This is a genomic window from Flavicella sediminum, assembly GCF_006381105.1.
In the GTDB taxonomy this organism is placed as follows: Bacteria; Bacteroidota; Bacteroidia; order Flavobacteriales; family Flavobacteriaceae; genus Flavicella; species Flavicella sediminum.
Window position 1 is genome coordinate 1 of the sequence record NZ_VDET01000036.1, and the last position, 57,671, is coordinate 57,671.

At 33.4% G+C, this 57,671-nt stretch carries 44 protein-coding genes and 1 other RNA gene (1 of these 45 running past the window's edge); 21 read left to right on the forward strand and 24 right to left on the reverse strand.

All coding sequences use genetic code 11. The features are described 5' to 3' along the window. Positions 1-173 precede the first annotated feature (173 nt). Positions 174-1,970 carry a 30S ribosomal protein S1 gene (gene rpsA / locus FGM02_RS16560; RefSeq protein ID WP_139959615.1) on the reverse strand — a complete coding sequence of 599 codons (1,797 nt, stop codon included), beginning with the start codon at positions 1,968-1,970 and terminating at the stop codon, positions 174-176. A gap of 370 nt (positions 1,971-2,340) precedes the next feature. Here rpsA and FGM02_RS16565 point away from each other — a divergent pair, with 370 nt between their 5' ends. From FGM02_RS16565 to FGM02_RS16595, 8 genes are all read left to right on the forward strand, one after another. Continuing rightward, complete coding sequence (locus FGM02_RS16565) at positions 2,341-3,708, forward strand: TlpA family protein disulfide reductase (RefSeq protein WP_139959616.1); 1,368 nt, start codon at positions 2,341-2,343, stop codon at positions 3,706-3,708. A gap of 102 nt (positions 3,709-3,810) precedes the next feature. After that, complete coding sequence (locus tag FGM02_RS16570; protein WP_139959617.1) at positions 3,811-5,721, forward strand: DEAD/DEAH box helicase; 1,911 nt, start codon at positions 3,811-3,813, stop codon at positions 5,719-5,721. A 122-nt stretch (positions 5,722-5,843) separates the two neighbouring features. Continuing rightward, positions 5,844-7,253 (forward strand): 23S rRNA (uracil(1939)-C(5))-methyltransferase RlmD, encoded by a 1,410-nt coding sequence (gene rlmD / locus FGM02_RS16575; protein WP_139959618.1) that lies wholly within the window; start codon positions 5,844-5,846, stop codon positions 7,251-7,253. A gap of 17 nt (positions 7,254-7,270) precedes the next feature. Then, on the forward strand, positions 7,271-7,720 hold the full coding sequence (locus FGM02_RS16580) for a DUF6452 family protein (RefSeq protein ID WP_139959619.1): 450 nt from the start codon (positions 7,271-7,273) through the stop codon (positions 7,718-7,720). Beyond that, positions 7,701-8,420, forward strand: coding sequence for a DUF6048 family protein (locus FGM02_RS16585; RefSeq protein WP_139959620.1), 720 nt, complete (start codon positions 7,701-7,703; stop codon positions 8,418-8,420). Before FGM02_RS16580 ends, FGM02_RS16585 begins: the two co-directional genes overlap by 20 nt. Positions 8,421-8,478: 58 nt before the next feature. Continuing rightward, positions 8,479-9,432 carry an isopenicillin N synthase family dioxygenase gene (locus tag FGM02_RS16590; RefSeq protein WP_139959621.1) on the forward strand — a complete coding sequence of 318 codons (954 nt, stop codon included), beginning with the start codon at positions 8,479-8,481 and terminating at the stop codon, positions 9,430-9,432. Further along, positions 9,425-9,601 (forward strand): hypothetical protein, encoded by a 177-nt coding sequence (locus tag FGM02_RS18130; RefSeq protein WP_166461212.1) that lies wholly within the window; start codon positions 9,425-9,427, stop codon positions 9,599-9,601. The genes FGM02_RS16590 and FGM02_RS18130 overlap by 8 nt, the downstream gene beginning before the upstream one ends. A 38-nt stretch (positions 9,602-9,639) precedes the next feature. Beyond that, the gene (locus tag FGM02_RS16595; RefSeq protein ID WP_139959622.1) at positions 9,640-9,990 is read left to right on the forward strand and encodes a translation initiation factor; all 351 of its coding nucleotides are present in this window, start codon (positions 9,640-9,642) and stop codon (positions 9,988-9,990) included. Between the two features lie 32 nt (positions 9,991-10,022). Here FGM02_RS16595 and FGM02_RS16600 read toward each other — a convergent pair whose 3' ends face one another. Continuing rightward, positions 10,023-10,688 carry a uracil-DNA glycosylase gene (locus tag FGM02_RS16600; RefSeq protein WP_139959623.1) on the reverse strand — a complete coding sequence of 222 codons (666 nt, stop codon included), beginning with the start codon at positions 10,686-10,688 and terminating at the stop codon, positions 10,023-10,025. Positions 10,689-10,911: 223 nt separating this feature from the next. Here FGM02_RS16600 and FGM02_RS16605 point away from each other — a divergent pair, with 223 nt between their 5' ends. Further along, on the forward strand, positions 10,912-13,122 hold the full coding sequence (locus tag FGM02_RS16605) for an endonuclease MutS2 (RefSeq protein ID WP_139959624.1): 2,211 nt from the start codon (positions 10,912-10,914) through the stop codon (positions 13,120-13,122). Positions 13,123-13,132: 10 nt separating this feature from the next. Here FGM02_RS16605 and FGM02_RS16610 read toward each other — a convergent pair whose 3' ends face one another. The 4 genes from FGM02_RS16610 to FGM02_RS16625 all read right to left on the reverse strand — a co-directional run bounded on the left by FGM02_RS16610 (position 13,133) and on the right by FGM02_RS16625 (position 17,376). Then, entirely contained in the window at positions 13,133-13,921 is a 789-nt protein-coding gene (locus FGM02_RS16610) for a helix-turn-helix domain-containing protein (protein WP_139959625.1), read from the reverse strand. A 543-nt stretch (positions 13,922-14,464) separates the two neighbouring features. Further along, positions 14,465-15,700, reverse strand: coding sequence for a DEAD/DEAH box helicase (locus FGM02_RS16615; RefSeq protein ID WP_139959626.1), 1,236 nt, complete (start codon positions 15,698-15,700; stop codon positions 14,465-14,467). A 44-nt stretch (positions 15,701-15,744) separates the two neighbouring features. Further along, positions 15,745-15,978: a hypothetical protein gene (locus FGM02_RS16620; RefSeq protein WP_139959627.1), complete on the reverse strand. Its 234-nt coding sequence runs from the start codon at positions 15,976-15,978 to the stop codon at positions 15,745-15,747. Between the two features lie 18 nt (positions 15,979-15,996). After that, positions 15,997-17,376: an MATE family efflux transporter gene (locus FGM02_RS16625; RefSeq protein WP_139959628.1), complete on the reverse strand. Its 1,380-nt coding sequence runs from the start codon at positions 17,374-17,376 to the stop codon at positions 15,997-15,999. 323 nt (positions 17,377-17,699) lie between these two features. Here FGM02_RS16625 and FGM02_RS16630 point away from each other — a divergent pair, with 323 nt between their 5' ends. The 3 genes from FGM02_RS16630 to FGM02_RS16640 all read left to right on the forward strand — a co-directional run bounded on the left by FGM02_RS16630 (position 17,700) and on the right by FGM02_RS16640 (position 22,237). After that, positions 17,700-19,220 (forward strand): PhoX family protein, encoded by a 1,521-nt coding sequence (locus FGM02_RS16630; RefSeq protein WP_139959629.1) that lies wholly within the window; start codon positions 17,700-17,702, stop codon positions 19,218-19,220. A gap of 70 nt (positions 19,221-19,290) precedes the next feature. Next, positions 19,291-21,090, forward strand: coding sequence for a cytochrome-c peroxidase (locus tag FGM02_RS16635; RefSeq protein ID WP_139959630.1), 1,800 nt, complete (start codon positions 19,291-19,293; stop codon positions 21,088-21,090). Between the two features lie 286 nt (positions 21,091-21,376). Next, complete coding sequence (locus tag FGM02_RS16640; protein ID WP_139959631.1) at positions 21,377-22,237, forward strand: carbohydrate-binding protein; 861 nt, start codon at positions 21,377-21,379, stop codon at positions 22,235-22,237. A 68-nt stretch (positions 22,238-22,305) separates the two neighbouring features. Here FGM02_RS16640 and ribB read toward each other — a convergent pair whose 3' ends face one another. The 12 genes from ribB to FGM02_RS16700 form a co-directional block, all read right to left on the reverse strand. Then, complete coding sequence (gene ribB, locus FGM02_RS16645; protein WP_139959702.1) at positions 22,306-23,451, reverse strand: 3,4-dihydroxy-2-butanone-4-phosphate synthase; 1,146 nt, start codon at positions 23,449-23,451, stop codon at positions 22,306-22,308. 3 nt (positions 23,452-23,454) lie between these two features. Beyond that, on the reverse strand, positions 23,455-24,900 hold the full coding sequence (locus tag FGM02_RS16650; protein ID WP_139959632.1) for an LptF/LptG family permease: 1,446 nt from the start codon (positions 24,898-24,900) through the stop codon (positions 23,455-23,457). Positions 24,901-24,911: 11 nt separating this feature from the next. After that, positions 24,912-25,547, reverse strand: a complete 636-nt coding sequence (locus FGM02_RS16655; RefSeq protein ID WP_139959633.1) for a LolA family protein — start codon at positions 25,545-25,547, stop codon at positions 24,912-24,914. A gap of 8 nt (positions 25,548-25,555) precedes the next feature. Continuing rightward, a complete protein-coding gene (locus FGM02_RS16660; RefSeq protein ID WP_139959634.1) occupies positions 25,556-28,012 on the reverse strand; it encodes an FtsK/SpoIIIE family DNA translocase in 2,457 nt (818 codons plus the stop codon). Positions 28,013-28,048: 36 nt separating this feature from the next. Next, positions 28,049-28,420: a diacylglycerol kinase family protein gene (locus tag FGM02_RS16665; protein WP_139959635.1), complete on the reverse strand. Its 372-nt coding sequence runs from the start codon at positions 28,418-28,420 to the stop codon at positions 28,049-28,051. After that, on the reverse strand, positions 28,420-28,917 hold the full coding sequence (tpx, locus tag FGM02_RS16670; protein WP_139959636.1) for a thiol peroxidase: 498 nt from the start codon (positions 28,915-28,917) through the stop codon (positions 28,420-28,422). Before tpx ends, FGM02_RS16665 begins: the two co-directional genes overlap by 1 nt. A 101-nt stretch (positions 28,918-29,018) precedes the next feature. Further along, entirely contained in the window at positions 29,019-29,651 is a 633-nt protein-coding gene (locus tag FGM02_RS16675) for a peroxiredoxin (protein ID WP_139959637.1), read from the reverse strand. Between the two features lie 184 nt (positions 29,652-29,835). Next, positions 29,836-30,132 carry an isoamylase early set domain-containing protein gene (locus FGM02_RS16680; protein ID WP_139959638.1) on the reverse strand — a complete coding sequence of 99 codons (297 nt, stop codon included), beginning with the start codon at positions 30,130-30,132 and terminating at the stop codon, positions 29,836-29,838. Between the two features lie 252 nt (positions 30,133-30,384). Next, a complete protein-coding gene (locus FGM02_RS16685) occupies positions 30,385-31,971 on the reverse strand; it encodes a peptide chain release factor 3 (protein WP_139959639.1) in 1,587 nt (528 codons plus the stop codon). A 142-nt stretch (positions 31,972-32,113) separates the two neighbouring features. Continuing rightward, positions 32,114-32,533, reverse strand: a complete 420-nt coding sequence (locus tag FGM02_RS16690; protein ID WP_139959640.1) for a hypothetical protein — start codon at positions 32,531-32,533, stop codon at positions 32,114-32,116. A 103-nt stretch (positions 32,534-32,636) separates the two neighbouring features. Beyond that, positions 32,637-33,332, reverse strand: coding sequence for a ZIP family metal transporter (locus tag FGM02_RS16695; protein WP_139959641.1), 696 nt, complete (start codon positions 33,330-33,332; stop codon positions 32,637-32,639). Continuing rightward, a complete protein-coding gene (locus FGM02_RS16700; RefSeq protein ID WP_139959642.1) occupies positions 33,332-34,060 on the reverse strand; it encodes a class I SAM-dependent methyltransferase in 729 nt (242 codons plus the stop codon). Before FGM02_RS16700 ends, FGM02_RS16695 begins: the two co-directional genes overlap by 1 nt. Before the next feature lie 146 nt (positions 34,061-34,206). Between FGM02_RS16700 and FGM02_RS16705 the strand changes: the two genes are divergently transcribed. The 3 genes from FGM02_RS16705 to bshC all read left to right on the forward strand — a co-directional run bounded on the left by FGM02_RS16705 (position 34,207) and on the right by bshC (position 42,121). Next, a complete protein-coding gene (locus FGM02_RS16705) occupies positions 34,207-39,048 on the forward strand; it encodes a choice-of-anchor L domain-containing protein (RefSeq protein ID WP_139959643.1) in 4,842 nt (1,613 codons plus the stop codon). Positions 39,049-39,141: 93 nt separating this feature from the next. After that, complete coding sequence (locus FGM02_RS16710) at positions 39,142-40,323, forward strand: THUMP domain-containing class I SAM-dependent RNA methyltransferase (protein WP_139959644.1); 1,182 nt, start codon at positions 39,142-39,144, stop codon at positions 40,321-40,323. A gap of 205 nt (positions 40,324-40,528) precedes the next feature. Next, on the forward strand, positions 40,529-42,121 hold the full coding sequence (bshC, locus tag FGM02_RS16715) for a bacillithiol biosynthesis cysteine-adding enzyme BshC (RefSeq protein ID WP_139959645.1): 1,593 nt from the start codon (positions 40,529-40,531) through the stop codon (positions 42,119-42,121). Positions 42,122-42,181: 60 nt separating this feature from the next. Here the strand turns inward: bshC and FGM02_RS16720 are convergent, their stop codons facing one another. Beyond that, entirely contained in the window at positions 42,182-44,749 is a 2,568-nt protein-coding gene (locus FGM02_RS16720; RefSeq protein ID WP_166461213.1) for a VPS10 domain-containing protein, read from the reverse strand. A gap of 113 nt (positions 44,750-44,862) precedes the next feature. Then, on the reverse strand, positions 44,863-45,573 hold the full coding sequence (gene pepE / locus FGM02_RS16725) for a dipeptidase PepE (RefSeq protein WP_139959647.1): 711 nt from the start codon (positions 45,571-45,573) through the stop codon (positions 44,863-44,865). Between the two features lie 122 nt (positions 45,574-45,695). On the opposite strand from pepE, the gene FGM02_RS16730 reads away from it, so the two are divergent. Together FGM02_RS16730 and FGM02_RS16735 are read left to right on the forward strand one after the other, a co-directional pair. Next, positions 45,696-46,193, forward strand: coding sequence for a DUF6702 family protein (locus FGM02_RS16730; protein ID WP_139959648.1), 498 nt, complete (start codon positions 45,696-45,698; stop codon positions 46,191-46,193). 51 nt (positions 46,194-46,244) lie between these two features. Continuing rightward, positions 46,245-48,494, forward strand: coding sequence for a M1 family metallopeptidase (locus FGM02_RS16735; RefSeq protein ID WP_139959649.1), 2,250 nt, complete (start codon positions 46,245-46,247; stop codon positions 48,492-48,494). 73 nt (positions 48,495-48,567) lie between these two features. Here FGM02_RS16735 and gldB read toward each other — a convergent pair whose 3' ends face one another. Beyond that, complete coding sequence (gene gldB / locus FGM02_RS16740) at positions 48,568-49,527, reverse strand: gliding motility lipoprotein GldB (protein WP_139959650.1); 960 nt, start codon at positions 49,525-49,527, stop codon at positions 48,568-48,570. 131 nt (positions 49,528-49,658) lie between these two features. Here gldB and nadE point away from each other — a divergent pair, with 131 nt between their 5' ends. Together nadE and cdaA are read left to right on the forward strand one after the other, a co-directional pair. Then, the gene (gene nadE / locus FGM02_RS16745; RefSeq protein ID WP_139959651.1) at positions 49,659-50,450 is read left to right on the forward strand and encodes an NAD(+) synthase; all 792 of its coding nucleotides are present in this window, start codon (positions 49,659-49,661) and stop codon (positions 50,448-50,450) included. 57 nt (positions 50,451-50,507) lie between these two features. Next, the gene (cdaA, locus tag FGM02_RS16750) at positions 50,508-51,281 is read left to right on the forward strand and encodes a diadenylate cyclase CdaA (protein WP_243739436.1); all 774 of its coding nucleotides are present in this window, start codon (positions 50,508-50,510) and stop codon (positions 51,279-51,281) included. Here the strand turns inward: cdaA and FGM02_RS16755 are convergent. Continuing rightward, positions 51,273-53,048, reverse strand: coding sequence for an ABC transporter ATP-binding protein (locus FGM02_RS16755; protein ID WP_139959653.1), 1,776 nt, complete (start codon positions 53,046-53,048; stop codon positions 51,273-51,275). The genes cdaA and FGM02_RS16755 overlap by 9 nt on opposite strands. Continuing rightward, positions 53,041-53,793, reverse strand: a complete 753-nt coding sequence (gene truA / locus FGM02_RS16760) for a tRNA pseudouridine(38-40) synthase TruA (RefSeq protein WP_139959654.1) — start codon at positions 53,791-53,793, stop codon at positions 53,041-53,043. Before truA ends, FGM02_RS16755 begins: the two co-directional genes overlap by 8 nt. Before the next feature lie 192 nt (positions 53,794-53,985). On the opposite strand from truA, the gene ffs reads away from it, so the two are divergent. Both ffs and fsa read left to right on the forward strand, forming a co-directional pair. Then, an RNA gene (gene ffs, locus FGM02_RS16765) (signal recognition particle sRNA small type) lies at positions 53,986-54,084 on the forward strand. Positions 54,085-54,160: 76 nt separating this feature from the next. Further along, positions 54,161-54,814, forward strand: coding sequence for a fructose-6-phosphate aldolase (fsa, locus tag FGM02_RS16770; protein WP_139959655.1), 654 nt, complete (start codon positions 54,161-54,163; stop codon positions 54,812-54,814). 109 nt (positions 54,815-54,923) lie between these two features. Here fsa and FGM02_RS16775 read toward each other — a convergent pair whose 3' ends face one another. Further along, positions 54,924-57,671, reverse strand: partial view of a hybrid sensor histidine kinase/response regulator transcription factor gene (locus FGM02_RS16775; protein WP_139959656.1) — the 3' portion only. It continues 1,503 nt past the right edge of the window; 2,748 of the gene's 4,251 nt are visible here — the last part of the coding sequence; the start codon falls outside the window, past its right edge; it ends in the stop codon at positions 54,924-54,926.

The window sequence follows — 57,671 nt, forward strand, 5'->3', positions numbered from 1 at the left end:
ACTTTTGCACCTGATCCATAACTTTCTAGCTTTTACAAACACATTCCTCTTATAAAAATACAGTTCAACCGAACGAGCAAAACCACAACTATTAAAAGAGACAAAAAAATAGAGCACAAAAAAAATCCCCATCTAAATTAGATGGGGATTTTATATGTGTAAAAAAGTAGAAACTACTCTTTTCCTTCCATTTTTTTCTTCAAGTCAGCAAGACCAGAGATATCTCCAAATGTAGCTTTGTCAGCAGATTCTGCTTTCTTAGCCGCAGCTTTGATATTCTTAACCTCTTCTTCTCTAAAGATAGCCGTATGAGAAGCAACAATTCTTCTGTATTCTTTGTTGAATTCTAATACTTTAAAGTCAGCAGCATCCCCTTTTCCAAGTTTGCTTCCATCTTCTTTCTCTAAATGACGACCTGGTACGAAAGCCTCAACTCCATCAGCAAAAGTTACAATTGCTCCTTTGTCAGTTTTTTCTTTGATACTACCTGCATGTACTGAATCGATGCTATAAGTAGCTTCGTGTCCATCCCATGGGTTGTCTTGAGTTTGTTTATGACCTAAGTTTAACTTACGGTTTTCAACATCTAATTCTAAAACTTGAACGTCTAACACATCTCCAACATTTACAAAGTCAGATGGGTGCTTGATTTTCTTAGTCCATGATAAATCAGAAATATAAACCAATCCGTCAATTCCTTCTTCTAGCTCAACGAAAACACCAAAGTTTGTGTAATTTCTTACAGTTCCTTTATGCGCAGAACCTACAGGATATTTCTTTGTAATATCTGTCCATGGATCTGGATGTAATTGTTTGATACCTAAAGACATTTTTCTGTCTTCTCTATCTAAAGTCAATACAACTGCCTCTACTTCATCTCCAACTTTCACAAAGTCTTGAGCTGAACGTAAATGAGTTGACCAAGACATTTCAGAAACGTGGATCAATCCTTCTACTCCTTGGTTTACTTCAATAAACGCACCGTAATCAGCAAGTACTACTACTTTACCTTTTACTTTATCACCAACTTTCAATTCAGCATCTAAAGCTTCCCATGGGTGAGCGTTTAATTGTTTCAATCCTAATTGAATTCTTGTTTTTTGATCATCAAAATCCAAGATTACAACATTTAATTTTTGATCTAATTCAACTACCTCAGATGGGTGATTGATTCTTGACCAAGATAAATCAGTAATATGTACCAAACCATCTACTCCTCCTAAATCGATAAATACACCGTAAGAAGTAATGTTTTTAACAATACCTTCAAGAACTTGTCCTTTTTCTAACTTACCAATAATCTCTCTTTTTTGGATTTCGATATCCGCCTCAATAAGAGCTTTATGAGAAACTACAACGTTTTTAAATTCGTGGTTGATTTTCACAACTTTGAATTCCATTGTTTTATCTACATACTGATCGTAATCTCTAATTGGCTTTACGTCAATTTGAGAACCTGGTAAGAATGCTTCGATTCCGAAAACATCAACAATCATACCTCCTCTAGTTCTACACTTAACGAAACCGTTAACTACTTCACCAGTTTCCTGAGCGTTGATTACTCTATCCCAAGCTTTGATTACTCTCGCTTTTTTGTGAGACAATACTAATTGACCAGAAACGTCTTCTCTTTTATCAACCAATACTTCAACAACATCACCAACAGCTAAGTTAGGGTTGTAACGGAATTCGTTTAAAGAGATTACACCTTCAGATTTTGAATTGATATCGATGATAGCATCACGCTCAGTAATTCTAGTTACTGTTCCTTCGATAACATCCAACTCATTTACGAAACCTACAGTTCCTTCTAAAGCTGAATCAAATTCTTTCAATTTAGCTTCATCTACTGCTTCAATACCTTCTTCGTATTTATGCCAATCGAAATCTGCTAAAAATTGTTCTGGATTTACAGTTTCAACTGCAGGTACTTCCTGAGCTTCCACTTCGTTTTTTAATTCTTCAGACATGTTGTCTTTACTATTTGTATCTTATTGTTAACCAGATTATTTAAACGAAATCAACCCTAAGAGATTGTTAGTTATAAAATATATATTTCCTTTTCTTAAATCTGTACTCGTAAAAAGGAGTGCAAATTTACATCTAATTATCTAATTTACCAACAATTAAAACCGAGAATATATTTATTTCTAAAATTTTCTTTTATCTCAAAACGGACAAGTTCTATATTTTCTTAAATTTTTAAGTACCAACAGATTAGCTCATCAAACCAAACAACCACAAATATTCTTCAATTTTTAGCCAATCCTTTTAACAGGATGTTAACAGCGCTACCATAATGGTATCCTTATTTTTGTTCTGTGTCTAAACCTAATTAGTATGACTAAATATTTACTTTATACGTTTCTTGTTGTTTTAGGGATGAGCTGTAAAAACCAGTCTCACTCTGAAAAAGACGCTATTTATTTCGGTGGTCAGGTCATCAATCCAAACAGCAACTTTATAACCTTAAAAAAAGGTGAATCAGTTATAGACACACTCTTCTTAAACGAAGAAAATCACTTTCTAAAAAAATACAACCATCTAGAAGAAGGCTTGTATACGTTTTATCATGGTAGTGAATTGCAGTATGTTTTTTTAGAAAAATCTGACAGTATCATGATTAATTTAAATACTTTAGACTTTGATCAATCTTTAGTTTTTTCAGGTCATGGTTCTGATAAAAACGAATACTTGGTCAATCTTTTTTTAGAAAACGAAAAAGATGATTATTCATTTAGAACACATTACAATCTTTCTCCTATTGAATTTAAAGACAAGGTTACCTTATTAAAAGAATTGCGCGATGTACAACTAGAAGAATTCTTAATCGAGCATCCTGAAATTTCTGATGACTTTATCAACCTAGCTAGAGCAACCATAAAATATCCACTATTTAAAAAGATGGAATACTATCCTTTGGCTCACAAAAAAATAACACATGCCGATTCATTTCCAAAACTGAGTGAACAGTTCTATGACTATCGCGAGCACACAAATATTAACGACAGTACCTTAATTGGCTATTATGCTTATACAGGTTATATTATCAATTATTTATACAATCAGTCGTTTTGTAATTTAAAAGCAAAAAAAGATTCTAGCTGTTCCGTTCGAATTTGCTTTTTTAAATCAGTGGACAAAAATATTCATCTTAAAAACTTTAAAAACCAATTGTTGATGGGGAACATTTTGCACAATCTTATTCAAGACAACAACGATGATCTAGAAGTTTTAAATCTATTCTTAAAAATTTCTACAGATAAAAAAGACATTAAAAATATTGAGAAATTAATTTCAGATAAAGAAACTCTCAAAAAAGATCAAATTTTAGAAGATTTTGAAATCATTACAAAGGAAGGCGTAAAAACCAGTATTTACAAAGTTTCAAACAAAAAGAAAACCATACTTTATTATTGGTCTGATCATTTTGTAAAGCCTGAATATTTAACCAACAGAATTCAATACTTATCAAAAAAGCATCCGAACATTGCTTTTATTGGAATCAACACAGATTTACAAAACAAGAATTCTGCACAAGGATTAGAACCTTATTATTTAACCCAAACTAGTGAGGGTCACAAATACAATACCAGTGGTTTTCCAAGAACCATACTTTTATCTGAAAATGGAATTGTTGCAAATAGTTATACAAATATTACAGACAACAAGTTCTCGAAACATCTAGAGGCTTTTCAAAATAACTAGGTCTTTATTAGATTAATGCAACTATTAGGCGTACCTTTGCCAACTTTTAACACTGACTGGCAAGATAGCGATATTATTTTGTAAGTCAATAACTTATATATAATGTCGACATTCAAAGAACTAGGATTAAATGATGAAATCCTAAAAGCACTAACCGATTTAGGATATGAAACTCCTTCGGAAATTCAAGAAAAAGCAGTTCCTCAAGTAATTGCATCTACACAAGATTTAAAAGCCTTTGCACAAACAGGAACAGGAAAAACGGCTGCATTTAGTTTGCCAATTTTACAAAATCTTGACGCCAGCAGTAAAGCAACACAAGCAATCATACTTTCTCCTACAAGAGAATTAGCGGTTCAAATTGGAAAAAACATCCAAGATTTCTCTAAATACATGAAAGGAGTAAATGTACTTACCGTTTATGGTGGTGCAAATATCCAAGACCAAATTAGAGGATTAAACAAAGGTGTACAAATTGTTGTTGGTACTCCTGGACGTACTGTTGATTTAATTAAAAGAAGAGCACTTAAACTTGACAACGTAAAATGGTTGATCTTAGATGAAGCAGATGAAATGCTGAACATGGGATTTAAAGATGAACTGGATCAAGTATTAGAAGTAACTCCGGATAGCAAACAAACATTATTGTTCTCGGCAACATTCCCAAGAGAAGTGGAATCAATTGCTAAGAACTACATGAATAATCCGGTAGAAATTACTGCTGGAACTAAAAACACAGGTTCTGATAATGTTGAAAACCAATACTATTTAGTTACCGAAAGAAACAGATATCCTGCATTAAGAAGAGTTTGTGATTCAAATCCTGATGTATACGGAATTGTATTCTGTAGAACCAAAAGAGAAACAGCTCAAGTAGCTGAAAACTTAATTGAAGACGGTTACAATGCCGATGCTTTGCACGGAGATTTATCTCAAGCACAACGTGATGGTGTTATGCAAAAGTTTAGAAATAAAAGTTTACAGATATTAGTAGCAACAGATGTTGCCGCTCGTGGGTTAGATGTAAACAACCTAACACATGTAATCAACTATAAATTACCAGATCAAACAGAAGCATACACACATAGAAGTGGTAGAACTGGTAGAGCTGGAAACAAAGGTATTTCTATTGCTTTAGTTACCAACAAAGAAATGGGTAAATTAAGACCTATTGAAAGAAAGCTAAAAAAGAAATTTGAAAAAATGATGGTACCTACAGGTGAAGAAATCTGTAAAAGCCAATTGTTTAGCTTAATAAATAACGTAAAAGAAACGGAAGTAAACGAAGAGCAAATCGGAACTTACTTAGTAGATATTTACGCTAGTTTAGAAGGACTTAATCGTGAAGAATTAGTTCAAAAATTTGTCTCTGTTGAATTCAATAAATTCTTAAAGCATTACGCAAATTCAAGAGATTTGAATGATTCTGAAAGAGAAACTAGAAGCGACGATAGAGGAAGATCTAGAGATGATGAAAACATGACGCGTTTCTTTATCAACTTAGGTAGAAAAGACGAATTGAATCCAGGGAAATTAATTGGATTGATCAACGAGCAAAAAATAACTGACAATGTAGAAATAGGTCAAATAGAAATATTAGATACTTTTTCTTTCTTTGAATTGGATAAAAACTTTACAGAAGAAACTATTGGTGCCTTTGTAGACACTACTTTTAATGGTAGAAATGTAAATGTTGAAATTACAGAAAAGAAAAAACGTTCTGGTTCAGGTGGCGGCGGAAGAAGACGTGGCGGTGAAGAACGCAACAGAGGAAGAGGAAGACGTTTTGAAGCAAAAGGTGGAAGATCTGATAGACCAGAAAGAAGCAGAAGAGAAGGTGGTAGCGATAGACCTGAGAGAAGAAGCGGAGACCGTCCCGAAAGAAGAAGTTCTGACAGACCGGAAAGAAGAAGCAGCGATCGTCCTGACAGAAGTGACCGCAGTAGTTCTAGCGAAAGAAGAAGTTCTGACAGACCTGATAGAAGTGCAGGATTTGGAAGACGCAGAAGCTAAACACAATACATAGTATATTAAGAAAGCAGGAAATTTATTTTTCCTGCTTTTTTTATGTTCAGACCAAACAACAAGCTTACTTTTTAACATGATTTTTTGGTTTAAAAAAGTATCTTTGCAGCATGAGTAGAAAAAAGAAAAATTACACCTTTGAAAATATAGAAGTTGTAGATGCTGGTGCCAGAGGAAAGTCAGTAGCAAAGGCTCCGGACGGCCGAGTTATTTTTTTAACAAATGCCATTCCTGGAGATATTGTAGATATTAGAACCGGAAGAAAGCGCAAAGCCTATTTTGAAGGTACCGCTACAAAATTCCACAAGTATTCGGATAAAAGAGCCGAACCCGCTTGTGTACATTTTGAACATTGTGGTGGTTGCAAATGGCAACATATGAAATATGAAGACCAACTTTTTTACAAAGAAAAAGAGGTGACCAATAACTTACAAAGAATTGGACATATTGAATTGCCAAAGGTCACTCCTATTTTAGGTTGTGAAGAGCAATATTTCTACAGAAATAAAATGGAATTTTCTTTTTCTAGCAACCGTTGGTTAACCTATGAAGAAATAAACTCTGAAGAGGAAGTAGACAGTAAAAATGCCTTAGGCTTTCACATTTCAGGAATGTGGGACAAAATTTTAGATGTTGAAAAATGCCATTTACAAGAAGATCCTTCGAATGATATTAGAAACAGCATCAAAGAATTTGCGATTGCAAATGCTATAGAATTTTTCGATCCAAGAGCACAAGATGGATTACTTAGAACATTAATGCTTCGTATTGTTTCAACAGGAGAAATCATGTTGGTGATCCAATTCTACAAAGAACATAAGGAAAAAAGAGAATTATTGCTAAATTTCGTTTTAGAAAAATTCCCGCAAATCACTTCGCTTCAATACATTATCAACGGAAAAGCAAACGATACTATCTACGATCAAAAAATAGAATTATTTGCAGGTCGTGATCACATATTTGAAGAAATGGAAGGTTTGCGTTTTAAAATAAATGCCAAATCTTTTTACCAAACCAATTCTAAACAAGCCTACGAATTGTACAAAGTGACTCGTAACCTTGCCGGACTAACTGGTGAAGAATTAGTTTACGATTTGTATACAGGAACAGGAACCATTGCTCAATTTGTTGCTAAAAAAGCAAAAAAAGTTATTGGTGTTGAGTCGGTACCAGAAGCTATTGAAGATGCCAAAAGAAATGCAGAATTCAATGCAATTGACAATGTAGAATTCTATGTTGGTGATATGAAAGATGTATTTACTTCTGAATTTATTGACAAACACGGAAAACCAGATGTTATTATTACCGATCCTCCAAGAGACGGAATGCACAAAAAGGTTGTTGAACAAATCTTAAAAATTGCACCAAAAAGAGTGGTCTATGTAAGTTGTAATTCTGCCACTCAAGCTAGAGATTTAAGCTTGATGAAAGAACAATACAAAGTCGCCAATACACAAGCGGTAGATATGTTTCCACAAACGCATCATGTTGAAAACGTGGTACTTTTAGAACTGATTTAAAAAATCATTTATTCTGTATGAAAAAATATGTATTTGCTTTATTCGTTGCACTTGTCGGTATTTATTCCTGTGAAATTGATGATTTTTGTAGTCTAGAAACGACGCCTCGATTGATTATTAGTTTTTATGATGTTGAGGATCCAACAGAATACAAAGAAGTGCCACTATATGCTTGGGCCAATGAAATGGATTCTATTTACAATGCCGTAATTGTTGATTCTATTTACATCCCCTTAGACCCTAGTGCAAATTCGATTACCTATAAATTATCTCATACAAAAGAAGTTGATCAAATAGATTTCACCTACGAAGTAGATGATGTTTTTGTTTCAGAATCTTGTGGATTTAAATCTACTTTTAAAAATTTAAAAATTGTATCCAATACCAACGTATGGATACAACGAATTGATATCAGCAACGCCATAATTGAAAACGAAACACAAGCACATGTTAAAATATATCATTAGTCTTTGTTTGGTGTTTTCTTTTATCACGGCCAGTGCTCAAAAAGAAAAAAAAGCAAGCGTACAAGATTCAATTGTTTACAAAAAGAAATACGGATTGCGTGTTGGTGCCGACCTTAGCAAATTGATCATTGGTGCAAGAGATGCTAATTTTAGCGGCCTTGAATTGGTGGCTGATTACCGCCTAAGAAAAGATTTTTATTTGGCAGGTGAAATTGGATTTATTGAAAAAACGTCTGAAGAAGACAATTACAATTTTACCACTAAAGGTTCTTATATAAATCTAGGAATCAACATCAACACCTTTAAGAATTGGTTGGAAATGGACAATGAAATTTACTATGGAGCACGTTATGGCTTTAGTACTTTTTCGCAAACCTTAAACAGCTATACGGTCTTTCAACAAGGAACAGATACAGGCGATTTAAGTACAGCGTATTTTAAGCCAAAAACTATTGAAGCCAATGAAAAATTTGACAGTCTATCTGCACATTGGATTTCTTTTGTTTTAGGAATGAAAGTCGAGACCTTTAAAAACTTATATTTAGGAGCTAGCATCAATTTTTCCAAATTATTAGGAGCAAGCGAACCGAATAATTTTAAAAACTTATACATTCCTGGTTTTAACAAAGTCTACGCAACAAATTCTAGCGTAAGTTTTAACTATACAATCAGCTATAGAATCCCTCTGTATAAAAAATAATACAGCTTTTTTAAAACTGTTTTTTTCAATAACTTGAACTCCTTTAACTAGCAAAAGAATGAACAAGATACCCAACGTAAATTTAGCCGACTTTATTTCCAATGACCCGATTAAAAAACAACAATTTATCAGCAATATTGGGCAAGCCTTTGAAGAAATAGGTTTTGTTGCTTTGAGTGGTCATTTTTTACAACCGCAACTTATAGATTCGCTTTATACTGAAATTAAAAACTTTTTTGATTTACCTGAAGACCTAAAGAAAGCCTATGAAATTGAAGGTGGCGGCGGACAACGTGGTTATACCTCCTTCGGAAAAGAAAGCGCTAAAGGCAAAAAAGAAGGTGATTTAAAAGAATTCTGGCATTTTGGCCAGTATGTTACTGACAATGAGGAATTGGAAAAATTTTATCCTGAAAATGTTCAAGTAAAAGAAGTTCCTAATTTTAACGCCGTTGGAAAAGAAACTTTTCAACAGTTAGAAAAAACGGCTTCTTATATTTTACGTGCTTTGGCTTTATACATTGGAATAGATGAATTTTATTTCGATCAGTACATTCATAATGGAAATAGTATTTTAAGACCCATTCACTACCCTCCTATTGTTGACAAACCAAAAGGTGCAGAACGTGCCGCTGCGCATGGTGATATTAATTTAATTACTTTGTTAATGGGCGCACAAGGAAAAGGCTTGCAGGTCAAAAACCATAACGGCGATTGGATTGATGCCGTTGCGCAACCAGATGAATTGATGATCAATGTTGGTGATATGCTTTCTCGTTTGACCAACAATAAATTAAAATCGACCATACATAGAGTAACAAATCCTCCACAGGAATTATGGGGGACTTCTCGTTATTCTGTACCATTTTTTATGCACCCTGTAGCCAACATGAAATTAAATTGTTTAGAAGAATGTATTAGCGAAACTTCTCCTAAAGCTTATGAAGATATTACTGCAGGCGCATTTTTAACCGAAAGATTGATTGAATTAGGATTGATAAAAAATGGATAAAAACGTAATTAGAATATTTATACTCGGATTCATTTGGGTAATCGCAGGAATTGTGATGAGTGTTTCCAAAGAAAATTCTGGAAACGGAAGTCTATTATTGGCCATCGGACTTTCCATTGAATCTGTAGCACTTATGTTATTCTTCTGGAAAAAAATTAACAAGAAATAATCCTTCGACAAGCTCGAGATACTAACTAATAAAATATCATGTCAAAAAAGAAACTTTCTAACTTATCAGATTTAGGTGGATTTGTATTTTCTACCAATGATAATTTTGAATACGACCAAAACGAATCAGAAGCAACTCCAGCAAACAAGCAACAAAATTTAGAAGCTTTATTTTCTAACAAAGGAAGAGGCGGAAAGACAGTAACCGTAATCAAAGGTTTTGTAGGCACTGATGCCGATTTAAAAGCTTTAGGAAAAACCTTAAAAACTAAATGTGGTGTGGGTGGTAGCGTTAAAGATGGTGAAATTATTATCCAAGGAAAATTCCGTGATAAAATCATGGAAATTTTAAAAAAAGACGGTTACAATGTAAAACGTGTTGGCGGTTGATTTATTTTTAATCAACCTTTTACCGATTTTTTTTACCAATTAATTTTAGTCAGTCCTTTAGATGCTAAATAAGCATTGGTTTCACTGAAGCATTTATTGCCAAACCAATAGCCCCTATTCGCACTTAACGGCGATGGATGTCCAGATTCTAAAACACAATGTTTAGTTCTGTCTATTTTTTTTCCTTTCTTTTTGGCAAAGCCTCCCCAAAGTAAAAACACCAAATCTTCTCGTTCTTCAGATAGTTTTTTAATCACAGCATCGGTAAAGCTTTCCCAGCCTTGCTTTTGATGAGATCCGGCTGTATGCGCCCTAACCGTTAACGTAGCATTCAATAAAAGAACCCCTTGTTCTGCCCAATGCGATAAATCTCCAGAAACAGGTATTTCCTTTTCTAGATCAGTTTGTAATTCTTTAAAAATATTCACTAGCGAAGGAGGGTGTTTCATCCCTTCTGCTACAGAAAAACACAAACCATTTGCCTGATTTACATCATGGTAAGGATCTTGACCAATAAGTACCACTTTTACCTTTTCAAAATCACATGCTAAAAACGCATGAAAAATTTCTTCTTTTTTAGGAAAACATACTTCCGTTTCATATTCCTTGTCTACAAAAGAAATCAATTCTTTGAAATACGGTTTTTCAAATTCTTCTGCCAATTGTAACTGCCAACTATTTGCTATATTGATATCCATGGTATTTGTCCTCTTAAACGGTTTATATTTTGGCTGCAAAGTTATACGACTATAAAATTGAATCGTTTAACTAGCTAGTCCCGTAATAGTTTACAAATTAAACAGTTCTACAATTAATCAGTAAAACAATTACACAATTAAACATCTTATGATTACTTTTGCCAAATTCTCTGTATTCACACTTGTAATGAATAATTTTCGGGAAGTAAAAATAGACAATTAAATGGGTTTTATTTCAAAAAAAACATTAGACGATTTAGAGTTTCATACAATATTAAAAAGTGTTGAGGAACATTGTATTTCAGATCTTGGAAGAGCGGCTGTGCAAACCATTAGCCCTATTGCTAACAAACCAGATTTACTTATTGAACTACAGCAAGTAAAAGAATACAATGCCTCGTTTATTAGTGAAAATAGAATTCCTAATCATCATTTTGAAGATCTTTCAAAAGAAATAAGTCTACTGAAAATTGAAAATAGTACATTGGTGGCTGAATCATTTTTAAAGATTGCAACCAATTCTGAAACGGTTAATGAGTTATTGCTATTTCTTAAAAAGTTCAAAGAATATTTTCCAACACTTTATGATGTTTCTAAAGAAATTGAATTTACAAAATCGGCGATTCTTTCCATACAGAAAATTATTACACCTTATGGCGAAGTTACCGACAATGCTTCTACCTATTTAAAAGATATTCGTAGAGAAATAAACAATGTCCGCTCAAAAATAAGTTCTAGCTTTACAAGAGAAATGAGCCGTTACGACAGTGCTGGTTATTTGGATGACATTCGTGAATCTGTTGTCGATAACCAACGAGTTTTAGCCGTACTTGCCATGCACCGAAAAAAGGTAAAAGGAAGTTTGTTGGGAAGCTCTAAAACGGGTAGTATTGTTTTTATTGCTCCACAGGCCACTTTGCAATTGCACAGAGAATTGCAAAATTTACACCAAGACGAAAAACAAGAAATAAATAGACTTTTAAAAGTTTTAACAGAAGAAATCAGACCCTTTTTTCCTTTGTTTGCTAGTTATCAAAAATATTTAATCCAATTAGACCTTGTAGGAGCTAAAGCCAAATATGGGCTTTCATTGAACGCCTTGCTGCCTGCTTTTTCTAATGTAAAAAAAGTGTATTTTAAGGAAGCCTACCATCCTATTTTGTTAGAAAAAAATAAAGCAGCCAACTTAAAAATTATTCCGCAAACATTAGAACTCAATGAAAAGCAACAAATTATTGTTATTTCGGGTCCTAATGCAGGTGGAAAAAGTATTACGTTAAAAACAATCGGACTGCTGCAAGTCATGCTACAAAGCGGTATGTTAATTCCTGTAGATGAACGTAGCGAAACCTATTTCTTTGACAACATACTTACCGATATTGGCGACAATCAGTCTATAGAAAATCAGTTGAGTACTTATAGTTATCGATTAAAAAATATGCGTGGTTTCTTAAAACGTTGTAACAAACATTCGCTGTTTTTAATTGATGAATTTGGAACCGGTAGTGATCCGGAATTAGGAGGTGCCTTGGCAGAAATTTTCTTAGAAGAGTTTTACGAGAAAAAAGCCTTTGGGGTTATTACTACGCACTACTCTAACTTAAAAGTTTTGGCGAACGAATTAGAAAATGTAAGCAATGCCAACATGCAGTTTGACGAAAAAACCTTAGAGCCTTTGTTCAAACTACACATCGGGCAGGCAGGTAGTTCATTTACGTTTGAAGTTGCACAGAAAAACGGGATTCCTTTTAGTCTAATTAACCGAGCCAAGAAAAAAGTAGAAGGCGAAAAAATCCGTTTGGATAAAACCATTTCGAAACTTCAAAAGGAAAGAAATCAATTGCAACGAAATTCTCAAGCCTTAGAAAACGAGCAACAGAAAGCCAAAGCTCAAACTGAAAATCTTTCAGAAAAAGAAGAAAAAATAAAAGACAAACTTAACAGTTTTCAGGAGTTATATGACAAGAACCAAAAGATGCTTTCTTTTGGAAGAAAATCAAATGAATTGCTGTATAAATATTTTCAAACCAATAATAAAAAAGAATTATTGGCTGAATTCAACAAATGGGTGCTGATTGAAAAAACAAAACACTTAAAACTAAACCCACCCGTTAAGAAAAACAAAGTCCAAAAGAAAAAAGAAAAAGAGGTTATAAAAGAAAAAACAATTCAATTAGAAAAAATTGAAAAAGAAATTTTAACTCAAGTTGTTGAAGTTCGAAAAGAGAAAATTATTGAGGCTAAAAAAATAGCCAAAGAAAAAGCTTCTTATGTTTTTAAAGTCAATGACAAAGTGAGGTTAATAGATGGAAAAGCCTGCGGTATTATCGACAAAATAGAAAAGAATAAAGTCACAATTGATTATGGAATGTTTACCACGAAAGCAACTTTAGATAAAATTGAACTTGTGGTAGCTGCCAAGCGAAAAAAGTAAGCATCAACGCTTACTTCTTTATAAATGCCGTAAAATACTGAAACAATTCGGAGTTGGATTTCACCTCCAATTTTTGTTTTAAATTTTTAAGGTGAACACGTACGGTGTGAATAGAAACGAAAAGTTGATCCGCAATTTCTTGGTGTTTTACACCTTTGCCTAACAAGGATAAAACTTCTATTTCCCTTTTACTCAAAGAAGCATATTTATCAACATGACTTTTCATAAATTCATTCTCTTCCAAAATGGTTTTAAATGACTTTATGGTATGTACAATTTCTGAAGTTGGACTTCGGACTTCCAAAATGGCTTTTCCGTTATCTCCTAAACCTTTAAAGATGATTTCTGTTTTTTCATTTTCAATAGTGTCTGTTGAAAAAGAATTGTCCAACCAATCCTCTGCTTCCTTTTCAGTAGCAAAATGTTTTGGTTTAAACACACTTGGTGAAGGTTCATCAAAAACGCCCATTACCTCCATGTGCGACAGTATATCTTGTCCAACCACAAAAGCTATTGGATGATAGCCATCTTCATCAGAAACCACATAACCTGCTTCATAACGAGGTTTTAAAATATTTTCTTCAACCCAAAGCTTTGTTGCATCATCAATATTAAATTTAAAATTTTGCTGTAGCCAAATAATTTGAATTGGATTCACTTCTTCTAAAGCACTTCGGTAAGCTAATAACTCCTTTTTAAAAGACTCCACACTGTCTGGAGGTGTGCGCCAAGAGTTTATAAATCTGTTGTTCTTTTTTTCAAACTTAACATTTAAATAGGGGCCACTATAAATCTTCATCTCGCTCTTTTTTACATACACGTTTACAAATCCCGTATGGCGAGAAAGATAGCTTAAAAAATCTTTTTTTGAAAGTTTTTATTTTTAGGATTTCCTACTAGCGCTTCTTTTTTTTGAATTTAGATGTAAAAATTTGCCATTCTGATTAAGGATTTTCATAGCCTTCAAAAAAACAAGCCTAAATTCAAGCTGCCTTTATCTAAATAATAGCAATGAGAAAACCTAACAGGTTTGATCAAGTTATTCTTACAAAACAGGTATGTTGTTTATGAGCAAATAAAAATAACTGTGTAAAAAAACCTAACAGGTCTTGCAGACCTGTTAGGTGTAAACAATTTGTACTCTAAAAAAATCTCATTAATATTAAAAGTCCAGTAAGCTTTGGTCAAATCATTCTTACAAAACAAATATGCTGGTTATATGCAAATAAAAATAATTGTGTAAAAAACCTAACAGGTCTTGTAGACCTGTTAGGTTTAAATGATTTGTACTCTTAATAAAAAATCCCACCAGTCATAAAAACTTGTAAGGCTTGAAATATTCTTAATACCAGCGCTTCTTTTTCTTTTTTGAAGCTTCCGACTTACGTCCTTTTTTATGTTTACTACCTTGTTTTTTATGAACTTCAGGTTTTGCCTTCGGATCTAAAGGATAAGGATGATCTTCCTCTACCGTAATATGTGTGTTGATCAACTTTTGAATAGTTGCCAAATAAGCTTTTTCATCAGGAGAACAAAAAGAATAAGCAATTCCTAACTCACCTGCTCTACCCGTACGCCCAATTCTATGTACATAAGTTTCTGGAACATTCGGCAAATCAAAATTCACCACAGAATCTAAATCTTTGATATCAATCCCTCTTGCGGCAACATCTGTTGCAACAAGTACATTAATTTCTCCTTTTTTAAACTTCGCCATTGCTAATTGACGCTCCGACTGAGGTTTATCTCCGTGAATACTATCTACCTTAAAACCATTCTTTTTCAACGTTTTTTCTAGTTTAGCAACACCAAATTTGGTTCTTCTAAAAATGATAATATTTCCTTTAATGGTATTTCGCATTAAATGCAAACACAATTCCATCTTCTGAGGCTTCGGCACGTAAAACAAAACTTGTCCTACATTTTTAGCTACAGATGACGTTGGAGAAACTTCTATAAACTGAGGATCTTTTAAAATAGATCCCGCTAAATCTTTTACTTTATGAGGCATGGTTGCTGAAAACAACAAGGTTTGCTTGTCTGCTGGACAAAGACGTTCTATTTTCTTAACATCATCAATAAATCCCATATCCAACATCAAATCAGCTTCATCTAAAACCAATGTCTCTACAAAATCTAAATTCACAATTTCCTGTTTGTGTAAATCTAAAAGTCTACCAGGTGTTGCTATTAATACATCTACACCCTTTGCCAATAAGTCTTTTTGAGGCTCTATGGAAGTCCCACCAAACACAACCATACTTCTTAAGTTGGTGTAAACGGCATACTTCTTAAAATTCTCTTCTATTTGTATGGCTAACTCTCTTGTAGGACTTACAATAAGTGCTCTTGTTTTTTTTCCACTTTTCGCAGCATCTTGCTTGTCAAAAAGCATTTGTAAAATGGGCAACGCAAAAGCTGCTGTTTTACCAGTACCTGTTTGTGCAGAAACAATTACATCTTCTTTATCTAAAACTCTAGGAATGGTTTTTTCTTGTACCAAAGTAGGATTGTCGTATCCTGCTTCAGCAACAGCTCTAAGAATGGGTTTATTTAACTGTAAGTCTTTGAAATTCATTTGTTTTTGGTATCAGGCATCAAGTAATTAAAACTTGCTTATTTTTATTCTTCTTCGTAAGCTTTCATTTCCGCATCATAAAATACAGAAGCTGCTTCGATATATTCTGCTACTAATAATGATAATTCTTCTTCATCACTACCAATCAAATCGTCCCACATTTCTATTTCATCATCTTTTAAATTGATAATAAATCGAGGGAATTCAGTGTGAATCACAAAAATATCATCTTCGTTTGCTTGGGTATTATCCCCTAATAAAAATTTAGGAAGTTCCATAGAATATAAGTTTAATCGTTAAAGTTTAGTGGCGCTTTCCAAAGTTTTATCTTTCTGTGCGCTAATAAAATAATTTGTTAATTTCTGGAAGCGAAGATACAACATAATCGCCGAAAATGTTAAAGAAACCAACATCCCAATCCAAATGCCCAAAGCACCAAGTTCCGTTTTCACACCTAAAAAATAACTGATTGGAAGACCGATGACCCAAAAGGCAACAAACGTAATCACCATCGGTTTTTTAACGTCTTGCAAACCTCGTAAAGCGCCTAGTAAAACGACTTGAATCCCATCTGAAATTTGAAACAAACCGGCAACAATTAATAAAGTAGCAGCAATTTTTATTACCTCAATATCTTGAATATACAGCATTGGCAGTGCATCTTTTAAAAGAATAAATCCAATAGCCAAAACGATATCAATCAATAACATTAAAAATAAAACTGAAAGCGCGATTCTTTTTAAATCGACAAAACTCTTCAGTCCTTTTTGATTTCCAACACGAATGGTAGCCGTAACGCCTAAGCCCACTGCAATCATATAAGTCATGGTCGCTAAATTCAAACTAATTTGATTGGCTGCTTGCGCTTCTGTTCCAATCATTCCTGCCAAAATAATTCCACCAGCAAACATTCCTACTTCAAAAAACATTTGCAAAGCACTAGGATAGCCTACATGAAAAACCTTTAAAAGGAAACGTTTTTTAATATTTGAAAATCGAATGCGTTCAACAAAAACTGAAAACACATCTTTTGTATGTACAATATACATAATGAAGGCCAGCATTAAAACTCGAGAAATTAAAGTCCCCAAACCCGCTCCTATCAATTCCATTCTTGGAAAACCAAATTTCCCGGTAATCAGCAAATAATTAATTCCTACATTAATGATATTGGCAACAATTGCTGCACGCATCGGAAATTTTGTTTGCGACATTCCATCAGAAAACTGCTTGTAGGCTTGAAACAACAACATTGGAATCATAGAATAAATAACAATGTCAAAATAAGGAGAAGCATATGCAACCACCTCTTCGGGTTGTCCCATTTTATACAACAAGGGTTTCATTAAAAACAAAACACCACATAGGACTAATGATAAAACCAGAGACATTAAGATTCCATGTTGAAAATAACTTTTCCCACGAGCAATATTATTTGACGTATGTGCTTCAGCAATTAACGGCGTAATAGCAAAGGTAAAACCGATTCCTACACTAAAAGCAATAAAAGCCAAGCTGTTAGCCAAAGATACTGCCGCTAACGGAGCAGGCCCCAATTCACCCACCATAATACTATCTGCAAACCCAACAAGCACATGTCCTAGCTGACCTAACATAATAGGATAAGCCAATTGCATATTTTTTTTAAACTCGGAAGTATACTGTTCTATATTCAATTTTACGTAAGATAAATGAGTTTGCTAAGTTACAGTATTTACCTATCAGTAAATTTAAGAAATTGCTAAGTCCGTACGATTTACATATTCGTAATAGAAATCAAATTTCTTTCCGTCTTTAAAAATATCAAATCATAATTCCAAAATTAATTTCAACAAACCCTCTATTTATAGCAATTATAATTAGTAACCTTTTGTTTACAGCTTAACATGAAATTAAAGTTTTCATCAAACAAAGAACATTTTAAGATAACACAACTAGAAAACTGACCGAATACATTTGCATCGAAAATGTAAACTATTTAATTTTTAAGAATACAATTATGAGAATTTTAAAATTATCTTTATTAAAAACTGTTTTACTTGGATTGGTAGCAGTAACTGCGGTAAGTTGTACAGAAGATGCAATTAACGGTTTGGACGGAAAAGATGGACTTGATGGTAAAGATGGAGAAGATTTTACACCACCTACTACTGAGACTGTTTTTGAAAACAAATCAAACTTAGCGCCATTGGTATCTTTGCATGCAGACTTTTCAAACGTAAATGCTTACGCTTTGATCAGTTCTTCAGATGTTTTGTCGAATGGATTTCAATTGTTAGGAGCACAAGATGGTGCTGGTTTGTTAAAAGACCCTAATAGCAATGGTTACATTTATATTTCTAATGCTGAAGACGATTATTCTGTATCTCGTACTTATTTTGATGAATACATGAATCCTTTAAAAGGAGAATGGTTGTTAAACGGTGAAGTTGCAGATAGAGCACGTCAATGTTCAGCGACTATGTGGGAAGCCGATATTCATGGAGGAACGAAAGATATTTTCTTATCTGCTTCTGAAAGTATTGCTTACGATGTAAAAGGAATTGATCCTTATATGGCTCCTAACCCTACTGCCGATTTTGGTTTGGACGCATTAGGAGAATTCTCTTGGGAAAATGCAGTGCCTTTACCTAAAGATGCTTTTTCTGGAAAAACAGTAATTATTGGAGGAGATGATGATTCAAGTGGATCTGAAGGACAAGTAGTATTGTACTACTCTGAAAATGGAGACCAAGATTTGGAAAACGGTAAAATCTATGTATTAAGATTAAAGCAATATTCTGAAGCAGGAACTACTACCGCTGTAACTGCAGGACAAATTTACAACGAAGGACAATTAGACTTTCAAAAAACATATGATGTTGAGTTTGTAGAAATTGTTAACGGAAAAGACATGACAAAATCTGAAATGGAAGATGCTTGTGTTGCTGTACAAGCTTCAGCATTTATGAGAGTTGAAGATGTAGACTACCAAAAAGGTGCTGACGAAAATGGAAGAAATGTATATTTTGCTGTAACAGGACGTGGACCAGGAAAAGGTACTTACAACGACTGGGGAACTGTATACAAATTAGCTTTAGATGCTGCATCACCATTAACAGGAAAATTAACACAAGTAATTAGTGGAAATACAGACAGTAATAACCAAGATGGAAATGTAGCTTTATTGCAAAGTCCAGACAACATTTGTGTTACAGAAAACTTTATCTACACACAAGAAGACCCTAACTCTTTTTCTAGAGGACATGCAGCTTATATTTACCAATCAGACTTAAGTGGTAACGACACCAAAGTAGTTTTAGAATTGGTTATTGAGCAAAACTTAGCTGAAAACGGAACAACAGGATTGAGCGGTGAGTTTGGAGCTTTGACGGATGTTTCAGACAAATTAGGAGAACCAGACACTTTCTTATTGAACTTACAACCTCACTACTGGAAAAATAATGCTTTTGTAAAAGGAAATGCTTTCCCACACAACCAAGGAGGACAAGTAGTTTTATTACAAGGTTTGCCTAGATAGTTTTATCTAAAATAAAAATTTAAAAGCCTTCACTTTTGTGAAGGCTTTTTCCTATTAAAAATAAACAATAATGAACCTAAACATCAACGTAAAATTTATTGCAATCTGTATCGCAATTTTTACCGTTTCCTGTAAAAACAAGAATGCTGAAGTACCAAGCTCTCAAAAAGTAAATTTCGAGTTAGTTCAAAAATTTTACACAAAAAGCATCACCAATTCAATTGTGTATATCGATTCTTTAGCTATGTACGATAGCCAAAGCTCAATGGCTAAAAATTTATTTAAGAAAGTAAGAACCGAATTTAAAAAGGCGGAACCTTATGTTTCTTATTTAAATCCTGAGGTAGGACATAGAGCTAACGGACCTGCGTTGCCAAATTTCACTGATGACACACACAGGGTATTGGCGCCTATCGGACTTCAAAAAATAGAGGAATCTATTTACGAAGGTGGTGTTGCTAAAGAAGTTTATCAGGAAGAAATTAGATTGACCAGAGGGCTTTTACATGTGTTGAAAAAAAATGTTCAACAAAGAAAACTCAATCCACAACGTTTTTTTATTGCAATACACCAACAATTATTAAGAATCGTAAGTTTTGGAATTACAGGTTTTGACACCCCTATCAGTCATTTAGGAATTGAAGAAACGAGTACTTCTTTAAAATCTTTGCAGTTTGTGTATGAAAATAGTCTACAATCTTTAGTCAACGACAAAAATTTAGACAAAGTATTTCTGATGAATATTGCCAAAGCAGTTGACTTCATCAAAGAAAATAATGATTTTGATACTTTTGATCGCTATACTTTTATCAAAGACTATATAAATCCTATTACTCGTAATTGGGTGGCTATTCGGAAACAAAGTGCTATTTGGAAACCTGTAGACACAACTCCTTTTAATTTTGAGGCAGCTACTTTTTTTGAAGACAATTCCTTTAACATTAAGTATTTTACACAGCCTTCAGAAAGAAACCCTAGCGCAGAAAAAATAGCTTTGGGTAAAAAATTGTTTTTTGAAAAAAAATTATCTTCAAACAATACCGTTTCTTGTGCTTCTTGTCACAATCCCGACAAAGCCTTTACCGATGGTTACAAAACGAGCATAGACAACCAAGGAAATAATTCCTTAAGAAATGCCCCAACACTTGTGAATGTAGCCTTTCAAAAAAGTTTCTTTTTAGATGGACGTTCAGAAACCTTGAATGATCAAATAGGTTTGGTTTTTAAAAATAAACAAGAATTTAATACCGAGGTACACCAATTCTCTGACAAAATTTTAAAAGACACGAGTTATACCAAAATGTTCGTAGATGTTTTTGGAAAAGTCCCAACTAGAAATACAGCGGTCATCAAAGCCATTTCTTCTTACATTTCTACTTTAAACGGTTTTAGTTCTAAGTTTGATAAAAACATTCGTGGAGATGAAAACACCTATACAGCTTCGGAAAAAAATGGCGTCAATTTATTTATGGGAAAAGCATTGTGCGCTACCTGTCATTTTATGCCGCTAACCAATGGAACGGTTCCTCCATTTTATAAAGAATCAGAAAGAGAAGTGATAGGTGTACCTAAAACAGCCGAAAACAAGCAATTAGATACAGATAATGGATTTTATTGGTTGTACGAAGAAGACATTCATAAAGGCATGTTTAAAACACCAACCATAAGAAATATCAGTTTAACTGCACCTTATATGCACAATGGAGTTTACAATACTTTAGAAGAAGTGCTCGATTTTTACAACCAAGGAGGCGGTGCTGGCTTAGGTTTTGATGTTCCTCACCAAACCTTGCCTTTTGACAATTTAAAATTAAGCGATCAAGAAATAAAAGACTTGATTGCATTTATGAATTCTTTAAGCGATTCATAAGAAAAACGGCACTTACTTTCCTTTATAAAAAACAGAACAAACTAGCTAATTTTCGTTTGCTTCTGTTTTTTTATGAAAGCTAATCACAGGCAACATAAGGAAAAATCCCCCTAAAACTAGATTCTTACTAGACATTCCTAAATTAAAAATCACAACATAAATTTATTTTACAGAATCATATCATCTTACTATTTAAACATTTCCTCTAGAGAAATAATTTCACAAACAAAGGCAATAAAATAACTTAGTACAAAACTAAAACGCAACCAAAACTAAATTTAGCCTTATGAAAACTAAACTACAAATACTTTGTTTTGTCCTAATTACATCTTTTACATTCAGTTGTAATTCAGAAACTGACCCAATTGTAGAAGAACAAGAAGAAATAGATGGCGGTACCGATAATGAAACTGATGGGGAAACAGACGATGGAACCGATGGTGAAACTGATGGTGGTACTGATGAAAGCAGTCCTGCTATATGCCGTGATATAATTCAGCCTACTCCTACGCTTATTGACAACAATGCGACACCCGTAGACAATAAATGCGCTGTTTTTTTAGAAGTAAACGGAATCCTTATTTTTGAAGCGGAAAACACCAAATCTGATTTTGGGAATTGGATTTACGAAACCTCAATTCCCGGTTACAGGGGAACAGGTTACCTTAGGTATGTAGGTCCATTTAGTGGAAGCTCTCCATTGACCTATACTTTTAAAATTCAGAATGCAGGAATCTATAGATTTATGATCAGAAGTTCCAAGCCAGAAGGGGTTGCTAGTGATGCTAACAACGATTGTTTTATTAAAATGGAAGGGGATTTTGTTGCTGGAACCATGGATCCTTGTTTAAAAAATTATGAGCGTAATTCCACCAAAACACCGCCACTCAAACAAAATACCAAATTTTTTGGCACAGGAGGTTTGGGTGAATTTAAAAATGCAGCCGGTCAATTAGACTTACACAGTGTAAAACCTTGGGCTACTTATGAATTTAAAGCAGGAGAAACTTATACCTTAACCATTACAGGTAGGTCTTCACAATTTAGTATGGACAGAATACTAATTACTGATTTAAATAAATACGACTATAGCAAATACAATACGTATGCAAAAAATGCTGTTCAAAGTCCTTGTTTAGCAGAGTAACAATAGGACAGAAAACAAAAAAGGCTACTTATAAATAAGTAGCCTTTTTTGTTTCTAAGAACGAATTCTTAATAAGAAACTCTATCTGTAATTTTAAGTCCGTACCCCGTCATTCCAACACGCTTTTTAATCACATCAGAATTTGAAATTAGTTTCAAATTGTAAATATCTAAGTCGTGTAAAATTTGCGCACCTATACCAAAATCTTTATCGTCCATATTTGAAGTAGACTTGGCTGTGTTAGCACTTGGTGATTTTAAATTTTGCAAACGTTGCTTTAAATTAAAAGATTGTTTTTCTTGATTGATAAAAACAACAGCACCTTTTCCTTCTTCATTAATAAGGTTAAAAATTCTTTGCAACTTGTCGTCAATATTATTTTGTAGAGTTCCTAAAATATCATTTCCGAAAGAATTCGGTGTAACTTTTACCAAAGTACTTTCATCTTTTTTCCAATTACCTTTGGTCAAAGCGATATGAATTTGATCGTTTGTCGTTTGGTTGTAAGCTCTTAATCTAAATTCACCAAAACGAGTTTGTACGTCAAAATCTTCAATTTTCTGAATTAAAGAATCATGTTGCATTCTATAGGAAACCAAATCTTCAATAGATATTAATTTTAAATCGAATTTTTTGGCAACCGTTCTTAATTGTGGCAAACGAGCCATGGTTCCATCTTCGTTTAAAATTTCAACAAGAATACCCGATGGGTTTAAACCCGCCAAACGTGCTAAATCTACTGCAGCTTCCGTATGTCCTGTTCTTCTTAATACGCCTCCTTTTTTAGCTTTCAAAGGAAAAATATGCCCTGGTCTTCCTAAATCAATTGGACGTGTATTTTTTTCTGTCAAGGCAAAAATTGTTTTCGACCTATCATGAGCTGAAATTCCAGTAGTACAGCCATTTCCAATTAAATCTACAGAAACTGTAAATTGAGTATTGTGCAATACGGTATTGTCATTCACCATCATGTTTAATCCTAACTCTTCACAACGTTCCTCAATTAAAGGAGCGCAAATCAAACCACGACCATGAGTAGCCATAAAGTTGATCATTTCCGGAGTTACTTTTTCTGCAGCAGCAATAAAATCACCTTCATTCTCTCTATCTTCATCATCTACCACAATTACCACTTTTCCTGCCCTAATATCGGCAATAGCTTCTTGAATTGTGTTCAACTTCATTTCTTCTGTTTGTGTTGCTTTATCTGTCATCACCTAATCGGTTGTTTTTGTTTTTTTAAAACGTTGTATTATATTTTTTATTGGCATAGAAATTTTGTCAAAATTAACCAATCCTATTCCTTTTGTCGCTCTTTTTGTTAGAAAAAATGCAAAAGGTGTCAAGATCATTGTCGCAAACCAACCTCCCATTGTGGATGAAATGGAACTTTCTTCAGCTATATTTCTTCCTAAAGAATTTACAAAAAAGTAAACTACAAAAATTAAAATGGCCAACACCATTGGAAGTCCGAACCCACCTTTCCTTATTAAGGAACCTAATGGTGCACCAATAAAGAACAAAAGCAAACATGATAGAGAAAAGGCCAAACGATAATGAAATTCATAATCGTATAAATTCAATCTTTTTCTATTGGTTTTATAACTTTCTTTAAATACTTTGATAGAACGTAATGGTTTTTTTATGTTGGTTAATGCGGCCTGTGTAACACTTACCTTTGTTTTTAAGTCGAAATTATCCAACAGTTCTTTTGAAATATTTTGAGCTTTGGTACTATCTGGCTTTTGGTAAAGTTCCTTTCCATTATTTCGAATAAAAAAAGATCTTGCTTTTGACTTAATATACAAGTCATAACTCATTTTTAAGGTATCCGATTGATATGCCAGCTGATTCACATTTAGCATCGAATAATGGGTTTTGTATTTTTCTAAATCCAATTCATTTCCATTGAAAGAAGAAATGTCGATATTTACATTGTAGGTGTCAAATTTAGCCGCAGAGCCGGGTAATTTTTCTTTGTCCTTTAGTTTTTTTCGTTCTTCCGTATGATCTTGATAATAATAACCATCTGTTAAATGCAAGGTCATGTATTTACTTCCCTCTTGGGTTGTAATTTCTCCTTTTTTGGCAGTAATACAAATGTCATTATTCTTACCGCCATGCAAATCATAAATTTTCACATTTTTTAGTAAGTTTTCTTCAGGACCATATTTCTTTTCAAAATAAATACTATACCCAGGAATTTCTGTATTAAAACTTCCTTCAATAAGTGCCAAAGCAGGTTTCGTTTTTTTCATATTGAACAATAAATTTCTTTGCTTTAAAGAAGCGTAAGGATAAATATTATTCAAAAACAAAAAATTTATAGCACTAATAATTAAGGTTAAGAACACCAAAGGGCGGATAAATCGTTTTAAAGAAATTCCAGCTGACTTCACTGCGGCCATTTCATATTTTTCAGACAAGTTACCAAGTGCCATGATAGAAGACAATAGCACACCAATAGGAAGAGCAGTTGGAGTTACTTGCAACGAAGTATAGCCTAAAAATTTAAAAATATAAAAGATATCTATATCCTTACCCGCAATATCGTCAAATGCAAACCATAAAAATTGCATGACCAATACAAACATTACAATAAAGAACGTTGCAAAAAAGGGAACTAAAAAACTCTTAAGGATGTATTTATCTAGAATTCTCAATTTATAAATTCTTAATCGTTAATAACGTAATCTTTCTTTTCATAATAAGTTCTGTCAAAAGTGAAAATATTTTGAGGTAAAACTTGATTTGCCTTAAAATCTAAAATTTCAATAATGGTTTGCGTACCGTTATTTCCAAAGTTTGTCACCGATTTAATGGTCTTTGTTTTTGGGTACACGGCAATAATAAAATGTGAAGATTCTGATTCACTGCTAATAGGAACCAACTTAACAAATTGAACAAGCTTTCCGTCAATTGTTTTTGTTTCATCCCATGAAAACGTATAACCATCTTGGTAAAAGAACAATAATTTATTCGGCGTTAAGAAGTCATTTTCTTCCTCAGAAATATTAATTTCCTCGTCTTCATTGCTAATGATATAGGTTTTAGAGCCATCAAAAATCATGGTGTTCCCCATAATTAATAAATTGTATTTATTGGCTTTTGTATAGGCTGTACCCATACTTTCTTGGTGTACATCTACTTCTTTATTTTCAAGAGTGTACTTAAATTTAAATTGCATGGTTCCAAAACTCGTCATATTGGCTGAAACCTCTTTTAGCAAACTTTCGGCTTTTTCATTTGTTTGAGCAAATACGCCATTGCAGATAATACTCAATAAAAGGCTAACTACTATTTTCTTCATTTTGTGTTTTATTTTTTTTCGTCGGCTAATAATTGATCCAATGCTTGTAGATCAGGAACAGAAACTTGTCGTGCCTTACTCCCTTCAAAAGGACCTACAATTCCTGCAGCTTCTAATTGATCTATCAATCTACCAGCTCTATTATACCCTAATTTTAATTTACGTTGTAAAAGAGATGCTGAACCTTGTTGCGCGATGACAATTAATTTGGCAGCCTCTTCAAATAATTTATCTCTATCTGATATGTCTATATCAAGTGCCGTGCCACCATCTTCGCCAATATATTCTGGTAATATATGTGCCTCAGCATAAGCTCTTTGCGAACCAATAAAATCTGTAATTTTTTCTACTTCAGGAGTATCAACAAAAGCACACTGAATACGAATGGCTTCGTTTCCTGCGGTATACAACATATCTCCACGACCAATTAATTGATTTGCTCCAGAAGCATCTAGAATTGTTTTCGAATCAATCGCAGACATTACTCTAAAAGCAACACGAGCAGGAAAATTGGCCTTGATCATACCTGTAATAACATTTACAGAAGGTCTTTGCGTGGCCACAATTAAATGAATTCCAATAGCACGCGCTAATTGTGCCAAACGTGCAATTGGTGTTTCCACTTCCTTACCAGCTGTCATAATTAAATCGGCAAATTCATCAATTACCAAAACAATATATGGTAAATATTGATGTCCGTTTTCTGGATTTAATTTACGCGCTTTGAATTTTGCATTGTATTCTTTTATATTTCTAACCATTGCCGTTTTCAACAAATCATAACGATTGTCCATTTCAATACACAATGAATTTACGGTATTGACAACCTTGGCGGTATCCGTAATAATAGCTTCTGCTTCACCAGGAAGTTTTGCTAAATAATGTCTTTCTATTTTATTAAATAAAGTGAGTTCTACTTTTTTAGGATCTACTAAAACAAACTTTACTTCGGCTGGGTGTTTTTTATACAATAACGAAGTCAAGATACAATTTAACCCCACAGATTTTCCTTGTCCCGTTGCCCCTGCCATTAACAAGTGTGGTGTTTTAGCCAAATCGATGACCACCGTTTCGTTAGAAATATTTTTCCCCATAGCAATCGGTAATTCCATTTTAGATTCTTGAAATTTCGTTGAAGAAATAACCGAACGCATGGAAACAATTGTGGGTTTATTATTTGGAACTTCAATACCAATAGTTCCTTTACCAGGTATAGGTGCTATGATACGAATTCCTAATGCAGACAATGATAAGGCAATATCGTCTTCTAAGTTTTTAATTTTCGAAATTCTAATTCCCGCTTCCGGAACAATTTCGTATAAAGTTACGGTAGGACCAACGGTTGCTTTTATTTGGGCAATACCGATTTTGTAGTTTTTTAAGGTATCTACAATTTTGTTTTTATTTTGCTCTAATTCTTCCGCATCAACCGCAATACTTTCATTGTATTCTTTTAATAAATTTAAGGTTGGAAATTTAAAGTTTGCCAATTCTAATTTTGGATCAAATTCTCCAAATTTTTCCACCAAGGTATTCGATAAATTTTCAATAACCTTTTCTTCATCAGGTGTCTCCTCAATATCAATACTTACTTCTTCTTTTTCTTCTTCAGAAACCGCTGGCGTAGAAACTTCTAATTCCACATTAGCTTCTTTGCCTTTCTCTTCTTTCTTTTTTTCAATAGAAGAAAAGTTTTTTATGGTAGGTTGTTGATTTTCTACAGAAAGTTCAAATTCAGATTTCTCTTTTACAGGAATTTCTTCAACTTCCTCTTTTTGAATTTCTTTCTTTTCTGATGCAACTTTTTCTATTTTTTTTAGTGTTGGCTCCGAAAGATCTTCTTCTACAAAATCTTCTTTTTCTACCACTACTTTTTTAGGGAACCAGCCTTTTATTTTTTCTGGAGTTATTTTAAAACGAATAATCGCATAAGCCAAATAACCGAAAAGTAACAACAGGGCCAGTCCTGTTTTTCCCATATAAATAGAAAGGTAGTCGTTGAGTTCTGTACCAATAACACCCGATAAAAGTGACAAATCATTGTCTGTAAAACCAAATGAGGTAGCAATCCAGATCATTCCTAGGATTCCCCAATTTAAAGATTTGAATATTTTTTTTAAATTGATCAATAGCAAAAGATAAGTTCCGGCCATCATCAATAAAAATGGAATCATAAAAGCGGCGATTCCAAAACCTTTGTAAATAAAAAAGTGGCTTAAATTGGCGCCTACTTTTCCTAATAAATTTTTAGCGACTTCATTTTTATCTGTAAAATGCGCTAACAAACTTTGATCTTCTTGCCAAGCAAAGAAAAATGAAATAAAGGAAATACCTAAAAACAGACCGAATAGTAAAATAAATACACCTAAAACAGATTGAACTTGACGGTTGCTAAAAAATGCTTTTGATTTCTCAAAATACTTTTTAGGTTCTTTGGTTTCTGTTTTATTTTTAGTTTTCCTCATTCAAGGTTTGGGTATTTAATATAAGGGGTGTTTGACTTAAATGAATTTAGGCAGGTAAATAACCAAGGCAATGGCCATGGCAACCAACGAAGCAAAAGCAACAGCTCCAGCAGCAATATCTTTGATTACACCAATTCTTTTATCAAAATCGGGTTGTACAAAGTTAGCGACCTTTTCAACGGCTGTATTCATTGCTTCTGTAGTAATAACCAAACCAATGGCTATTATTTGAAACATCCATTCTGTGGGTGATATTTCCATCACAAAACCAAGAATGCTAACACACAAACTAATAAAAAGTTGGGCTTTGATACTACTTTCAGAAGAAATTAGTATCCACATGCCTTTAAAGGCATAGCGGATACTTTTTATTCTGTCTACTATAAAAGAATCGTTAGGATCTTTCATTATTTTAAAGCATTTAATGCAGCTTCGTAATTTGGCTCATCAACAGTTTCAGAAACTTGTTCTGTATAAATAACTTTCCCTTCTTCATCAATTACAACTACAGATCTTGAATGCAAACCTGCTAAAGGTCCATCCGTAATTTCCAATTGGTAAGCTCTACCAAAGTCTCCTGAAATATCAGAACTTGAAATTACATTTTCAATTCCTTCAGCACTGCAAAAACGAGCGTGTGCAAATGGCAAATCTTTAGATACACAAATTACTTTTGTATTTTCTTGAGCTCCTGCACTTTTGTTAAAACTTCTTACTGAAGCAGCACAAGTACCTGTATCAACACTAGGAAAAATATTCAACAATATTTTAGAACCTTTATAGTCTGCCAATGTACTGTTAGATAAATCTGTGTTTCTTAATGTAAAATTAGGAGCGATACTACCTACTGCAGGTAAATTTCCTAAAGTGTGAAATTCATTTCCTTTTAATGTGATTGTAGCCATTTTATGGGTGTTTTAATTTAAGTTTCAAAAATACGTTAAAAAGAAAAACTCTCGAAACAATTCGAGAGTTTTATCAATATTTTATGAATTGGAAGCGACTCCTAGTTTTCAGCTAAGTAGCTAGCAACTCCTTCATGTGTAGTCGTCAATCCTTTTTTATCAGAATTCCAGTTTGCTGGACAAGCTTCACCGTGCTCTTCGTTGAATTGTAATGCATCTACCATTCTAATAGCTTCATCTACATTTCTTCCTAAAGGTAAGTCGTTAACCAATTGGTGACGAACAATTCCTTCTTTGTCAATTAAGAACAAACCACGGTAAGCGATCAATTCTCCTTCTGCTTGCAATTGCTCATTGTCATCGTAAAAATAATCTCCTGCTAAAACATCATAGTTTTTAGAAATTGTTTTGTTTGTATCTGCAAGAATTGGGTAGGTAACACCTTTAATTCCTCCGTTTGCTTTTTCCATTTGAAGCCATCCCCAGTGAGATTGTTCTGTATCAGTTGAAGCTGCAATTACTTGTACATTTCTTTTTTCAAATTCTGCTAATTTTTCTTGAAATGCATGTAATTCTGTTGGACATACAAATGTAAAATCTTTAGGATAAAAGAATAAAAGAACATATTTTTTTCCTGCAAACTGCTCAAGAGTATAGTTCTCTGCAAATTCATTTCCGTTTACTACTGCTTGTACACTAAATTGTGGTGCTTTTTTACCGACTAATACTGCCATTTTATTTTTGTTTTATTGTTTTTATTTTGACTGGAACAAATATAATTAAATCTACTAGTTTTAGGAGAGCTCATCAATTTTAATAATTGATTTTAAAATAGATTTTTCTTATAGAAGGTGTCTAAAAGCAAAACAGCATCATTTAAAAAAATGATGCTGTTTGTACGTATAATCGTTTTTTGAATTACAATTCTAAAACTCCGTTTTCTGCATTTGCAAATTCATTAAATTTGAATGAATCTGAATTTTCGTCATTTACATATGCTCCGTCAATTACATATTTGAATTCGTAAGACGCTCCTTTTTCAAAAGGTAAAATTCCTTTGAAATTTCCGTTTTTTAGTTTTTTAAGCGGTGCAGCTTCTGCATCCCACTCATTAAAATCTCCAACAACTGAAACGTTGCTAGCTTCCTTTGCAGCAACTTCAAAAGTTACTTTACAAACTGGTTTACTTTTTAAGTATTGTTTTTTAATAGCCATAATTTATTTGTTCTAATTACATGGCAAAAATACGCATGAAAGTCTACTAGACAAAATAAAAACATCTTTCTGCTTGATTTATAACAGATTGATAATTTTTACTTAACAATGGAGTGATAGTCGCTATAATTTTAGCCAAATTTTACCATTTTAGCAATAAAAATCAGGATAAATTTACATTGCAATTTTAGCGCTGATTTTTAGCAGTTAATCAACTGTTTTAAAACAAGTTAATTACTTTTAAATTCTAGATTATTCGAATTCACTCGTAAAATGTAGCTTCACAGAAGGGTATTTACTCTGTGTCATTTCGATGGTAAACGCAGAATCTGCTAAAAACACCAACTGTCCTTGTTTGTCTTTTGCCAAATAACGTTGCTTAATTCTTTTAAATTCTTTGAACTCGGCATTATTTTCTGTTGGTTGTACCCAACAAACTTTATGCATCGGTAAATTTTCATAGGTACACTTAGCACCATACTCATGCTCTAATCGGTATTGAATCACTTCATATTGCAAAGCTCCAACCGTTCCAATTACTTTTCTACCATTCAATTCTAAAGTAAATAGCTGCGCAACTCCTTCATCCATTAATTGGTCTAAACCTTTATACAACTGCTTCGCCTTTAATGGATCTGCATTGTTTACATATCTGAAGTGTTCTGGAGAGAAACTAGGAATTCCTTTGAAGTTTAAAACTTCTCCTTCCGTAAGTGTATCTCCAATTTTAAAGTTTCCTGTATCATGCAAACCAACAATATCTCCTGGAAAAGATTCATCCACAATTTCTTTTTTCTCAGCAAAAAAAGCGTTCGGGCTAGAAAATTTTACTTTTTTATTATTACGAACGTGTAAATAAGGTGCGTTTCTTTTAAAAGTACCAGAAACAATTTTTACAAACGCCAATCGATCTCTATGCTTAGGATCCATATTGGCATGAATTTTAAAAACAAAGCCTGTTAATTTTTCCTCTTTAGAATCTATCAATCGGGTATCGCACATTTTTGGTTGAGGCGTTGGTGCAATTTCCACAAAGCAATCCAACAATTCCTTTACCCCAAAATTATTCAAGGCCGATCCAAAAAACACAGGTTGTAAATCACCTGCCAAATATTCTTCTTTACTGAATGCCGGATAAATTCCTTCCACCATTTCTATTTCTTCTCTCAAAGTTTCCGCTGGCTTTTCGCCAATCATCTCATCCAATTCTGGCGTATAAATATCGGTAAACTCAACTCCTGCTGAAACTGTCTGTTTATTATCTGCTGAAAAAAGATTGATTTTTTTACCCCAAAGATTGTAAATCCCTTGAAAATCATACCCCATTCCAATTGGAAAACTTAATGGCGTTACTCGAAGTCCTAATTTTTGTTCAACTTCATCTAATAGATCAAAGGCATCTTTCCCTTCCCTATCCAATTTATTGATAAAAACAATCATTGGTATTTTACGCATACGACAAACCTGAACTAATTTTTCAGTTTGCTCCTCAACCCCTTTCGCAACATCAATAACAACAATAACACTGTCAACGGCTGTAAGGGTTCTAAAAGTATCTTCCGCAAAATCCTTATGCCCCGGCGTATCTAAAATATTGATTTTTTTATCTTGATAAATAAAGGCCAATACAGAAGTCGCTACCGAAATTCCACGTTGACGTTCTATTTCCATAAAATCGGAAGTAGCCCCTTTTTTTATTTTATTATTTTTTACCGCTCCTGCTTCTTGAATGGCTCCACCAAAAAGTAATAACTTTTCTGTAAGTGTTGTTTTTCCTGCATCAGGATGCGAAATAATACCGAAGGTACGTCTGCGTTGTATTTCTTTTAAAAAAGACATGTATTGTATATTGCGTTAATAATGAACAACTACCTGTTGTTACAGGGATGCAAATATACATTATCCTAACTGATCTAAAAATAATTAAAAGCTTAAATATTTTTCAGTAAGAAAGACGGCTAAAGCGCAATTAAACTCCTATTTAGGAAATACTTAAAAACCAATCTTTGGCATGTAGCAAAGTTGGAAGCATGCTTGCTAAAACACAAAACAACAAACCTCTTTTAAACAATTGGGCAGCGTATTTATTGTCTTTACGAACAAAAAACTCCGACACACAACTAAGGGAATAAGCGACATTAATAACCAAAATTGCGGATGCTAAAGTAAAGGTACTATACAAACTTTCTTGAAGTGTGAGCCCTAGAAAAAATCGAGACAAAGACATGTTGATCAATCCAAAACTTATAAAAATTGCATTGAAAGCGACTCTTCTTTTTTCCCACCAATAAATAATCTCTAATAAGTTTCTATGGCTGTCCTCAACTTTTAAAAAAGCATCTATGGCTAAGTTTATTCGAAGCAAATAACTTTCACTTCTTACGGTACTAATTTTTTCCATAATACTAACGGGGTATGTTATTTTGTTTATAGTATTTTATTTCTGACTGTTAAAGTACAAAAAAAAAGTACGCAAAAAAATGGATTCCCGTTTCAGAAAAAAGTTATGCCATTAATGCAATGGCCAAACCACAAAGTATGGCTACAAATTTAGAATAGTTGAATTTGTGATTTTCTGAACTTTCAAACAAAATAATTGTAGATATATGTAAGAAAATCCCAATTGTTATTGCGGTAACTTCTGCATGATATGTAATAAACAATGGAAGTTTTTCAGACAACAATACGCCTAAGGGACTCATCATTGCAAACAACAAAATAAACAAATAACTGTAACTTTTTTTCAGACTAGAATTTAACAAAAACGTAGCCAATACAATACTGATCGGAATTTTATGAATACAAATTGCCCAGAGTAAATTAGATTCTGTAGCATACCCTACAGGAATTCCTTCTGAAAAAGCATGAATACTTAAACTAACAAATAAAAGCCAAGGAAAACTTTTAGATTTAGAATGCAAATGTATATGACCGTGCTCAGCACCTTTAGAAAAAGATTCTAAAATTGATTGAATGATAATTCCTGCCAGAATAAAAATTCCAATATGCCTAGGCGAATGCGAATGTACATGCCCATGCGTGTTTCCATAAACTTCTGGCACCAAATGAAGAATGGTTATTGCAAGTAAATAAGCACCACTAAACGAAAGCAACAATCGTACAAATAATTGTTTGGGTTTAAATATAGAAACGACCGCCATACCAACAAGTACAGACAGTATCAGCAAAATGTAAATCATTATTCTAGCACTAGTATTAATCTATTAGATTTCTCAATATCAAAACCATTTAAGTTGTAATCTCCAAAACAGTGTTTTATTTTAAGTCCCGCTTTGGCAACATAAGATTCAAAATAAGCCAAATCTAAACATTTTACTCTTTCAAAATAACTATGATAGCCATCTTCTGCAGTAAATTCTATTTTTTTTATGATAAAACCGTTTTTTACTTCTTTGGTAATCTTAAAAACAATGCCATCCAAAGTAACTTCTTCTTCTGCTACTAAATTTTTAATTGCTTTAGTCACATTCAAATAATCAAGTACGGCAACCCCGTCTTTATTTAAACAGTTCTTTATATTTTCCAAAACTCGAATATCCTCTTGATCGTCTGCAAAATACCCAAAACTGGTAAATAAATTAAAAACAACATCCTTTTTAAACGGAAAAGGCAAACGCATATCTTGCACAATAAAATTCAAACTCTCATTTTTAGACAAGCTTGCGTGTTTTATACTGTTAATCGACAAATCGGCACCCGTAACATTATACCCTAATGTATTTAAATATATTGAGTGTCTTCCCTTTCCACAAGCCAAATCAAGAATGCTACTTCCTTTTGAAATATTTAAAAAGCGCACCAAATTATTCATGAATACTTGCGCTTCATAATCATCTCTGTGTTGATATAAAATATGATAATATTTGGTATTGAACCAATCGGTAAACCAATCTTTTTTTGAGGACATTTTCTAAAATTGAACCGCAAAAATAATAATTAATAACTGAAATTTTGATATTCTGAGAAATAGATATATTTTCAAGTTTTGATTCGTATAACTTTTAGTAAATTGCAACAAGTTATACCTATTGCGTTCTACCCCAAACCCAACCTATGAAATTATTTTCAACAGCCTTCTTTGCCTTGTTTTTTGTCAGTTTTTGTTCTTATGGACAAAAAATAACCACAGACAGCAGCCTAACGGCACAACAACTTATTGAAGATATTTTAACAGAAGGTTGTGTCGAAACCACCAATATCCAATCTAACAGCAATGGTTCTGCCAGCGGAATCACTAGTTTTGCTAGGTTCGACAGAGCCAGTTCTAGTTTTCCATTTGAAAGCGGAATTGTGATTAGTACGGGAAATGTAAATTCAGTTGGAAACTCTGATATCAATCCTGCACTTGGTGATGGAAATACAACCTGGGGAACAGATAGCGATATTGAAACGGCTTTAGGCGTAACAAATACGTTAAACGCAACCTCAATAGAGTTTGATTTCGTTTCACTAACCAATACTTTGGCCTTTAATTATTTATTTGCTTCTGAAGAATATGAAGGTGAATTTCCTTGTAATCTGGGTTCTGATAGTTTTGTATTTTTAATTAAAGAAACCGGAAGTACTGATCCTTATACAAACATTGCCGTAATTCCGGGAACTACGGCTCCTGTAAATATTGGAAATATAAGACCCGATATTTCTGGTTTGTGTGCTGCCGAAAATGAAGAGTATTTTGGAGGTTATTTAAATGGTGACACCAATTTTTTTGGTAGAACAAAAGTTTTGACCGCTTCTGCAAATATTGTCCCAAACCAATCTTACCATATAAAATTAATTATCGCCGATCAAACCGATCAATTTTTCGATTCTGCTGTTTTTATTGAGGGTAGTAGTTTTAATACGCCACTAAATTTAGGCGCAGATGTTTCTAGCTGCTTGCCTAGTCATGAATTATTTGCCGACTTAGGAAATCCATTGGCGGTTTATTCTTGGTATTTAAACGATGTACTAATACCTGACGCCTCGGAAACAAGCTACACTGCCACTGAAAATGGTACCTATCGTATTCGTGCTGATGTTCCTATAAATAGTACTACCTGCGTTATTGAAGATGAAATTAGTGTTGTTTTAAATACAGAAACGTCCATTACACCTGTTTCTGATTTTATTTTGTGTGATATTACCAACCCAGGAGATGAAGTTGAATTTTTTGACTTAAATCTGAAGGATGAAGAGTTTTTAGATAATTTACCTCATCGAGATTTTGCCATTAGCTACCACAATTCTGATGCTGACGCACGAAATAATGTAGGGGCTATCCTAAATCCTATTGAAGCAAATCAAACTGGTCAAGAAATATTTGTTAGAATTTTTGACAATACCTCAAACTGTTTGGGCTACGCTACTTTTGATATTAGAGTCACAGAAAGTATTGAATTTACAATTCCCACAGCTTTTGAAATTTGCGCTTCTCAAGAAGATGCCTCTTTCGGATTGGAAGATTTTTCAACAACTACCGAAGAAATTATCAATGGAAACCCCAATCTTTCGGTTTCCTACTATACAAGTCAGGCTGATACTGATGCTGAACGAAATGCATTGCGTTTGCCATACCGTGTAAATGCTCCTGCACAAACAATTTTTATTCGTGTTGCCGACCTAAATTCTGATTGCGTAGGAACCACAAGCGTAGATGTAACCGTAAATTCAATTCCCAATTTAGTTCCAGGTGATTATTTTATAGACGCCTGTGAGGTGGATAACGACGGATTTGAAGTGTTTGACATGACGACTTTAGAACCAATAATTTTAGGGGGAATTTCGGATGTTACAGTAAGTTACTATGCAACAAATTCCGATGCAGTGGATGCTACAAACCCAATTTTAAATCCGACTAGTTACACAAATACAACGCAATTTTTACAAACTGTTTTTATTCGTGTTGAAAATAATACCACCGCATGTTTTGCAATTGAAAGTATTGATTTACATACCGATGTTTTAACAACTGGAACCAGTATTTCTGATATCGGTGCCTGTGATGATAGTTCAAATGATGGTTTTAGTCTTTTTAATTTTGGAATGATTGCTCAAAATTTCACCAACGACCTTCCCAATGTAAGCATTCGTTTCTATGAAACTGAATCTGATAGGGATAATAGAATTAATGAATTAGACCAAACAATTAATTACACCAATACAACTGCTCGTTTACAACCCATTTTTATGGTATTAAACAGCCCTACTTGTGAAGAAGTTTCACAATTTAATTTGGTAGTTTTACCTTATTTTGAATTGACACCAGTTGCTCCCGTTGAAATTTGTGATGAAGATGACGACGCGAGAACAACAATAGATTTAAGTCAATACGATGCCTATGTGTCTAATAATTTAGCCAACGTTTCTGTCGAATATTATTTATCAGAAGCGGATGCTAGGTTTGCTATTGGAAGTCCTATTTCCAAATCTTACACCAACACAACCGATCCTTTGGTGGTTTTTGCTAGAGTGATGAATACACTAACTGGCTGTACGGCGGTTAACAGCTTAGATATTGATGTTTTACCTGCTCCAACAGTTGCAACACCCACTAGCATTATTATTTGTGACGACGATCAAGATGGTGTTTTTAATTTCGATTTAACCACCAAAATAAATGAAATTACTGCCACAACAACTGATTTGACTATCGATTTTTACACGAATTTCTCTGACGCAAATTCGAATACAAATCCAATTGCCAATCCAACAAACTATAGCCTCAGCACGCAAACTCTTTTTTCAAGAGTCACCAACAATACAACTAACTGTTACCAAGTAGTTTCCTTTGATGCAATTGTGAATACCTTGCCGGTTTTTACGCCAATTTCTAACTATACCGATTGTGAAGTAAATAGTGACGGTTCTGGCGCTTTTGTTTTCAGAAGCAAGGACTCCGAAATTTTAGGCAGTCAAACAGGAAAAACAGTTTTGTATTTTGAAACTGAAAACGATGCAAACCTAAGACAAAATGCAATAAATAAAAATTCACCTTATACAAATACGGCCAACCCACAAATTATTCATGTTCGCGTTGAAAACGATACCGATATTGATTGCTATGGGATCAGTAGCTTTGAAATTTCTGTAAGAGAAGCTCCTATCTATACAGCTCCAAAAGATGAATTTTTATGTAGCGATCCTGGTGGTTCCGCAATAGCATTGCTAGATTTAAGTGCTAAAAGAACTGAAATAATTACGGGAAGTCCCCAAAATTTAAGTGTTTCTTTTCATACCTCTATAGCGCAAGCTTCCCTTAATTTAAATGCTTTGCCGGATGACTATTTAAAAAACTTAAATCCTGAAATAATTTATGTCCGCATTGAAACGGACGAAGGCTGTGTAAACATCACCGAAAATTTCACCATCAGTGTTTTTAACCCTCCCTTATTAGGCCCATCAGCTATCTATCCTGTTTGCGATAATGATTATGATGGTAAAACAATTGCCGATTTAACGATGGCAGATGTTCAAATATTAGACCCTAGACAGTCAGGATATATCATTGAGTTTTATGAAACAGAAGCCGATTTAGCTGCTGATCTTCCTATTAGCTCTCCAGAAGTGTACCAAACCGACGGAACAAAAACCATCTTTGTAAAAGTAACCAACCCCTTAACAGGTTGTTTTTCTACAATTCCACTTTTAATTCAAGTCAACTTACCTCCTGCCTATACACCTGTGACTAGTTTTGAATTTTGCGAAACAGCAGATCGATTCATTCATATTAACGAAGTAACCCCTAATTTTGAAGCAGGCCCAAATGCACAAATTGTTTACTACTCAAGTTTGTCTAGTGCGCAATTAGAAATACGAGGAAATACGGACACCTACCAATACTCCTCTACCAGTGAAGTTGTATTTGTACGAATTACTGACGATACAACCGACTGTTTTTATATCGATTCCTTTGACTTAAAAATCAATCCCAATCCTGCATTTGTAGTGCCTAACGATTTAATTGCGTGTAATTATGATGGAGATTTTACAGCAGAATTTGATCTATTCACTCAAAACGAGGCCATTTTAAACGGTATCAATCCGGCACAATATTTAGTTAGCTATCATACTACTGAAGAAAATGCAGCAAATGGCTCTAACGAACTTTCACAAATATACAGAGCCGCCAACGAAGAAATAATTTGGTTTAGAGTGACCAATTCTGAAACCTCATGTTTTAGCATTGATAGGTTCTCTGTGGTCATTAACCCTGTCCCTGTTATAGAAGCACCAAATACGTCAACCCTTTGTTTGGACGGCGCACCATTAGAAATTACGGCTAGTTTAGATGCTTCTGACACTTATGAATGGTCTACGGGAGAAACGTCACAACAAATTTACATTAACGAAGTCGGTGATTATTGGGTAAGAGTAACCAATATTTTTGGTTGTGAGATTTATAAAGAATTTAACATTACACCTGCCGAATTACTAAAAATAGAAGTCATTCATTTTGAACACCCTAACAAAGTTACTGTTGAAATTTCTGGAGCTGGTGTGTACACTTACCAATTAGACGACGAGACAGAACAGGAATCGAATGTTTTTAACGACGTTACGGCCGACAAGCACAAAATTACCATTTATGAGACTAATGGTTGTGCTGCCTTAGAACAAGATATTTATGTTTTGAATTATCCTTTGTACTTTTCTCCAAATGGATCGGGCCCAGCCAGTACTGAGTTGTGGCATTTGCAAGGTTTAAAAAATATTCCTGGGGTTAGTATAACCAATGTTCAAATATTTGATAGAAACGGACGTTTGCTTAGTAGCTTAAACGAAAGTTCTATTGGTTGGGACGGAATGGATCGAAATGGAATTTTAATGCCTTCTGGCGATTATTGGTTCAAAGCAGATGTTAGTATTGACGATAAACACACCGTATTAACAGGTAATTTTAGTTTGTTACGATAAACATATTTGCAAAAACAAGAATTTTTAAACTAATGAAACTTTCATTGAGTTCTAAGATCTAATTCAGTATTTTTGCAGCTTAAGAAGAATTTTATGGAGAAAAATTTTCAAATGGTGGCTGTGACCATGTTTGGTCTGGAAGAAGTATTAGCTAAAGAATTAAGAGATTTAGGCGCTCTAGATGTCGTTGTGGGTGTACGAAATGTTTCCTTTAAAGGAGATACTGGATTTATGTACAAAACCAATATTGCCTTGCGTACGGCTATTCGTATTTTAAAGCCTATCCGAAAATTTAAAGTAAGAGGTGAAAAAGACCTGTACGACAATCTTCAAAAAATACGTTGGGAAAGTTTTTTAGATGTGGATGGAACTTTTTCTATTGGCTCTGTTGTAAACTCATCTTTCTTTACCACCAATTCTCATTATATTTCTTTAAAATCTAAAGATGCCATTGCTGATTATTACAGACATAAATACAGCAAGCGTCCTAATGTAGATTTAAAATATCCTGACCTAAAAATCCACATACATATCAAAGATGATTTTTGTACGGTTTCTTTAGATAGTTCGGGTGACTCTTTGCATAAAAGAGGTTATAGAAGTTCTACAAATATTGCCCCTATCAATGAAGTTTTAGCTGCCGGTTTGGTTTTGCTATCGGGTTATACGGGTGAAGAGAATTTTATAGATCCTATGTGTGGTTCTGGAACTATATTGATTGAAGCAACCATGATTGCTTGTCGTATTCCTGCCAACATCAATAGAAAACATTTTGCTTTTGAAAACTGGCCTGATTTTGATGAAGATTTATTTTACATCATTCAAGACTCCTTACTAAAGCATATTAGTAGTTCTCATTTTAAAATAATGGGCTTCGATAAGGCTCCTTCAGCTGTTCAAAAAGCGAAAGAAAATATAGAAAACGCGAATTTATCAGATTTTGTAGGCGTACATCATGTCAACTTCTTCAACTCTAAAAAAGAAGTTTTTGGAAACACCACCATTATGTTCAATCCGCCTTATGGAGAAAGATTAGAATTGGCAGATATTGAAGGCTTCTATAAAAACATTGGAGATACCTTAAAATTTGGATATCCTGGATCTACCGCATGGTTTATTACTTCCGATTTACAAGCGTTAAAACATGTAGGTTTAAGAACCTCAAAAAGAATACCTTTAAAAAATGGAGATTTAGATTGCCGTTTGGTACGTTATGATTTGTACGAAGGCTCTAGAAAACCACAAAAAACGGAATGGGGAACCACCGAAGAATAAGGATTTTATTCTTTTAAAATATTTTAAAAAGGTCGAATTGTATTTTCAATTCGACCTTTTTTATGCGTGTAACTTACTTTCTCATAAATTAATCTTAAAGCTTGCCAAACACTATTTCGGATTACAGGAATATGTTTAATTTAGCCTTATATGTTAGGTTCTATATAGAATTCGACAAAAAGACAGATTTACTCGTAGACAAAGAATGCAACACACACAGATTCCCTTTCAAAACACAGGCTATATTTCAAAATTAATTTGTGATTATGTTTCTAAAAACCCAAAGTTGGATGGCCTTTATGGTGAATTTCCAGATCTTGTTGGTTTTAAAAAACAAATCGCCTTAAAGGAATCTCAATTTCCTTTTGAATCAAGAAAAATATTGGTTGAATCGTTGCAAACTCAATTTTCGAAATTACAAGTCACAAAGCAAACTCAAGAAAATATAGAGGCACTTGCTTTAAAAAACACCTTTACTGTTGTTACGGGACACCAATTAAATTTGTTTACCGGACCTTTGTATTTTTTATACAAAATTGTTTCAGCAATAAACTTAGCAAAACAATTAAAGGCTGAATTTCCACAACAAAACTTTGTCCCAGTGTATTGGATGGCGACAGAAGATCATGATTTTGAAGAGATCAATCATTTTTTTGTAAAAAACACCAAAATTGAATGGGATGTAGAAAGTTCTGGTCCAGTAGGAATTCATTCTACAAAAGGTTTGGATACGGCTTTTGAGGAATTTTCAAAAGAAATTGGTTCTAGTAAAAATGCCAACTATTTAAAAGAATTATTTAGAAAAGGCTATTTAGAACACGACAACCTTACGGAAGCCACTCGCTATATTGTTAATGAATTGTTTGGTGCTCATGGACTTGTTATCGTTGATGGTGATGATAAACAACTCAAACAATTATTTACGCCCTATGCTAAAAATGAATTGCTAGACAACGTGGCCATCAATTCATTGCAAATAACAAACGCTTTTTTAGAGGAAAATTATAAGGTGCAAGTCAACCCAAGAGACATTAATTTGTTTTATATAAAAGATGGCTTAAGAGAACGTATTATTTTTGAAGACGAACTTTTTAAAATAAATAATACTGCCATCACTCTTACAAAAACTGAAATTTTAGAGGAACTAAATAAGCACCCAGAATATTTCAGTCCAAATGTAATTATGAGGCCTTTGTATCAGGAAGTGGTTTTGCCCAACCTTTGCTATATTGGTGGTGGTGGAGAAATTGCTTATTGGCTGCAATTAAAAGCTATGTTCGACAAAGTTGCTGTTCCTTTTCCTATTTTATTAGTTCGTAATTCGGTACTATTAATCAACGAAAAACAAGCTCGTAAAGCTAAAAAACTAGAAATAAAAATTGAAGAATTGTTTTTAAAACAAGAAGCGCTTGTCAACACGAAAACAAAAGAATTGTCAGAATTAACGATAGATTTCTCTGCTCAAAAAGAAACATTAGCAAAACTATTTTCTGATTTAAAACCCTTAGTTTCTCAAACAAATAAAACTTTTGAAGGTGCTTTACTAGCGCAAGAGAAAAAGCAATTAAAAGGATTTTTAAATTTAGAAAAACGCTTATTAAAAGCTGAAAAGAAGAATTTACAAGACAAGCTATCTCGTATAACACAAATTCAAAACGAATTATTTCCAAGACAAGGTTTGCAAGAACGAAATGTAAATTTTGCTGAATTTTATATTGAGCACGGACAAGAATTAATTCCCATTTTATTACAAGAATTAGATCCATTGAGCTTGCAATTTTCTGTAATTAGCTTATAGCTAAAACAAAACAGTCGACTTATATAAGTCGACTGTTTTGTTTTGTACAATGAAAATAAATTACCTTTTATACACTCCTTTTGCAAATCCGCTTCCGTGGCAAGAAGACCAAAATACATTTTCATCATAGGGATCAAATTCAAATCCGGTCATTTTATCCACTTGACCCAAACCGTAATTAATTTTCGTCCAGTTTTTTCCATTATTTTTTGAAATATAAATACCGCTATTCAATTCTTTTACCTTTTTCCCTGGTGCCACAATTACCGCAATTGTCTCAGCATCTAAAGGTGAAATTTTGACCATTTTTATATGTGGCATCTCAAAAATCTTTTCCCATGATTTTCCTTTGTTGCTACTTCTGTAAACACCCCCATCATTTATGGCGGCTCCACCTTCACCACAGGCCAAATAAATAATCCCATTTTTATCAATTTCAACAAAATTGACACTTTTAATTTCCTGAGGAATTTTTACCTTATTCCAAGATTCTCCATCATCCTTACTTTTGTACAAACCACCTTCAGATTTTTCAAAACTACGCCCCAAACCTGCGTAAATATTTTTATAATCCTCGTCGTAAGTCATTTGCATTACATTGGGTCGGTTTGGTAAACCTTTGTTACTCGTTTTCCAAGTTTTACCTCCATCGCTACTCAAATGCACACCAAAATCGTTAAATTCTGTCATTCTTAAATAACCATTTACCATCCATTTTGAGGTATGCCATCCCCTTTGAGTATGTGAAGGAATGCTAAATAACATTCGATTGGAATCTTTTTTATCTATAATATGACTGAATAAAAACAAGACCCCATTTGGGTTAAATTTCACCATGGGTTTTTCTGAAATATTGAACCAAGTTTTACCTGCGTCTACAGATTTTCTAAGATGCCCAGCATGATGTTGTCTATTGGGCAAAATATAATAAACATTGGCATTGTTCGGATCTATAGAAATTTCAGGAGCACTGGTAGCCGCTTTGTAATGATTTACCTCCAAAGCCTGTCCTTCAATTTGCTTTAAAGCCACCGCTCCTTTATACACTTGATCCCCATCTGTCGTACTTCTCCAAATTCCATGTTCTTCAGAAGCAAATAGATACTGTCCTTTCATTTTTGTTTGTACATTCAAACCAAAACCAGGCAAATTGCTATTTCCTCTACCAACCCAATGACCACTGCCAGGGGCTGTTTCTATATCGTCACGTTGTTGCCAAGTTTTCCCATGATCTTTACTTAAAAACAATTGCTGATCGTAAACGGTAAATACTTCTCCTTCAGCATTGATTTGCAAATCTCTAAAAGCTTTTGAGCTACCTTCCCCATTTGCTGTCGCATCCAAATGGGCAAAACTCATGTTATTTCCAGTAGGATTATTTCTAGAATCCCAATAGACTTTGTCTTTTCCATTTTTCCAATAATTACCAGCGCGTGCACACACAAACCAATTTTCACCACCGTCTTCCGTTTTCATCAATTCTGCAGGAGAAAAACTCATGTCGTGTTTGATATTGTTTGAAATATAAACTTCGTTTGGATTGATTGGATTCACTACAATCCTATTATAAACAGGCATGGTGGATTTAGGGAAATTGGGAAACTTTGTTTTAGCTTCTTTAACAGAAATACCAAACCAGTAAGCGATGGTTTTATAATAATAATTTTTTGAAGAATAATCTGATATTTGAGTCATATCAATATCTAAGTTACCTGATATAGATATCCAATCCTCACCATTATTTTCACTTTTATAAACACCTCCTAAAGCTTTTGTTGTTTGTCCATTTTCTTTATAATGTGTTTGTAACAATAAATATAAATAATACGCACCTGTTTTCGCATTGTAATAACTTTGCAAATCACGAGCGTCATTGAAAGGCAATCCTAGTTTTTTTTCTTTCCACGAAGCGCCAGCATCATTAGAAACATAAAACCCGAAATTGGTTAACACATACAAATTAGTTGAATCTCTAGGGTCTACCAAAATTCTTAAGATATCTAAATCTTTAGAAATATTGTTCATTATTTTTTCCCATGTTTTCCCTGCGTCTGTAGTTTTATAAATAAACCCATATTCCGTATTTCTGTATTTGGTACCATGTGGTTCTTTTAAACTTCTATGTACACCTTTTACACGCCAATGTTGCCCCGCACCAATATACCAAACGGCATCATTCTTAGGATCTATAGCTACTGCATTGAATTTTTTCTTGCTTGGGAAATTTTTAATTTCTATCCAATTTCTACCTCTATTGTTTGTTGTATAAACAGTTCCTGCCGCACCTTTCATAATTCCAAAATCATGATTTGTTACTGAAAAGGCCGTTTTAAAAGGTTTTATTTTACTGCCCAAACCGTCATATTCGTTCAGTGTTGTCCAAGAATCTCCCTTATTCCAAGTACCATAACCGTTCCCCATGTCGTAATTTAAAAACATGACATTGCTATCGTAAGGATGTATATTTAGCTCTTCACTATATCCTGAAGTTCCAGGACCAATTACCGTCCATTTTACACTTGGATTGCTAGGAACTTTTTGTGTTTGTAATTTTTTAAAATAATTGGAAGTCTGCCCAAATGCTACAATTTGCATTAAAACAAGTAAAAATAAAATTGGTGTTTTCATGATGCTTGTATTTCTATTTATAGAACTTAGCTCAAATATAAAACCTAACATTCAATACTAACACAAACATGTATAGATTAACTCATATAATGTATAGTTTTGGTAATATGTAGCTATTCAGAAGCTACTTCGTCAAAAACAGTATTGGGTGTACATATTTTCACTGGCTTATTTTTTTGAAACCAATAGGCATCCAAATTTCCTTTTAAAACAATAGCTTCTTTTACGTCTAACCAACTTCCTTCTTGCAAACCTAAAACGGCAGTGTTATTGTACACATGAAATTCTTTGATTCTTGTCTCTCTAGTTTCTCCTTTATGTGTTGAATTTTTATCAGCTACTAAAAAATGAGCATTGATATTAAAAGGCAAACACCCCAATGTTTCAAATGAAGGTGGTTTTACTATGGGCATATCATTTGTGGTTTGCATGGTAGGTCCGCAAATATTACTTCCTGCACTTGTTCCTAAATAAGGAGTGCCTTGTTCAATTTTTGCCTTCAGAAGTTCCAAAATAGCTTGTTCATACAGTTCCTTCACCAAAACAAAAGTATTTCCTCCACCTACAAAAATAGCTTGTGCCTTGTTAATAGCTTCTTTTGCGTTTGAAAACTCATGAATTCCCTTTACCTTCACGTCACAAAAAAGCAAACCTTCCTGAGCAATTGCTGTGTATTCGTCATAAGACAATCCACTTGGTCTGGCATAAGGAATAAACAAAACCTCCTTCACATTTTTTAAAAGTTTTGTAAGTTCTGTTTGTAAATAAGCTAAATAACTAGAATTGTATAAAGTAGACGTACTGGCAATAATCATATTTCTCATAAAAGACATATTGGTTCAAAAAAATAAAGGGGAAAAGTACCAAGAAAAACCAAAAATTGACTAACATTTATTTATTGTTTTTAGTTTTATAAAATGGCATCTTTACATTTACATAACCTTATATGAAAAAACTCAAATTAATAGCGCTTGTTATCGTACTCTTTTGTTCTTCTTTTACAGTTCATAAATACTATATGAGTATCACACAAATAAACTTTGTGGCTGAACAGAAAGCGCTTCAAATAACTTCCCGGGTTTTTATTGACGACTTACAAACGGAATTAAATGACCGATTAAAAACTGAAATTGAATTGGCCACTGAGCGTGAACCAAAAAATATTGGAAAAATTTACCAAGATTATTTATCTAAAAACCTAGCGTTTATTGTGAATGATTCCTTAGTTCCCTTTCAATATATTGGATCAGAATATCAAAATGATCAGGTTGTTTTTTATTTAGAGGTAACCGCTATTAGCAATTTAAAAAAAATAGAAATCAGCAACCAACTATTGACGCAAACATTTGATGAACAAAATAATATTGTCAAAGTAAATGCTTTCAACAAAAACAAGAGCTTTATACTAGACAATAGAAACTCCAAATGTTTAATAAAGTTTTAACAACATTCACCTTACACAATAATTAACTTTGCCCACAATTAAATACCTTTTATGAAAAAAATCAACTTCGCATTTATTGCTATTTTATTGTTTTCTTATACTTTAAGTTTTGCACAAGAAACGGAAAATAACGATCGCCAGCCCGGACACACAAATCAGAACAAATTTAAACAACTAAAAGAAGAATTAGCAACACCCAATAGCCAACATACGGCTTCTGGTGCACCTGGAGTAAACTACACGCAACAACAAGTAGATTATGAGATGGATGTTGTTTTAGATGAAGAAAACCAAAAATTAAGTGGTGAAGAATCGATAACATACCACAACAATTCAGACGACACCTTAACGTATTTATGGGTACAACTAGAACAAAACAAAAGAGCCAAAGATTCTAAAAGTCCGGATATTGAAGGCGGTGGTCCAGATTTATTATACAGTCCTGAAAAATTTGCAACAAAATTTATTGGCGAACCTTTTGATGGTGGTTTCAATATTGTACATATAAAAGACAGGAAAGGAAATCCTTTAAACTATACCATCAACCGTACAATGATGCGTGTAGAATTACCGAAACCTTTGGCTTCTGGTAAAAAATTTAAATTCAACATCAAATGGTGGTACAACATCAATAACCATGTCCCTGTAAGAGATCGTTCTGGCTATGAGCATTTTCCTAAGGATGGAAATAACTTGTATGTAATTGCACAGTTTTATCCACGTTTGGCCGTTTATAACAATGTTGAAGGTTGGCAAAATTTACAATTTTGGGGAGGAAGTGAGTTTGCTTTAGAGTTTGGAGATTTCAAAGTAAATATTACCACGCCAAAAGATCATATCTTAAATGCAACAGGAGTTTTAAAAAATCCTAAAAAGGTATTGACAAAAACACAATACGAGCGCTTTAAAAAGGCACAGACTTCTTTTGACGAGCCTTACCTAATTATTACTCAAAAAGAAGCAGAAGAAGCTGAGAAAACAAAAAGTAAAGAACAAAAAACATGGACTTTTGATGCTAGAAATGTTCGTGATTTTGCCTTTGCCTCTTCAAGAAAATTTATTTGGGACGGGATGGCTGTAAACATCAATGGTAAAACCGTGATGGCTTATTCTTTGTATCCAAAAGAAGGAAATCCATTATGGGAAAAATTCTCTACAAAAGTAGTGGCGCATTCTTTAAAAGAATACTCAAAATATACATTTGACTATCCTTATCACAAGGCAATTTCTGTACATTCTAAAAACCAAGGAATGGAATATCCACAAATATGTTGGAATTACGGAAGACCTAGACCAGATGGAACCTATTCTGACAGAACAAGAGATGCCATGATTGGAGTTATTACCCATGAAGTTGGTCACAATTTCTTTCCTATGATTGTGAATTCTGATGAACGTCAATGGGCATGGATGGACGAAGGAATTAATTCATTTATTGAAACATTGACTGAATTGTCTTTCGATAAAAATTTCAACACAGGAAATTTACCTAAAGATATTATTCCTTATATGACAGGAGACCAAAGCAATATTTCTCCTATTATGACACAGGCCGATAATATTCAACAATTAGGTCCAAATGCATACACAAAACCAGCTGCTGGTTTGTACATGTTAAGAAAAACAATATTAGGAGAAGAATTATTCGACTATGCCTTTAGAACCTATTCTCAAAGATGGATGTTTAAACACCCAACACCTGAAGATTTCTTTAGAACCATGGAAGATGCATCTGGTATGGATTTGGATTGGTTTTGGAGAGGTTGGTTTTACACTACCGATGTTTCTGACATAGGTATTCAAAATGTAGATTTGTATCGAATTACAAACAAACCCACTAAGGCTGTGATAAAAATAGCCAAACAATACGGAGTTGCTGAAGATCAAATTAGACCAAGTATTTATCTATCTACCGATTCTATTACAGCGAATGAACCTAAAAACGCAATGGATATTAAATTGCTTTCTAATTATATTGACACTAAATATTCTCGTAGAGCAGATGCAAAAATACCTAGCTATTTTTACGAAATCACATTTAACAAACCAGGAGGTTTGGTAATGCCAATTATTGTAGAATACACCTACGAGGACGATTCAAAAGAAAGAATTACTTATCCAGCTAAAATCTGGAGAAAAAACGATCAAGAAGTTAAAAAGATTGTGACTTCAAATAAAAAAATTAAAACAATTGTTGTAGATCCTGATTTGGAAACTGCTGATGTAGATCCATCAAATAATTTATGGCCAAGAGCTGAAAAATCAGAATTTGACAAAAAGAAAGAAGCTTTAAAGAAATAATCTATTTCTTTTTAAGAACAAAAAAACACCTGAATTCAGGTGTTTTTTTTGTTCTAGACTTTAAGGAGTTTCTTTATTTTTTAGGTTTGTATTTCGATTTTCTAAAAATCGTTTCAGCATCAGTTTGAAGCAATTCTGATAAAGTCTTTTTATTTGTTTGCATATACGCATTTACAATAGTCCAGCCCAACCATTTGCCAATTCCACCTGGCGATTCTTTATCCATATCTAAATAAAATTTAGAAAACGGAGCGGGATCAATAAACCGAGCGTTTAATTTTTGATCGGTGCTATACAACAATTCATTACTTACAAAATAAGCCCATATTTGCGATTCATTGTGCATCGCCCAAGCAAATTTTTCCTTGCTATATCCTATAATTTCTGAATCTTCTTTTTTTGGCAATAGTTTTTGCAACAAATAAAGTTGTTTTCCTTTGTAAATTATTCTTTCTAAAAAAGTTCTTCCATTTTGTATTGGAAAATTTTTGGCGGCAATTTCTTTAGCCACCGAAATAACGACCTGTTCTTTGGTATAATTTTCCGACAAATATTCTGGAAAACTTGCATACACTTCCGATGTTGCCCCTAAAAACATATCTAAGGAAATAAACAAAAGTGAATCTGCATACACAACATTATTTTCATAATCCAAATCTGTAATTAAGCTATAGGTTTTTGGTGACTTAAAACTAGGTTTGTAATACTTTATGTGTTTCATCAAATCCAGCAATTCTGCTTCAAGTGCAATACAAGAACCAAAAACACTGTCCACTTTTGAAAACAATAACTGCTCATTGGGGTCTTTTAATTTAGCCAACCAAATACTATCCGGAACAGCGCTTGGAAACAGAAAAGCATGCTTCTTTTTAAAAGCAAGTAATTCTGTTGGTTTTAATTGATAAAACTGTTTATGAAAATCAATAAATTCGGTTTGCACGTTAATATTAGAAACATCCACCGTTTTTATTGTATCTGTTTTACATTGAATAAAAACCAGGAATAAGGCAACTCCAAAAAGATAATATTTCATTAAAATCGGGTATAAATATGAGTGAAAACTGTTAAAAACTTGTTTTTTTACGAAACGCGAAACAAGCGTATATATTGAGTCGTAAATTGTTTACTTTTGTTTGGATCAAAAATACTAAAAAACTATTGATTATGAATTCTGAAAAAGTTGCATTATACATTGTAAATTGGTTAAAAGAGTATGCTACAAAAGCAAACGTAAAAGGTTTTGTGGTTGGTGTTTCAGGGGGAATTGATTCTGCTGTAACGTCTACATTATGTGCAAAAACAGGTTTGCCTACCATTTGTGTAGAAATGCCTATACACCAAGCTGTAAGTCAGGTTACCAGAGCACAAGACCATATTGCACAACTTAAAGAAAACTATAGCAATGTAAGTGATGTTCGTGTGGATTTAACGGAATCTTTTGAAACTTTTCAAACCGCTTTTGCTACATCCGAATCCAATGCCCTTAAAGATTTGACTTTGGCCAATACCAGAGCTCGATTAAGAATGACGACCTTGTATTATATTGCCGGTTTAAATTCCTCTTTGGTTGCAGGAACAGGGAATAAAATTGAAGATTTTGGCGTAGGTTTTTACACCAAATACGGAGATGGTGGCGTTGACGTTAGCCCCATTGCAGATTTAGTTAAATCGGAAGTATTTGCTTTAGGTGCTGTTTTAAATGTTCCTGAATCTATTCAAAATGCAGCTCCTACAGATGGATTGTTTGGAGATAGTAGAACAGATGAAGATCAAATTGGCGCTTCTTATGACGAATTAGAAATTGCCATGCAACAAACAAAAGACGGCGTCACAAATACTGATTTATCAGGAAGAGAAAAAGAAGTTTTTGATATTTACACAAGATTGCATAGAAACAACCAACATAAAATGAATCCAATACCTGTTTGTGAAATTTCAGAAGATTTAAAAAATTAAGCTTCTGAATTTTCATTGCAATAAAAACACCTATTATTTTCTCCTAAAATTATTTCTTTGGACTTTTTAAACTACAACCTTTTTTTAGACACACTTGACATAACACTGGTTGGTGTACTTTTGTATTATGTATATAAATTGCTAAAAGGAACTGTTGCCATTAATATTTTTATTGGAATTACCATTGTGTTTTTAATGTACAAAATAACACAGGCCTTAAAAATGGAAATGCTGAGTGGTATTTTAGAAGTTTTGGTAGGTGGAGGAGCCATTGCGTTGCTAATTATATTTCACCCTGAACTGCGAAAATTTTTATTAATGCTTGGTTCGGCAAATATTTCTTCTAAAAGAAGTTTTATCAAGCAACTAAAATTTTTAAAAACAGAAATAAATACTGAAATAGATTCTGAAAGCATCGTTTCTGCTTGCATCAAATTGTCTACAACCAAAACAGGGGCTTTGTTGGTTATTGAAAGAAATAACAACTTAGATTTTGTCAAACAAAACGGAGATTACATGAATGCAGAAATTAATGTGCCCATTATTGAAAGTATTTTCTATAAAAATTCTCCCTTGCATGATGGCGCTACCATTATAAAAGACAATTTTATTACCGCAACAAGAGTTGTGCTTCCACTCTCAGAGAAAGTCCTACCAAATCGTTTTGGACTGCGACATAGAGCCGCTATAGGAATTACCGAAAGAACCGATTGTATTTGTATTTTAGTTTCCGAAGAAACAGGAAAAATTTCACTTATAAAAGACGGTGAATTTGAACTATTTGAATCGAACGAAGATTTATTGGATAAAGTTAAAGGCTATTTAGTTTAGTTCTACAACTTCATCTGAAAATTGTTTTTCAAACAAGTTTCTATAATGCCCATTTTCTCTTTTTAAAAGTTCATGGTGACTTCCTTGTTCTACAATCAAGCCTTTATCCATTACAATAATAGCATCTGCTTTTTGAATAGTTGCCAACCTATGCGCAATTATAATGGAAGTTCTATTTTTGGTTATTGTATCTGTAGCATACTGAATCATTTGTTCTGAATAGGAATCTACAGACGAAGTAGCTTCGTCTAAAATAAGAATACAAGGGTCACTTACATACGCTCGTAAAAACGCAATTAATTGGCGTTGACCAGAAGACAACATGCCACCACGCTCCTTTACATTATAATGATACCCCCCGGGTAAAGACATGATAAAATCGTGAATTCCAATTTTTTTCGCAGCTATAGTTACCTGTTCTAAGGTGATTTCTTTTTTCTTTAGGGTAATATTATTCAGAATCGAATCTGAAAACAAAAACACATCTTGCAACACAATGGCAATATGGTTTCGCAAAGAATGCAATTTGTAATCTTTGATATCCACACCATCTACACAAATAGAACCTGAATCTATTTCATAAAAACGATTGATTAAATTAATAATCGTGGATTTACCAGCCCCTGTGGAACCAACAATAGCAATGGTTTTACCGGCCTCAACTTCCAATGAAATTCCTTTTAAAACTTCTACACTTTTTACATAACTAAAGTGAACATCTTTAAAAGAAATTGTTCCTTCTAATTTATCAATCGCTACATTTCCTTCTTTGGAAATTATTTCATCAGTATCCATAATTTCAAAAACCCTATTTCCTGCAACCATTCCCATTTGAAGCGTTGTAAACTTATCTGCAATTTGTCGTAAGGGTCTAAATAACATTTCCGACATCATGATAAAACCAATGACTTCACCCGTTGTTACAGTACCTTCAAAAGCCACATTTAAGCCTCCAAACCAAACAATTAATCCGACCGCTACTGAAGATAATATTTCAGCAATGGGATAGAATATAGAAAAATACCAAACGGTTTTGATGTGTGCCTTTTTATGAACTTCATTGATACCCACAAATTTATCGTACTCAATTTTTTCACGACTAAAAAGTTGTACTATTTTCATTCCTGTCACTCGTTCCTGAACAAAGCCATTCAAACTTGCAACTTGGGTTCTTACTTGTTGAAACGCCACTTTTATAGAACGCTGAAATACTTTTGTAGCATAAATTAAAACAGGAAGTACGGTAAATGAAATTAAGGCCAATTTCCAGTCTGTATACAGCATAAAAGCAGCAATAACCACCATTTTTAATAGGTCACTTACAATCATAAAAAGTCCTTGACCAAAAAACTGTGCAATGGTTTCTACATCAGACACCACTCTAGTTACCATTTGTCCTACCGAAGATTTATCGAAATAGGACATTTTGAATTTTATAACATGTTCAAAAAGTTGAATTCTAATATCTTTAATAATATGCTGTCCTAACCAATTGGCAATATAGATAAAGCTTAAATGCAAAAGCACTTCTACAATTAACACACTAAGTATCCACATAGAATAATACAACAAACCTTCTTGATCTTTGGTTTTTATATAGCCATCAACGGTTTCAATAATTAAATAAGGCCTAAAAGCAGCTATAATTGCTAAAGAAATAGCCGCAAAGCACGCCATAAAAAAATGAATCCTATATTTTTTTGCAAAGCTCATGAGTCGCATAAAAATATCCATATCAAAAACCTTCCCTGTATTTTTTTTACTCATATCTAATTGTATTAGGATAGACAACTGAAGTTAAAAACAAACCTCTAGCCGGAGCAGATGTCCCTGCATTCCTCCTATCCTGATTTTCTATAATAGTCACAAATTCACTAATAGTTACTTTTCCTTTTCCAACAGCAACTAGCGTACCTACAATGGCGCGTACCATATTTCTTAAAAACCGGTCCGCAGTAATATAAAAGGTAAGAGTCTCTCCTTCAAGTTTCCATTCGGCTTGGCTTACTTTACAATTATAGGTTTTCACTTCTGTTTTCGATTTTGAAAAACATTTAAAATTACTATAATTTAAAAGAACAGCCGCCGCTTTGTTCATTTTATCAATGTCTAATAATTGCGAGTGTAATTGCCAAGTGGTATCTAATAAAAAAGCATTTCTCCCTAAATAAATCTGATATTCATAGCTTCTGCTTATTGCGCTAAAACGAGTATGGGCTTCATCATCTACTTGAAAAATAGCAGCAACCACAATGTCATCAGGTAAAACTGAATTTATTTTGTACAAATATTCTGGTTGATCAAGTAATACATCGGTATCTATATGAGCAAACATTTGCGAAGCATGAACCCCTGTGTCTGTTCTTCCTGCACCATTTACTTTTATACTGCAATTCAATATTTTCGAAAACCCTTTATTTAACATTTCTTGCACAGAAATGGCGTCAGGTTGAATTTGCCAACCGTGGTAATTTTTCCCAAAATAAGATAGTTCTATAAAGTAACGTTTCACTGTGATTTTTTTACTGAACAAAGATACATAATCCAACAACAAATTGCCGATATCTCAACATTTTCCTAAGGAAACACTTTAGCCTATTCCCTTAGAAAAGAAGTAACGTATTTGTTTTGAATCAATTAAAAAAAAGCTACAATTTTATTCAAAAAACATTGTGAAAACTGAAAAATGATTGTAATTTTGCCTCGGCAAGTCCTACACAACTAGCTCCCTCGGAATCCCCCAGGGTGGGAACACAGCAAGGGTACAAGGTTGTAGCAGTGTGATGTAGGTAGCTTGCCATTTTTTATGCCCTAAATTTTCCTTTTCTTGTTTTAATTGTACTAACTTTGGCGTCTTAATTAATTAATTCACCAATACAATGAAATTTTTTATAGATACAGCAAATTTAGAGCAAATTAAAGAAGCTCAAGATTTAGGAGTGTTAGATGGCGTAACTACAAACCCATCCTTAATGGCTAAAGAAGGAATTACTGGAGCCGAAAACATTTTACAACATTACAAAGCAATTTGCGAAGCCGTTGAAGGTGATGTTTCTGCAGAAGTTATTGCAACAGATTATGAAGGAATGATTCAACAAGGAGAAGAGTTAGCTGCTTTGAATCCACAAATTGTTGTGAAACTTCCAATGATTGCTGCTGGAATTAAAGCCTGTAAATATTTTTCTGACAAAGGAATCAAAACAAACGTAACTTTAGTATTTTCTGTTGGTCAAGCTATATTAGCGGCAAAAGCAGGTGCTACTTATGTTTCTCCATTTTTAGGACGCTTAGATGATATCTCTACAGATGGATTAAACTTGATCAAAGAAATTAGATTGGTGTATGACAACTACGACTTTAAAACGCAAATTTTATCGGCTTCAGTAAGAAACACTATGCATGTTGTTAATTGTGCGAAGATTGGTTCTGATGTTATGACTGGTCCTTTATCTTCTATTACAGGATTGTTAAAGCACCCTTTAACAGATAGTGGTTTGGCGCAATTCTTAAAAGATTACGCAAAAGGAAACTAGAAATTAAATTCTTAGTTTACGAGACTAAATACATATCAAAACAGGGGACGAAAGTCCCCTGTTTTAGTTTACTCAACTTTAAATTTGCCCCTGCCCCCTATTTTTTTCATCATGTCTTCGATTTAAAAGATTTTATAAACTCACTTGGTGTTTTTCCAAACTGTTTTTTAAAACAAGTTCTAAAATATTTAGGGTCAGAAAAACCAACCATAAACACCACTTCTGTAATTGAGTAGCGTCCTGATTTTAATAGATTTGATGCTCGTTTAATTCGAATTGTTCTAATAAATTCTGTGGTAGATTCTCCGGTAATCGATTTTATTTTATTAAAAAGTGCCGATCTACTCATGCCTACATCCATTGCAAAATTCTCTATAGAATAACTCGGGTTGTCAATGTTTTTCTTGACTGCACTTAAAGCTTTCTTTAAAAATTCTTTATCTAACTTACTTGAGAGTTCTTTCCATGTGGCAGACGTTGGTTTTGTTTTAAATTTTTCTGTCCACTGTTTTTTAGTTCTCAAAATATTGGTCACCCGAAGTTTTAAAACCTCCATGTTAAATGGCTTTAAAACAAATTCATCTGCACCCGTCTCTAAACCTTCTTTTTCATTTTCTATTCCTGCTTTGGCCGTTAATATAATTACAGGAATATGACTTGTAGCCAAATCATTTTTAATTTTTTTACACATTTCTATCCCCGTCATTTTGGGCATCATCAAATCTGAAATAATAAGATCGGGGCTAAATTCAGTTGCCATTTTCAATCCCTCTTCACCATTAACAGCTACAATGACCTTGTAATAATTTTGAAAATACTCAAACAAATACTCTCGCAAATCCTTATTGTCCTCTACCACCAAAATGGTTTGAGTATCCTTATTGTGCTTAACGGGTTCTATTGTTGAAATTGTTTCAGATAAAATTCCTTTAAAATCTTTTATTTCATTTTTAACAAAACTAAAATCGTATTGTTTTGGTTGAATTTCTAGAATAGAATCCTCTTCGTATGCTTCTCTTGAAATTGGAATTGAAATGGTGCAAATCGTTCCTTTTTCTACTTCACTTTGAATAGCGATATTTCCTTTATGAATTTCAATCAAACGTTTGGCATAAGCCAAGCCCAAACCTGAGCCCATTTGTATGGCATTGCTTTCTTTATTAACCTGATAAAACCGTTCAAAAACCACCGATAAATCGTCGGGTGCAATCCCCATACCTTCATCGACAACTTTTATAACGGCATGGGTTTTCCCCTTTTTCGTTTTTGTTTCAAATAGCAGTTCTATTTTTTTATTTGGAGGTGTAAACTTAAAAGCATTCGACAAAAGGTTGTAAACTACTTTTTCAATTTTATCTTTATCAAACCAAACATCAAGTTTATTAATCGTCGTATTAAAAGAAAAAGTTACTTGTCTTTCCTGAGCAATTTCTTCGAAGGCAATATAAATTTCTTCTAAAAAACCAACTAAATTGCCTTCCTCTACAATTAAATTTATATTACTTGATTCTGCCTTTCTAAAATCTAACAATTGATTAATTAGTCGTAACAAACGGGTAGAGTTTTTATACATAATCGTATTTAAACGCCTAAGATATTCTGCATCTTTACTCCCTTTCATTATTTGTTCTAAAGGACCAATAATTAAAGTTAGAGGTGTTCTTAATTCATGAGATATATTCGTAAAAAACCGCAGTTTCATTTGATTAATCTCTTCTGATTTTTCGTACAAAGCACTCTCTAACTTGATTTGATTTTTAAGTTTTATTTGGTTCCATCGGACTTTATACACGATAAAAACTATTGCAGCAAAGAGACTTATAAAAAACAAAATAGCCATTGTTGTTAAATACCAAGGTGGTGTAATAATAATCGTAATTTCTTTAGGATCAACACTCCAAACCCCTGAACTATTAGATCCAAACACTTTAAAAACATAGGTACCAGGAGGAACGTTGGTATAGGCTGCAAACTTACGATCTTGACTAATTTGTGTGTGTAATTTTTCTTCAAAGCCCTCTAAAAAAAACTTGTATCTATTTTTCTTTGGATTGGAAAAGTGCATGCTTGAAAAAACAAATTCAAAAGAATTTAAATGATGTGGCAGTACTATTTTATTTGTCGCGTTTATTCCTTTTGTAAGGATTACCTGCCCATCAATTTCTTCATCTACTTGCACCGATTCATTAAAAAGTTTAAAATCAGTGATGGTAAGTTTAGGCTTTTTTGTGTTTACCGTAATATTATTAGGCTGAAAAAAAGTGAATCCACCAACACCTCCACAAATCATTGTTCCTGTTGATGTAAACTCCATGGCATTCCCCATAAACTGCTCGACATTAAATCCATCTTTTCTTTCAAAATAAATTATATCTCCTGTTTTTGGGTTCAGTTTAGAAATTTCACGGATATGCATGGTCCAAATATTCCCTTCAAAATCTTCTTTTATTTGAGACACAACATCATTTGGCAACCCATTTTTAATGGTATATTGTGTAAATTCCAATTCGCCACTCGCTGTATAATGCACCCTATTTAATCCACCTCCATAGGTACCTACATAGATATCACCATTTTTAGCTTCATGAAGATCTAATATATGATTGCCGCTTAAAGAATTAGGATTAGTAGTGCTGCTATAGAATTTTTCAAATTCTGAGTTTCCTAGTTCAGGATGATTTAATTTATTTAAACCATTCGTTGTGGCAACCCAAATAGCGCCATTTTGCCCTTCAATTATATCGGTAATATTATTATTCGACAGACTTGTGGAATCCCTACTTGAGGCCAAATAATTTATAGATTCATACGACTTACTTTTTTTATTATAAGTCATTTTCATGAGACCTTTTTCCCA

Bases quoted from the DNA above. Each gene is read 5' to 3' on its own strand.
- rpsA (WP_139959615.1), bottom strand. From the start codon at position 1,970: ATGTCTGAAGAATTAAAAAACGAAGTGGAAGCTCAGGAAGTACCTGCA.
- FGM02_RS16565 (WP_139959616.1), top strand. From the start codon at position 2,341: ATGACTAAATATTTACTTTATACGTTTCTTGTTGTTTTAGGGATGAGC.
- FGM02_RS16570 (WP_139959617.1), top strand. From the start codon at position 3,811: ATGTCGACATTCAAAGAACTAGGATTAAATGATGAAATCCTAAAAGCA.
- rlmD (WP_139959618.1), top strand. From the start codon at position 5,844: ATGAGTAGAAAAAAGAAAAATTACACCTTTGAAAATATAGAAGTTGTA.
- FGM02_RS16580 (WP_139959619.1), top strand. From the start codon at position 7,271: ATGAAAAAATATGTATTTGCTTTATTCGTTGCACTTGTCGGTATTTAT.
- FGM02_RS16585 (WP_139959620.1), top strand. From the start codon at position 7,701: ATGTTAAAATATATCATTAGTCTTTGTTTGGTGTTTTCTTTTATCACG.
- FGM02_RS16590 (WP_139959621.1), top strand. From the start codon at position 8,479: ATGAACAAGATACCCAACGTAAATTTAGCCGACTTTATTTCCAATGAC.
- FGM02_RS18130 (WP_166461212.1), top strand. From the start codon at position 9,425: ATGGATAAAAACGTAATTAGAATATTTATACTCGGATTCATTTGGGTA.
- FGM02_RS16595 (WP_139959622.1), top strand. From the start codon at position 9,640: ATGTCAAAAAAGAAACTTTCTAACTTATCAGATTTAGGTGGATTTGTA.
- FGM02_RS16600 (WP_139959623.1), bottom strand. From the start codon at position 10,688: ATGGATATCAATATAGCAAATAGTTGGCAGTTACAATTGGCAGAAGAA.
- FGM02_RS16605 (WP_139959624.1), top strand. From the start codon at position 10,912: ATGGGTTTTATTTCAAAAAAAACATTAGACGATTTAGAGTTTCATACA.
- FGM02_RS16610 (WP_139959625.1), bottom strand. From the start codon at position 13,921: ATGAAGATTTATAGTGGCCCCTATTTAAATGTTAAGTTTGAAAAAAAG.
- FGM02_RS16615 (WP_139959626.1), bottom strand. From the start codon at position 15,700: ATGAATTTCAAAGACTTACAGTTAAATAAACCCATTCTTAGAGCTGTT.
- FGM02_RS16620 (WP_139959627.1), bottom strand. From the start codon at position 15,978: ATGGAACTTCCTAAATTTTTATTAGGGGATAATACCCAAGCAAACGAA.
- FGM02_RS16630 (WP_139959629.1), top strand. From the start codon at position 17,700: ATGAGAATTTTAAAATTATCTTTATTAAAAACTGTTTTACTTGGATTG.
- FGM02_RS16635 (WP_139959630.1), top strand. From the start codon at position 19,291: ATGAACCTAAACATCAACGTAAAATTTATTGCAATCTGTATCGCAATT.
- FGM02_RS16640 (WP_139959631.1), top strand. From the start codon at position 21,377: ATGAAAACTAAACTACAAATACTTTGTTTTGTCCTAATTACATCTTTT.
- ribB (WP_139959702.1), bottom strand. From the start codon at position 23,451: ATGACAGATAAAGCAACACAAACAGAAGAAATGAAGTTGAACACAATT.
- FGM02_RS16655 (WP_139959633.1), bottom strand. From the start codon at position 25,547: ATGAAGAAAATAGTAGTTAGCCTTTTATTGAGTATTATCTGCAATGGC.
- FGM02_RS16660 (WP_139959634.1), bottom strand. From the start codon at position 28,012: ATGAGGAAAACTAAAAATAAAACAGAAACCAAAGAACCTAAAAAGTAT.
- FGM02_RS16665 (WP_139959635.1), bottom strand. From the start codon at position 28,420: ATGAAAGATCCTAACGATTCTTTTATAGTAGACAGAATAAAAAGTATC.
- tpx (WP_139959636.1), bottom strand. From the start codon at position 28,917: ATGGCTACAATCACATTAAAAGGAAATGAATTTCACACTTTAGGAAAT.
- FGM02_RS16675 (WP_139959637.1), bottom strand. From the start codon at position 29,651: ATGGCAGTATTAGTCGGTAAAAAAGCACCACAATTTAGTGTACAAGCA.
- FGM02_RS16680 (WP_139959638.1), bottom strand. From the start codon at position 30,132: ATGGCTATTAAAAAACAATACTTAAAAAGTAAACCAGTTTGTAAAGTA.
- FGM02_RS16685 (WP_139959639.1), bottom strand. From the start codon at position 31,971: ATGTCTTTTTTAAAAGAAATACAACGCAGACGTACCTTCGGTATTATT.
- FGM02_RS16690 (WP_139959640.1), bottom strand. From the start codon at position 32,533: ATGGAAAAAATTAGTACCGTAAGAAGTGAAAGTTATTTGCTTCGAATA.
- FGM02_RS16695 (WP_139959641.1), bottom strand. From the start codon at position 33,332: ATGATTTACATTTTGCTGATACTGTCTGTACTTGTTGGTATGGCGGTC.
- FGM02_RS16700 (WP_139959642.1), bottom strand. From the start codon at position 34,060: ATGTCCTCAAAAAAAGATTGGTTTACCGATTGGTTCAATACCAAATAT.
- FGM02_RS16705 (WP_139959643.1), top strand. From the start codon at position 34,207: ATGAAATTATTTTCAACAGCCTTCTTTGCCTTGTTTTTTGTCAGTTTT.
- FGM02_RS16710 (WP_139959644.1), top strand. From the start codon at position 39,142: ATGGAGAAAAATTTTCAAATGGTGGCTGTGACCATGTTTGGTCTGGAA.
- bshC (WP_139959645.1), top strand. From the start codon at position 40,529: ATGCAACACACACAGATTCCCTTTCAAAACACAGGCTATATTTCAAAA.
- FGM02_RS16720 (WP_166461213.1), bottom strand. From the start codon at position 44,749: ATGAAAACACCAATTTTATTTTTACTTGTTTTAATGCAAATTGTAGCA.
- pepE (WP_139959647.1), bottom strand. From the start codon at position 45,573: ATGAGAAATATGATTATTGCCAGTACGTCTACTTTATACAATTCTAGT.
- FGM02_RS16730 (WP_139959648.1), top strand. From the start codon at position 45,696: ATGAAAAAACTCAAATTAATAGCGCTTGTTATCGTACTCTTTTGTTCT.
- FGM02_RS16735 (WP_139959649.1), top strand. From the start codon at position 46,245: ATGAAAAAAATCAACTTCGCATTTATTGCTATTTTATTGTTTTCTTAT.
- gldB (WP_139959650.1), bottom strand. From the start codon at position 49,527: ATGAAATATTATCTTTTTGGAGTTGCCTTATTCCTGGTTTTTATTCAA.
- nadE (WP_139959651.1), top strand. From the start codon at position 49,659: ATGAATTCTGAAAAAGTTGCATTATACATTGTAAATTGGTTAAAAGAG.
- FGM02_RS16755 (WP_139959653.1), bottom strand. From the start codon at position 53,048: ATGAGTAAAAAAAATACAGGGAAGGTTTTTGATATGGATATTTTTATG.
- fsa (WP_139959655.1), top strand. From the start codon at position 54,161: ATGAAATTTTTTATAGATACAGCAAATTTAGAGCAAATTAAAGAAGCT.